General features: G+C 65.0%; 40 protein-coding genes (1 of these 40 running past the window's edge). 22 read left to right on the top strand and 18 right to left on the bottom strand.

Going from position 1 to position 52257, the window contains the following annotated elements:
* The 4 genes from PQU95_RS09885 to PQU95_RS09870 all read right to left on the bottom strand — a co-directional run.
* Positions 1-10991 (bottom strand): DUF4347 domain-containing protein (locus PQU95_RS09885; RefSeq protein ID WP_272751835.1); only part of this gene is annotated, 10991 nt, incomplete at its 3' end.
* 103 nt (positions 10992-11094) lie between these two features.
* Positions 11095-11898 (bottom strand): efflux RND transporter periplasmic adaptor subunit, encoded by an 804-nt coding sequence (locus tag PQU95_RS09880; RefSeq protein ID WP_272751833.1) that lies wholly within the window; start codon positions 11896-11898, stop codon positions 11095-11097.
* A 22-nt stretch (positions 11899-11920) separates the two neighbouring features.
* Positions 11921-13441, bottom strand: coding sequence for a TolC family protein (locus tag PQU95_RS09875; protein WP_272751832.1), 1521 nt, complete (start codon positions 13439-13441; stop codon positions 11921-11923).
* A gap of 546 nt (positions 13442-13987) precedes the next feature.
* Positions 13988-14905, bottom strand: a complete 918-nt coding sequence (locus tag PQU95_RS09870) for a LysR family transcriptional regulator (RefSeq protein WP_272751831.1) — start codon at positions 14903-14905, stop codon at positions 13988-13990.
* Positions 14906-15005: 100 nt separating this feature from the next.
* On the opposite strand from PQU95_RS09870, the gene PQU95_RS09865 reads away from it, so the two are divergent.
* On the top strand, positions 15006-16211 hold the full coding sequence (locus PQU95_RS09865; RefSeq protein ID WP_272751830.1) for an MFS transporter: 1206 nt from the start codon (positions 15006-15008) through the stop codon (positions 16209-16211).
* A 646-nt stretch (positions 16212-16857) separates the two neighbouring features.
* A complete protein-coding gene (locus tag PQU95_RS09860; protein WP_272751829.1) occupies positions 16858-18048 on the top strand; it encodes an alpha/beta hydrolase in 1191 nt (396 codons plus the stop codon).
* Here PQU95_RS09860 and PQU95_RS09855 read toward each other — a convergent pair.
* Complete coding sequence (locus PQU95_RS09855) at positions 18012-18905, bottom strand: LysR family transcriptional regulator (RefSeq protein ID WP_272751828.1); 894 nt, start codon at positions 18903-18905, stop codon at positions 18012-18014. The two genes, PQU95_RS09860 and PQU95_RS09855, sit on opposite strands and share 37 nt — an antisense overlap.
* Before the next feature lie 94 nt (positions 18906-18999).
* Here PQU95_RS09855 and PQU95_RS09850 point away from each other — a divergent pair, with 94 nt between their 5' ends.
* From PQU95_RS09850 to PQU95_RS09825, 6 genes are all read left to right on the top strand, one after another.
* Positions 19000-20031, top strand: a complete 1032-nt coding sequence (locus PQU95_RS09850) for an agmatine deiminase family protein (protein WP_272751827.1) — start codon at positions 19000-19002, stop codon at positions 20029-20031.
* A 34-nt stretch (positions 20032-20065) separates the two neighbouring features.
* Entirely contained in the window at positions 20066-20995 is a 930-nt protein-coding gene (aguB, locus tag PQU95_RS09845) for an N-carbamoylputrescine amidase (RefSeq protein ID WP_272751826.1), read from the top strand.
* A complete protein-coding gene (locus PQU95_RS09840) occupies positions 20992-22086 on the top strand; it encodes an extracellular solute-binding protein (RefSeq protein WP_272751825.1) in 1095 nt (364 codons plus the stop codon). Before aguB ends, PQU95_RS09840 begins: the two co-directional genes overlap by 4 nt.
* A gap of 17 nt (positions 22087-22103) precedes the next feature.
* Positions 22104-22421, top strand: a complete 318-nt coding sequence (locus PQU95_RS09835; RefSeq protein WP_272751824.1) for an agmatine deiminase family protein — start codon at positions 22104-22106, stop codon at positions 22419-22421.
* A gap of 90 nt (positions 22422-22511) precedes the next feature.
* A complete protein-coding gene (locus tag PQU95_RS09830) occupies positions 22512-23597 on the top strand; it encodes an agmatine deiminase family protein (RefSeq protein WP_272751823.1) in 1086 nt (361 codons plus the stop codon).
* Between the two features lie 58 nt (positions 23598-23655).
* Positions 23656-23991, top strand: coding sequence for a hypothetical protein (locus tag PQU95_RS09825; RefSeq protein ID WP_272751822.1), 336 nt, complete (start codon positions 23656-23658; stop codon positions 23989-23991).
* 3 nt (positions 23992-23994) lie between these two features.
* Here the strand turns inward: PQU95_RS09825 and kdpE are convergent, their stop codons facing one another.
* From kdpE to kdpA, 5 genes are all read right to left on the bottom strand, one after another.
* A complete protein-coding gene (gene kdpE / locus PQU95_RS09820; RefSeq protein WP_272751821.1) occupies positions 23995-24687 on the bottom strand; it encodes a two-component system response regulator KdpE in 693 nt (230 codons plus the stop codon).
* Positions 24684-27329 (bottom strand): DUF4118 domain-containing protein, encoded by a 2646-nt coding sequence (locus PQU95_RS09815; RefSeq protein WP_272751820.1) that lies wholly within the window; start codon positions 27327-27329, stop codon positions 24684-24686. Before PQU95_RS09815 ends, kdpE begins: the two co-directional genes overlap by 4 nt.
* A 93-nt stretch (positions 27330-27422) precedes the next feature.
* The gene (gene kdpC, locus PQU95_RS09810; protein ID WP_272751819.1) at positions 27423-28040 is read right to left on the bottom strand and encodes a potassium-transporting ATPase subunit KdpC; all 618 of its coding nucleotides are present in this window, start codon (positions 28038-28040) and stop codon (positions 27423-27425) included.
* A gap of 19 nt (positions 28041-28059) precedes the next feature.
* A complete protein-coding gene (gene kdpB / locus PQU95_RS09805) occupies positions 28060-30198 on the bottom strand; it encodes a potassium-transporting ATPase subunit KdpB (protein WP_272751818.1) in 2139 nt (712 codons plus the stop codon).
* Positions 30199-30211: 13 nt separating this feature from the next.
* The gene (kdpA, locus tag PQU95_RS09800; RefSeq protein ID WP_272751817.1) at positions 30212-31900 is read right to left on the bottom strand and encodes a potassium-transporting ATPase subunit KdpA; all 1689 of its coding nucleotides are present in this window, start codon (positions 31898-31900) and stop codon (positions 30212-30214) included.
* A 384-nt stretch (positions 31901-32284) separates the two neighbouring features.
* Between kdpA and PQU95_RS09795 the strand changes: the two genes are divergently transcribed.
* The 8 genes from PQU95_RS09795 (at position 32285) to PQU95_RS09760 (ending at position 42137) form a co-directional block, all read left to right on the top strand.
* Positions 32285-33394, top strand: a complete 1110-nt coding sequence (locus PQU95_RS09795) for an ABC transporter substrate-binding protein (RefSeq protein WP_272751816.1) — start codon at positions 32285-32287, stop codon at positions 33392-33394.
* Entirely contained in the window at positions 33391-34431 is a 1041-nt protein-coding gene (locus tag PQU95_RS09790; RefSeq protein ID WP_272751815.1) for a FecCD family ABC transporter permease, read from the top strand. The genes PQU95_RS09795 and PQU95_RS09790 overlap by 4 nt, the downstream gene beginning before the upstream one ends.
* Entirely contained in the window at positions 34431-35192 is a 762-nt protein-coding gene (locus tag PQU95_RS09785) for an ABC transporter ATP-binding protein (RefSeq protein ID WP_272751814.1), read from the top strand. Before PQU95_RS09790 ends, PQU95_RS09785 begins: the two co-directional genes overlap by 1 nt.
* A gap of 172 nt (positions 35193-35364) precedes the next feature.
* Positions 35365-36888, top strand: a complete 1524-nt coding sequence (locus PQU95_RS09780) for an ABC transporter substrate-binding protein (RefSeq protein WP_272751813.1) — start codon at positions 35365-35367, stop codon at positions 36886-36888.
* Positions 36889-37851 carry an ABC transporter permease gene (locus PQU95_RS09775; RefSeq protein ID WP_272751812.1) on the top strand — a complete coding sequence of 321 codons (963 nt, stop codon included), beginning with the start codon at positions 36889-36891 and terminating at the stop codon, positions 37849-37851. It begins immediately after the preceding gene.
* On the top strand, positions 37852-38649 hold the full coding sequence (locus tag PQU95_RS09770; protein ID WP_272751811.1) for an ABC transporter permease: 798 nt from the start codon (positions 37852-37854) through the stop codon (positions 38647-38649). It abuts the gene before it with no gap.
* Complete coding sequence (locus tag PQU95_RS09765; RefSeq protein ID WP_272751810.1) at positions 38646-40019, top strand: ABC transporter ATP-binding protein; 1374 nt, start codon at positions 38646-38648, stop codon at positions 40017-40019. The genes PQU95_RS09770 and PQU95_RS09765 overlap by 4 nt, the downstream gene beginning before the upstream one ends.
* Positions 40020-40250: 231 nt before the next feature.
* On the top strand, positions 40251-42137 hold the full coding sequence (locus PQU95_RS09760) for a methyl-accepting chemotaxis protein (RefSeq protein ID WP_272751809.1): 1887 nt from the start codon (positions 40251-40253) through the stop codon (positions 42135-42137).
* Positions 42138-42217: 80 nt separating this feature from the next.
* Here the strand turns inward: PQU95_RS09760 and gcvA are convergent, their stop codons facing one another.
* Positions 42218-43099: a transcriptional regulator GcvA gene (gene gcvA / locus PQU95_RS09755; RefSeq protein ID WP_272751808.1), complete on the bottom strand. Its 882-nt coding sequence runs from the start codon at positions 43097-43099 to the stop codon at positions 42218-42220.
* A gap of 77 nt (positions 43100-43176) precedes the next feature.
* On the opposite strand from gcvA, the gene PQU95_RS09750 reads away from it, so the two are divergent.
* The 6 genes from PQU95_RS09750 to PQU95_RS09725 all read left to right on the top strand — a co-directional run bounded on the left by PQU95_RS09750 (position 43177) and on the right by PQU95_RS09725 (position 47381).
* Positions 43177-43728, top strand: a complete 552-nt coding sequence (locus PQU95_RS09750; RefSeq protein ID WP_272751807.1) for a chromate transporter — start codon at positions 43177-43179, stop codon at positions 43726-43728.
* 1 nt (position 43729) lies between these two features.
* Complete coding sequence (locus PQU95_RS09745; RefSeq protein WP_272751806.1) at positions 43730-44245, top strand: chromate transporter; 516 nt, start codon at positions 43730-43732, stop codon at positions 44243-44245.
* Positions 44246-44343: 98 nt separating this feature from the next.
* On the top strand, positions 44344-45123 hold the full coding sequence (locus tag PQU95_RS09740) for a DNA/RNA non-specific endonuclease (RefSeq protein ID WP_272751805.1): 780 nt from the start codon (positions 44344-44346) through the stop codon (positions 45121-45123).
* A 121-nt stretch (positions 45124-45244) separates the two neighbouring features.
* The gene (locus tag PQU95_RS09735; protein ID WP_272751804.1) at positions 45245-45706 is read left to right on the top strand and encodes a DUF3429 domain-containing protein; all 462 of its coding nucleotides are present in this window, start codon (positions 45245-45247) and stop codon (positions 45704-45706) included.
* A gap of 3 nt (positions 45707-45709) precedes the next feature.
* Entirely contained in the window at positions 45710-46072 is a 363-nt protein-coding gene (locus PQU95_RS09730) for a hypothetical protein (protein WP_272751803.1), read from the top strand.
* Positions 46065-47381 carry an ABC1 kinase family protein gene (locus tag PQU95_RS09725; protein WP_272751802.1) on the top strand — a complete coding sequence of 439 codons (1317 nt, stop codon included), beginning with the start codon at positions 46065-46067 and terminating at the stop codon, positions 47379-47381. Before PQU95_RS09730 ends, PQU95_RS09725 begins: the two co-directional genes overlap by 8 nt.
* Here PQU95_RS09725 and PQU95_RS09720 read toward each other — a convergent pair.
* From PQU95_RS09720 to PQU95_RS09690, 7 genes are all read right to left on the bottom strand, one after another.
* On the bottom strand, positions 47376-47867 hold the full coding sequence (locus tag PQU95_RS09720) for a heme-degrading domain-containing protein (RefSeq protein WP_272751801.1): 492 nt from the start codon (positions 47865-47867) through the stop codon (positions 47376-47378). The two genes, PQU95_RS09725 and PQU95_RS09720, sit on opposite strands and share 6 nt — an antisense overlap.
* Positions 47868-47949: 82 nt before the next feature.
* Positions 47950-48756 (bottom strand): TOBE domain-containing protein, encoded by an 807-nt coding sequence (locus PQU95_RS09715; RefSeq protein WP_272751800.1) that lies wholly within the window; start codon positions 48754-48756, stop codon positions 47950-47952.
* A complete protein-coding gene (locus PQU95_RS09710; protein ID WP_272751799.1) occupies positions 48749-49453 on the bottom strand; it encodes a sulfate/molybdate ABC transporter ATP-binding protein in 705 nt (234 codons plus the stop codon). Before PQU95_RS09710 ends, PQU95_RS09715 begins: the two co-directional genes overlap by 8 nt.
* 8 nt (positions 49454-49461) lie before the next feature.
* Positions 49462-50133: a molybdate ABC transporter permease subunit gene (modB, locus tag PQU95_RS09705; protein ID WP_272751840.1), complete on the bottom strand. Its 672-nt coding sequence runs from the start codon at positions 50131-50133 to the stop codon at positions 49462-49464.
* A 12-nt stretch (positions 50134-50145) separates the two neighbouring features.
* Entirely contained in the window at positions 50146-50898 is a 753-nt protein-coding gene (gene modA / locus PQU95_RS09700; RefSeq protein ID WP_272751798.1) for a molybdate ABC transporter substrate-binding protein, read from the bottom strand.
* Between the two features lie 89 nt (positions 50899-50987).
* The gene (locus PQU95_RS09695; protein WP_272751797.1) at positions 50988-51776 is read right to left on the bottom strand and encodes an EAL domain-containing protein; all 789 of its coding nucleotides are present in this window, start codon (positions 51774-51776) and stop codon (positions 50988-50990) included.
* A 211-nt stretch (positions 51777-51987) separates the two neighbouring features.
* On the bottom strand, positions 51988-52257 hold the 3' portion of the coding sequence (locus PQU95_RS09690; protein ID WP_272751796.1) for a winged helix-turn-helix transcriptional regulator. Its footprint extends 171 nt past the window's final position; only the last 270 of its 441 coding nucleotides appear in the window; its start codon lies beyond the right edge, outside the window; it ends in the stop codon at positions 51988-51990.

The following is a 52257-nucleotide window of genomic DNA, read 5'->3' as shown; positions in this document are numbered from 1 at the left end:
GCCCCGCTGCCGGCGTTGCCGGCGGCGTCGCTAATGCCAGTATTATCGAGAGTGATCAGGTTGCTGCTGTCGCTGACGTTAGCGCTCGGCGTCAGCGTGGCGGTCCAGGTGATGCCACCATCGCTGCTGCTAACCGCGCTCAGCGTGCCGTTGGCAACGGTAAGGTCGGCATTGGTAAAGCCGGTTACCGCTTCGCTGAAGGTGATGGTCACCAGACTGGTCTCGCCAATGGCCAGCGCAGTGTCGGCCACCACGATGCTGGCGGTGGGCCGTGTGGTGTCGATGGCGTAGTTATTGGAGTCGGTGCTGCCGCTGCCGGCATTACCAAACAGATCAACCACCCCGCTGTTGTCGAGGGTAATGACGTTACTGGCATCGCTGATATTAGCGCTAGGTGTAAACGTTGCCGTCCAGGTAATGCCGCCATCACTACTGCTGACAGCACTGAGCGTACCGTTAGCAATAGTCAGATCTGTGTTGCTGAAACCGGTCACCGCTTCGCTGAAGGTGATGGTCACCGTTGCTGTCTCGCCTATCCGCAGCGCGGTATCACTGAGCGTGATGGTAGCGGTAGGTGGCGTGCTGTCCTCCTGCGCATCCAACAGCGAGATGGTTACCACCTGACTATGGGAATTACCGGCGACATCCGTCGCCAGTACCGTCAAGCTGAAGCTGTTGGGGGTGGCCTCGTAGTCGCGTGAGGCCGCGCCATCCGCCGCACCAGCCGCTGTAAGGGTGATGACACCGTCGGCATCGATACTGAAATAGCCTGCACTGTCGCCAGCGGTAATCTGGTATCCGGCAATGCTATTGGCATCGCTAGCCAACACCTGGCCGATAACAAAGCCGCTGGCCATGTTTTCCGGCAAGGTAAAGGTCTGGCTGGCAGTCACTACGGGGTTGGTCTGGTCCACCACGTACTCGGCGCCGCTGCTGAAGCCGGTGCTGATGGCATTGCCGGCGCGGTCGCTAATGCCGGTGCCACTGGACTTCAACTGCAGGCCCAGCAGGCCGTTACCGCTGACATTGGCCACGGTGACGGTATAGCTGCTACCGCTGCCGGTGACGGTGATGTCGTTGTCGCTGGCCACCACTCCGTTGCCCTTGCTAAGCGTGAAGTCACCGGCGCTGACGCCGCTAACGTCACCGTCGAAGGTAACGGTAAACGATACGCTGCCACCGGTCGTATATTGCGCCCCGGTACGGCTGATGCCCACCACCGATGGTGCGGTGTTATCCAGCGTATACAGCTGGCCGGTGGCACCACCGCTGATGGCGTTACCGGCCAGGTCGGCAATGCCGGTGCCGCTGGACTTCAGGTTCAGCCCCAACGTGCCGTTACCGCTGGCGCCGGTAACCGCTACCGTATAGACGCTGTCCGACACACGGGTAAGCGATGCAATGCTGGCCCCGCTGCTGGCTGTGCCGGAAAGGGTGAAATCGCTGCTATCCACCCCGCTGACCGCCTCGGTAAACACCACGGTAAAGTTCAGGCTGCCGCTATTGGTCGGCGTGGCGCTGGCGCGCACGATGGCCGCAGCGGTCGGCACGGTCTTGTCGATAACAAAGGTGTCGCTCACCGCCGCTGCCAGCGCGTTACCCGAGGTATCGGTGATATTGCTGGTATTCAGCGTCAGCACATAGGTACCGGCCACGGTGGTTACCGTGGACAGGTCCAGCGTATAGCTAGCACCGCTACCGCTCACGCTGAGGCTGCTGATATCTACCGTGTGCCCATCGCGGGTGAGCGTGAAATCACTGATATCGACGTTCTGTACCTGTTCGCTAAAGCGGATGCTGGCCGTGCCGGCGTTGGTCGAAGACGGGTCGGCTAGGTCGATGATGGTAGCAATCGGCGCCAAGGTATCGGTGGTGCCGGTGGTGAAATTCAGCGAGGTAATGTCGGCAATGCCGGCGTAGGCCTGGCTGCTGCTATCACGCAGGGCGGTGCTGGCGATCTGCACTGCGTACTGGTTGGCCGCGCGCAGGTCTGCCGAAGGGTTAATGGTAAGTACGCTGCTGTTAATCGATAGCTGGCCACCATGGTTGGCCACATCAATAGTGATGGAGTTGGCCCCGTTACCGGTAATGTCGTACAGCACGATATTGCCGCTACCCAGCGTAATGGCCTCGCTGAAGTTCAGTACGACATGGCTGCTTACTGCCACGCCAGTGCTGTTATCCAGCGGGTTCGCCACCACCAGCATGGGCACCGGGTCGATTACCGTAATGCTGAAGGCCTTCTCGTAGCTGAGGCTACCGCCATCGCTCACGCGCAGGCGCAAGCTGTAGCTGCCGGCAGCCAGCCCGCTGCCGCTGGCGACCTTCAGTGATGTGCCATCCACCACAAACGACGCATTGTCGGTGTCGCCACTCCCACTGGCCAGGCTATAGCTCAGGGTATTGTTCGGTGCACTGGTATCGGGGTCGGTGCCACTGATGGTGGTGAGCGTGACCCCTGCGCCAGCCTGGGTATTGGCAAACATGAGGGTTGCCAAGGCGATATCGGTAGGCGCTTCGTTCAGGTCGTTCAGGTTGATGGTGATGGTGGCCGTGCTGTCTGCCGTGGTATCGGCGTCTTCATCGTCTACCGCCACCGTCAGCGTGTACTGGCTGGCGGTTTCGTAATCCAGCACCGCACCGTTTTTCACGGTAATGGCGCCGGTAGTGCTGTTGATGTCGAACAGGCTGCTGCCGGTGCCGCCGGTAATGCTGTACACCAGACCATTGGTGTCGCCGCTGGCGGTCACCGTGGTTACCGCCGTACCACTGCCGGCATTTTCATCAATGCTGGCCGTAGCGTTGCTGAGCACCGGGTCAACATCGCTCACGGTGACGGTAAAGGTATCCGTGGCCGTGCCGCCATTGCCGTCATCGACGGTAAGGGTGATGGTGGCGCTACCGGTCTGGTTGGCCGCAGGGGTAATGGTGACGGTACGGTTGGCACCGCTGCCGCTGATGACGATATTGCCGTTGGGGATCAGCGTGGTGTTGCTGGAGCTGCCGGCCAGCGTCAACGAGTTGGCCGCGGTTTCGCTATCGCCAATGGTCACCGCCAGCGCCGACGTGGCGCCGCCTTCGTTGATGGTCTGGTTGGCAACGTCGGAGATGGTGGGGTTGGCGTTTTCATCATCCAGAATGGTACCGACGGCACTGGCGTCCGTTAGCGTGCCGTTGCTGGGCGAAGTCAAGGTGACATTGACTGTCTCGTTGCTCTCTTGCGTGGTATCACCGGTCACGTTCAGGGTGATGGTCTTGCTGGTTTCGCCCGGTGCAAATGTCAGGGTGCCGCTGGCTGCGGTGTAATCCACGCCGGCCGTCGCCGTACCATTGCTGCTGGCATAGTTGACCGACACCGTCTTGCCGGAGGCCGCGCTGAGGCTGACGGTAAAGCTGAGCGTGCTGGTGCCGCTATTGCCTTCCGTCACGCTGGCATCGGCAATGCTGATACCGGGTGCTGCATCATCATCCAGGATGGTGACCGTCACCTGCTGGCTGCCACTTTCGGTTGCACTATCCCCACCGCTAACAGACGTGATGTCCAGTACGACGGTTTCATCCGCTTCGTCCAGCGTATCTCCGGTGGCGGTGAGTGTGGCCGACCCGGTAGTCTGGCCTGCCAGAATGGTAATGGTGGTGCTGCTCAGGCTGTAATCGCTACCACTGGCGGTGCCGGTGGGTGTCAATGTCACAACGGTATCAGTAGAAGCGACTTTATCCAGGGTAGCGGTAATCGTGGTGCTGCCACCGGTCTCACTGATGCTGCTGTTGCTGACACTGAGTGTGACCACCGGGGCTGCGACAGTAGCCGTATAGATTCGACCCTCGATACCGCCATTGCTGATGCCATCTGCTGTGTCGTCAGACCACGCCGAGAAAAAGCTATTTCCGTCACCCGCAGTGATTGATACGCCGGTTTGTCCATTGCGTCGGTGCTGGTTGATTTCAAAATCACTGGCGTCTATAGCCACGCCTTGAGCATCGAAGCGGCGCCCAAAAACACCCGAACTCGAGTAATCACCAACACTGGACTCCCAGCCAATCACGAAGCCACCGCCGGCCAATGCTGCAATGGAAGGTGCTGCCTGGCTGCCGCTTGTAACGGTATTGGCTTGTGTCACAGACCCCTGCGCAACACCTGTACTGTCATAGCGCTGAAAATAAACATCGTCCGTGCCACTGGCTTGGTCACTCCATGCTGCAACAACACTACCGTCAGCCAGTGTCGCCAGGCGAATGCTGAATATCCCCGGCTGCGATGTAATCAGGAATGGTGTACCGTTTCCAATACGACCATAAGCACCTAGCAAGTTATAGCTACTGTCATACTCCAGCCAGCCCACCGCATAAGTGCCATTACCCGACGAAGAGATTGTCGGCATCGCAACAAAGCCACCTGCCCCGCCATTGATATCTGCGGCAGCCCGGATAGTGACCTCGGCAGATACTGCATTGCCACTTGAATCATAAGTTCGGGAATAAACCTCGCTGCCATCGTATGCCAACGTTGCGGAACTCCAGATCACAACAAACTGGTCATTCCCGATATTGGCAACCGACAGAAATTCTTCATATCGATCTGTCGTAGAATTGACGATTGTTTCGCTGCCGGTCGTACCATCGGCATTGACAATGACAAAAGCAATGCCGTAATCGCCATCGTTATCACTCGTTGTCAGATAAGCGACCACAAAGCGGCCATTACTCAGTGCAGTGACGACTGGGTAATACTCATCCTGCCCATTATTGGCTGACGATACAATAATTTCATTGCCGATCTTGCTGCCGGTCGGCGATAAAATCTGTGCCACAACACTGTTGTGACCGGGATCAGACTGTTCGGTTGAAAGCCAGGTTGCAACGTAATTGCCATTGCTCAGCTTGGCAGTCGAGACGCTGGATTGGGCATTGTCCGTAGTGGTATTGATAGCAAAATCATCACCCAGGTCTGCCAAGTCACGCGTTGATTCAGCAACAAAATCAAAGGTGATGGTTTTCGAAATCCCACTATTACTCAGTGGCACGTTGGCGCCATCTGTCTGCAACAAATCGTAGTAACGCAGGGTAACCGTAGCGGACTGGCCTGCCGCCGGGATATTGCCGGTACCGAGCGCCAGGGTGGCCAAACTATTGACACTTGTATTGGAAGTGAGCGTGAACAGATTAGCCACGGACTGGCTTTCCAGTACCCAGTAACCCAGACGGGTATTACCCGTATCTGTTGGTGTCAGCGTGGCAAGCGTGACACCCTGTGCCAAGTCAGTAAATATCTTGGGATTGCTACCAGCGGTATAGGTAGCAGCATTGTATGTCGGTACAATCTCAGTAGGTGCCTGGTCTGCTTTTATATTCAGCCATGAACCAATATACTGAACACCAGCAGCATATGCCGATGAATTAACCGTGTAATTCAAGGTAAAGTCATAATTGGAAGTATTGCCCGTACCGTCGACATAACGCCATACTTTCCCACTGACACTTGTATAGCTAGAAGTCAGGTTAGTCCACGAGCCTCCACCATCCGTACTATATTGGACAGAACTCCCTGCTGGAATGGCAAAATCGGTTCCCAATGCGACGGACACAATTGGCAAACTCTCATCCGGGAAACCATTCATCCGGAACCAGCCGTTGCCAAAAACCCATTCATTACTGGTGCCATTTGGGCGCACATAAATAGCACCTGCATCCAATGTGCCATTTGCCATATCCATGGTGGTCATGGCACCCAAAGCAAGACCATAAGCATCTGCTGCTATCGCGTGTATATCAACCTGCCCGACAGATTGCTCCAGCACCCAATCCCCACCCAGCCAGCTGGCGCCGGTCAGGTCGTTGGAGGCGGCTACGTCGGCCTGGGTAGCGGCGGCAAATGCGGCGATAAAGTCGGTGCCAGTCGTGCCTTTGGCCACATCGCAGCCGTACAGCAGGAAGTCGCCGCTGGCAGACAAGGCACTGCCCCACGCGGCCAGCGCCGTTTGCTGGGCGGCAAGGTTGGCCGCAGACAGGGTTTCGGCGCCCAGATAGAGCGCACCCTCGCTACCGTGCGACAGCAGATGCACCGCGGCCAGGTTGTGGTACTGCGCCAGAATCTGGCTGATTTGTGCCATCGCGCTGCTGGTGCCATCCAGCAGCCATACCTCGGTACCGGCAGCCAGGTTGTTCAGCTGCTGGGCCAGCCCCGGCAGGCGGCTATCGATGATGACCACCTGTGTCACGGCGGTGCTGCTGCTCACCAGCTTCTGCACGCCGTCACGGTTGACACCCAGCAGACCATCCAGCGCCGCCTGGTCGATCGCGCCTTCGTTCAGCAACAGATTGCCCACGGTGTAGACCTGGCCCGCGCTGAACGCCGTGCTGCCGCTCTGGCCGACACGGTCACTTACCGTGCCGCTAAAGTTCAGCCCCACAGTTTGGCCCGAGCTGCCATTTACCCCGCTGACGGTGATATGGAAGGTCTTGCCATCGCTGCTGCTGACACTGCTGATGCCGGTGTTGGCCGCCGTGCCGGTCACGGTGAAGTCTGCCGCGCTGACGCCGCTGACCACCTCGCTGAACACCACGGTAAATACCGCGTCGGTACTGGCGCCAGCCACAATCTGGTTCACACCGGCACGGTTGATGGCACTGACGGCAGGTGCCGTGTTGTCGATGGTGTAAGTCTCGTCCAGCGTCGACGTTGTCGCTGTCAGCGCGTTGCCGCTGTCATCGGCGACGTCCTGGCCGCCGGCAAAAGCCAGGCCCAGCGTACCGCTGCCGCTGATGCCGGATACCGTCACCCGGTAATGACCGTTGCTGCCGCTGATGGCGCTGATCGTGCCAGCCACGCTACCGCTGGTGGTCAGACTGAAATCATCGAGGCCAACGTTGTTCACGCCTTCGCTGAAGCTCACGTCAAAGCTGACACTGTCAGCCGTGGTGAGGCTATCGGCAGTACGGGTAATGCTGGTAACGGTGGGGGCCACGCTATCCACCGTGTAGTACTCGCTTACCCCGGTATCGGGCGAACTGCTGGCCAGTGCGTTACCACTGGCATCACTGATGCTATAACCATTGGCCAGCTGTAGCCCCAGCGAGCCGCTGCCCGATGCATTGCTGACCGTAACAGTCAGCACCGGTGTACCACTGCCGCTGATACTGCTGATGGTACCGCTGGCGGTGCCACCCAGCAGCAGCGCAAAGTCGGCCGCGTCCACGCTGCCGACAGGCTCGCTGAACACCACCAGAAACTGCACGCTGCCGCCCTGGCTTTGCTCACCCCCCACCCGGTTGATGGATACCAGCGTCGGCACATCACGATCTACCGCGTATACCTCGTCGTCGGCCGGCTCGGCCGTTGCCAACGCATTACCGGCAATGTCGGTGATGTTCTGGCTATTGCCCAGGTTAAGACCCAGGGTGCCGGTGCCGCTGACACCGCTGACCGTTACGGTCAGGGTATCGGTACCGCTGCCGCTGACGCTACTGATGGTGCCGCTGGCAGTACCGGTGCTGGCCAGCACGAAATCATTCACATCGGCCGCCGTGACCGCCTCGTTGAAACGCACGGTGTACACCAGGCTGGTCGCATTGCTGGCCTCGCCAGCCGGGGTCTGACGCTGGATGGACTGGATCAGCGGCGCCGCGCTGTCGCTGACGCCGGTGGTGAAGTTGAAACTGCTATCGTCACTGATGCCAGCAAAAGCATTGGCGGCCGCGTCACGCAGGGCAGTGGCATCGACACGCACGCTGTAGCGCGACGCTTCGGCCAGGTTGCTGCCCGGGTTCAGGGTAACGCTGTTGCCACTGATACTCACCGTGCCGCCTGCATTGCCGGTACCCGTGGCAATGTTGAAGGTTTCTACCACCTGGCCGGTGGTGACGTTGCGCAATTCCAGCGTGCCGGTACCCGCCTGCAGGGTTTCGCTGAACAGCAACACGATATTGGCAGACGGCGCAATCTGCAGGGCATTATTGGCCGGCGTAGAGTTGGCCGCGTCCAGTGTCGGCGCCACATCATCGCTGACCGTCACGGTCAGGGCTTTCTGGTATGTCAGGCTACCATTGTCGGTGGCTTGTACCCTTAGCAGATACGTACCGGCCGCTAGCGCACTGCTGCCCACTTTCAGGGTATTGCCGTTGATGACGAACGAACCGTTGTGGGTATCACCACTGCCGGCAACCAGACTATAAGTGTGGCTGCTTCCGCTATCCTGATCGGTTGCACTCAAGGTTGCCACCGTCGTATTGGCGCTCGATTGTGACAGGCCAAGGCTGCTGGCGCTCAGGCTGATATCGGTAGGCGCTTCGTTCAGGTCGTTCAGGTTGATGGTGATGGTGGCCGTGCTGTCTGCCGTGGTATCGGCGTCTTCATCGTCTACCGCCACCGTCAGCGTGTACTGGCTGGCGGTTTCGTAATCCAGCACCGCACCGTTTTTCACGGTAATGGCGCCGGTAGTGCTGTTGATGTCGAACAGGCTGCTGCCGGTGCCGCCGGTAATGCTGTACACCAGACCATTGGTGTCGCCGCTGGCGGTCACCGTGGTTACCGCCGTACCGCTGCCGGCATTTTCATCAATGCTGGCCGTAGCGTTGCTGAGCACCGGGTCAACATCGCTCACGGTGACGGTAAAGGTATCCGTGGCCGTGCCGCCATTGCCGTCATCGACGGTAAGGGTGATGGTGGCGCTGCCGGTCTGGTTGGCCGCAGGGGTAATGGTGACGGTACGGTTGGCACCGCTGCCGCTGATCACGATATTGCCGTTGGGGATCAGCGTGGTGTTGCTGGAGCTGCCGGCCAGCGTCAGCGAGTTGGCCGCGGTTTCGCTATCGCCAATGGTCACCGCCAGCGCCGACGTGGCGCCGCCTTCGTTGATGGTCTGGTTGGCAACGTCGGAGATGGTGGGGTTGGCGTTTTCATCATCCAGAATGGTACCGACGGCACTGGCGTCCGTTAGCGTGCCGTTGCTGGGCGAAGTCAAGGTGACATTGACTGTCTCATTGCTCTCTTGCGTGGTATCACCGGTCACGTTCAGGGTGATGGTCTTGCTGGTTTCGCCCGGTGCAAATGTCAGGGTGCCGCTGGCTGCGGTGTAATCCACGCCGGCCGTCGCCGTACCATTGCTGCTGGCATAGTTGACCGACACCGTCTTGCCGGAGGCCGCGCTGAGGCTGACGGTAAAGCTGAGCGTGCTGGTGCCGCTATTGCCTTCCGTCACGCTGGCATCGGCAATGCTGATACCGGGTGCTGCATCATCATCCAGGATGGTGACCGTCACCTGCTGGCTGCCACTTTCGGTTGCACTATCCCCACCGCTAACAGACGTGATGTCCAGTACGACTGTTTCATCCGCTTCGTCCAGCGTATCTCCGGTGGCGGTGAGTGTGGCCGACCCGGTAGTCTGGCCTGCCAGAATGGTAATGGTGGTGCTGCTCAGGCTGTAATCGCTACCACTGGCGGTGCCGGTGGGTGTCAATGTCACAACGGTATCAGTAGAAGCGACTTTATCCAGGGTAGCGGTAATGGTACTGCTGCCACCGGTCTCACTGATGCTGCTGTTGTTGACACTGAGCGTGACCACCGGGGCACTGACTGCATTACGGAAGTTGGTGGCATTAATGGTGTCAATATCGAGGGCAGAGAGAATCCCCGCGGTATTCGGAGTAATAACAAACTTGTCGACGCCAACAAAGCCAAGCGACGAAAACGTCAGGAAGCTCGCGTTATTTAACAAACCACTGGCGACATAGGTGCCTTTGACTGTGTTGCCAAGATAACCCGTGATCGTGAAGTTGATAGCCTCTGAAGCAGAGCCAGTCGAATTGAACGCCATAGCGATAGTGTTCAGATCAAACATCTTGCCGTCATTGGACCTGAAAGCCAGTGAGGTAATGGCATCACTCCCGCTCTCATACGCGAAGTAAATGATTTTGCGAGACCCAGGCCAGATCTCTGAAGCAATCAAGAAGCTCTCACCGTCGGCCGACGAAGTGCCGGTGACATCCCAGCCGCTACCGGCAATATTGGTCGCGGTGAGCGGCGTCGAATATGCAGAAGTTGACCTTGCATACTCGACATAGGGATCCGTAATCGAATTGAAGGTGGTATCGCCATTTACCGGGGTAGCCAATAAACCGCCATAGCCGGTCGCATCAATAGCTGCAGTCTCTAGCTGCCCGCTGTGCACTTCAAGGTTCCAGTCCCCGCCCAGGCTGGCCGCACCCGTGGCATCACTGGATGCTGCGATATCGGCACCGGTAAGGCTAGCCAACTCTGATATGAAAACAGCTCCCTGCTGGCTGGAAGCCACATCACAACCGTACAACAGGATGTCACCGTCTACGGTCAACGCCCGTCCCAGTGCGGCCAACTCAGTGCTGCGGGCCTGCAAGGCCGCAAGATCGATAGTGCCGGCACCCAACGACAACTGCCCCTCATTACCGTGGCTCAGGATGTGGATGGCATCGTAGCCGCTATGGCTGGCCGCCCATGCGGCCAACTGTGCCAGGCCGTCCTGGCTGCCGTCGATCAGGCGCACCTCGATGCCGGCGCCAATACCATCCACCAGCGTCTGGTAATTGGCTACCCGGCTATCGACAAACACCACTTCCTTGCGCCCGCCACTGGCAGCCTGGTCGGCTGTGCGCACCAGTACCGGCTCGGCAGCTCGCTCGGTGTCGCGAGGCTGGGCAACCGACTGCGCGATTTTGTCCAGCGCACTACTGAGGCCGCTGTCGGCCTGCACATCATGGTGTACCGCCTCGCCGGCGGCATCGACGGCGGTGCTGACCGCCGCTGCATCAAACATGAACCGCTGCTCCAGCGCACGCGGGCGTACCCGTGGGCGCGGCGCCGCCTGAGGCGCGGCAGCACCGGCCGACGTCACCAGTGCCTCCTCTATTACCTGGTCACGCTGGGTGGAGGCAGGCTTGCCTTTGGCACGCACTTTTTCGGCCACGGCGACAAAGGTACGGCTGGCTTCATTCCAGATAGAGCGGTAAATGCGGTTCATGTTTTTTCTCCTCGGGCCGGTGGCTCCGATACTGTCAGCCTGCAGGCTGTACAGCGTGGCAATAGGCAGCCGGCGCAAGCCGGCCTGTCGCGTGTTCGGGGGCTTAGTTGGCCGGCGGTACCATCAGTACCTTACCGCTCATGCCGGCCATCAGTTCGGCAAACTTGCCATCGATGACGGCGTTGACCTTGATGGACTGGCTAACCGGGTCTACCCGTGCACCCAGGCGCTGGATGCGCGCGGGGTAGGTTTTGCCGGTTTCATCGATCCTGACCTGGAAGGTGCTGTCAGGCTTCATCCACACCAGCCAGCGCGACGGCACCAGAAAGGCCAGCTCCAGCACCGAATCGTCGATGATGTCCAGCACGGCCTGGCCAGCCTGGGCAAACTGCTGCTCGCGCAGCTTCTGCTCTGCCACCCGCCCGCTGAATGGCGCGGCAATACTGCATTTGCCCAGTACCGCCATGCCTGCGGCAACATCAGCCTTGGCCTTGCGCACCTCGGCTTCCGACGTATCCAGCTCCAGCTTGCCTACCGAGTTCAGCTCGGCCAGGCGACGGTTGCTGCTATACGCCTTGTCGGCCGCGCTTTGCGCGGCGCGGGCACGGTTTAGCTGGGCGGCCTGCAAGGAACAGTCAAACGTGATCAAGGTCTGGCCTGCCTTGAAGGCGGCCCCTTCCTGCACCGGGATGCGCGAAATCTTGGCGCCGATTTCGGCGGCCAGGGTGGTGTAGCGTTTGGGGGCCAGCTGGGCGCGGATTTCGCGCTGCTCCGCCGCCGGCTTGGCGGCAACCGGCGGGCGCGCCGCCGGCTTGGCCAGCGGCAAGGGCGCCGGCGCCTGCTGCGCGGCAAGCGGGAAAGAAGCCAGCAGCATGGCCAGCACGGGCACGACACGACGGGTATTCATCACAACGAGCATTTCTATTCGATCAAGGGGTGGTTACGGCTGGCAATTTGCCTTGTTCCCAGGCGTTCAAGGCCTTGGCTACCTGTGTTTTCAGCTCGGCAAGCGAGGTCTGCCGGCTGGCATCCAGCGGCAGCTCCAGCCCCAGGCTGGCCTGCAGGCGCGAGCCGGCGGCCTGCGCATTGGACAGTGCCTGGTAACGACGCAGCGTGGACAGGATGTAGGACGTCTGCTGCGACACGCTATCCAGCTTGGTCTGGCGCTCGGCCAGTACCTGGTTGTTGACGTGATCGGCCAGGCGTTGGTCCACGCTGGCAATGGCGTCGGCGCGGTTGAACTGCGCGGCGGCATTGGCGTATTGCAGGCGGGCGATATTGACCTGGGACACCACCGCCATTTGCGTCGCCATGCGCTTCTGCTCGGCCAGGGTCACACCGGCTTCGGCCAGCTTGCGCTGGGCGGGCATGGACAGGAAACCCAGCAGGTTGAAGGAAACCTGCACACCGGTTTCCTGCCAGGTCTGGTTGATCAGGTAACTATCGTCGCTATTCTTGACGGCGAAGTTGAAAGATAGCCCTGGGAACATCTTGAGCATGGCACGCCGTGTTTCCTGCTGCGCGATACGGGCGTTGTAAATGCTTTCCCGCAAATCCGGGTTCTGCAACAGCGCGTAAGTTTCCATCTGCTCCACCGGGGTATCCAGCCATACCGTGCTTACCGCACTGCGTGGTTCGACCAGATTGCGTACCTGCAGGATAGGCAGATGGGTCAACCCGGCCAGCTCGATACGCGCCGTAGACAGCTCTTGCTCCACCAGTTCGAGCATGCGCAGGTTTTCCAGCAATTGACGCTGGTAGCGCAGCGGCTCCAAAGGCGATTTCAGCTTTTCTTCTTCGGTTTTGCGGGCATCGGCCAGCGCTTCTTCACCCTGGCGGATGGTCTGGCGAATGGACGTGTTCAGCTTTTCCGCGGCCACCACACGCCAGTAAGCGGTACGCACATCCTGGACCAGATTATGTAGCGCCTTGCGACGGCGCTCGGCGGCGATGAGGACGCGATCGGCATTCTGCTTGGCCGCGTAGTAGCTCTGGCCAAAATCCAGCAGGCTCCAGCTGAAGCCCAGCTCACTGGACAGCGCGCTACGGCTGGATGAGATCGACGGGTTGGCCAGCGACGGTGCACCGGTCACCGAGTCCTTGCTGCGGGAAATCAAATCACTGTCACGGTCGCGGTAACCGGCGCTAGCTACCAGACGGGGTAGCATATCGAAGTTGCCTAACTCGAACTGGCCAGCCGCCACGGCCTCTTCCATCAACCGTACGCGACGCTCGGCGTTGTACTGGATGGCTCGGGCAATGGCCTCCTCCAGTGTCAACTCGCCCGCCAGCGGTTCCACTTCCTTGTCTAGCGCCTGGCGGTCTGCACTCACCGTTTTCTGGACTTCGGCAGAGCTCAATGGCGCCAGATCAACGGACGCGCATGCCGACAAACCTAGCAACAGCGCCGCTGCCGCCATGGGGCGCAACACGGCAAAGGAAGCAAGCATGGGGCGGTCTTTTCTCATAGGGCGGTCTTTCCTGCAGTATTGTTAGTCAGTGACAAAGTGAGTGCAGAGTAAGAATAGTGCATTTACATTAAAAATGTCACATTGATACATATACACCGCTTATAAAATCAACTTTCCCACCACACTTACTCAAGCACCGCGACGCCAGCCCCCCAAGCATGGGTAATCCCCCTGCCAACCCCGCAGGCCGGCAAATAGCCAAATCCCAAAAAAGTAAATGACATCACGTACATCTGCATGCATGGAAGAGGGCTGAATACCGGCGGAGCGACCGCGCTACGCCTGGCCTGCGGGCCGCACTTACGACAGCAGCGAGACAGGCAGGCAGCCGAGCTGCGCTGATGGCCCGGCCAAGGAAAGGCAAGCCGAAATAATCCTATGGCATTAAGCAATTACCAGCGCCGCGACTGACCACTCATGGCATCACGTTGCTTTCATACGCTGAAGCCATAGCCAGCTAACAGGGGCACACGCATCACTACGATGCACTCGGGCCACTGGCTCACCCTCAACCACACCTTTACTTCAAGGCGCGCTTGCCCGCATTCCATCCAGGCCAAGTGGCTGCAAGTGCTCGGCCAGAAATGCAACGAAGTGTGACACCCGCGCAGCCAGAAACCCCTGCCGGTAATACACCGCCCAGATTGGCTGCTGCCAGTCCAGTGTCTGTGCCGGCAACACCTCCACCAGCCGCCCCGCCCGGCGGTCGTCGGCTGTCAGAAAATCCGACAAGCAGGCGATGCCGCTACCGTTCAGCGCCAGGTGGCGCAGGGTTTCACCATTAGACGTGCTGATGGCTGCCTGCACCGGGTAACCGTCACCGCCGGCATGGCGCAACGGCCAGATGTTCAACGACGCAGGCTGGGTAAAGCCCAGCAAGCTGTGTGTGGCCAACGCGTCTACCGTGTCGGGTTGGCCGCAACGCTGCAGGTAAGCGGGCGCCGCCAGCAAGCGCAAACGGCTTTGGCACAGCAGCCGCGCGCTAAGGGTGGAATCCTGCAGCGCCCCCACCCGTATCGCGACGTCGGCGCGTTCTTCGATCAGGTCGACGATGGACTCGCCACTCACCAGTTCAAGACGGATGCGCGGGTAGCGGGCCTGAAAAGCCGGCAGCAGCGGTGCCAGCAAATGGTTGAACACCGGGGTCGCGGCATTGACGCGCAGCAGCCCGGACGGGTGCTCGGCGGCAGACTGCAGCGTCAGCGCGGTTTCCTGTAGCCGGGTCAGGACGTCACGCGCATTCGCCAGCAGCCACTGCCCTTCCGCCGTCAGGTCCAGCCGGCGCGTGGTGCGGGTAATCAAGCGTACCCCCAGCTGCTTCTCGAGTTTGGCAATGCTGCGGCTGATGCCGGACGGGGTCAGCCCCAACCGTTCGGCAGCCGCCGTAAATGAGCCGGCCTCGACCACGGCCACGAAGACGCGCAAGGTTTCACTGGATAACATTGTTGATTTCAAGTCAAAAGATATTGCCATTTACCGCTATTTTTATCGGTACTGCAAGCACAGATAATCGCCGCATTCCCTGTCAACCAAGGAGCGGTTCATGCCACTAGCCCTTTGGGCACTCACCCTGAGCGCCTTTGCCATCGGCACCACGGAGTTCGTGATTGTCGGTCTTATCCCCACCATTGCCGCCGACCTGCAGGTGTCACTGCCGTCTGCCGGGCTACTGGTCAGCCTGTACGCCATGGGCGTGGCCATCGGTGCGCCCCTGCTGACCGCGCTCAGCAGCCGCATGCCGCGCAAGGCGCTGCTGCTGAGCCTGATGGCGCTGTTCACCGTGGGCAATCTGGTAGCGTGGCAAGCCCCCGGCTACCAGGCGCTGATCATGGCGCGCATCCTCACCGGGCTGGCGCACGGCGTGTTTTTCTCCATCGGTTCTACCATCGCCACCGGCCTGGTAGCGCGCGAGAAAGCAGCCAGCGCCATTGCCATGATGTTCTCCGGCTTGACGGTTGCCCTGGTCAGCGGCGTGCCGCTGGGCACCTGGATCGGCCAGCTGTTCGGCTGGCAGACTACCTTTCTGGCAGTATCGCTGCTGGGCATCGTGGCTTTTGTCGGCAGCCTGCTGCTGGTACCGCACAACCTTCCGCGTCCGGCCCCCGCCACGCTGGCCAGCCAGCTGGCAGTGCTTGCCAAACCGCGGCTGCTGCTGGTCTACGCCATGACCGCGCTGGGTTACGGCGGCTCCTTCACCGCCTTTACCTACCTGGCGCCGATGCTGCAACAGGTCAGCGGCTTTCCTGCCAAGGCAGTCAGCCTGGTGATGCTGGCTTATGGGCTGAGCGTGGCTGTAGGCAATGTATGGGGCGGCCGTCTGGCCGACCGCTTGGGCCCGGTGCGGGCGCTGCAGATCATCTTTGCCGGCCTGGCCGCCGTGTTGCTGTTGCTGATGCTGACCGCTGCATCGACATGGCTGGTGGTGCTGACCGTGCTGCTATGGGGTGCGGTAGCGTTTGGCAACGTGGCAGGGCTGCAGCTGTACGTGGTACAGCAGGCAGAGCGGGTAGCACCGCAGGCGGTAGACGTGGCTTCCGGCCTCAATATTGCCGCCTTCAACCTGGGCATTGCCTTCGGTGCCTGGGCCGGCGGCCACATCGTGGCCAGCCTCGGCATCATGCACACTACATGGATAGGCGCGCTGATCGTACTGGCCGCCTGGCTGCTAACGACCTGGTCCGGCGTATTGGATCGCCGCGCCGGGCATGATCCACAGGCCCGTACCACCCGGCCGGTAACGGCGCACTGAGTGACCAAGCTGCGGGCATCTGCGGCCAACCTTCACCGCTGCAGCGACGTGGCGCAGCATGGTGAAGTCAACATCCAGCGCCTTGCGCAGCGTGCCGCAGACCTGGCAATAGCGGATCACCGGCGCCCCGCCATAGCGGACGTTTGAGCCAACATGAAATGGCCGCTTTCCAACAGGAAAGCGGCCATCCACGTCCAGGCAGGGATCAATACCTGGCCGCTATAAGGCTTGACCGTAAGCAGCGTGCCCGCCGCCGGCGGACCCCATTGGAAAGACAGTATCGGCAACGCATCCAGTTGCCGGTAGTGCCGTAAACCGCGCTGCCATCCCCTGCCGATCTGTGGCGAGGCCGGCACGGTACAGTGGAGGCAGGCGGAGAGGTCGGGCAAGGACTCGCGACGGCATGCCTGGAATCTAGCCACCAACCCGCTGCGGGGACATAGGCAAAAAAAACCCGCCATGGGGTAGCGGGTGTGGCGCAAGACTGCCGAGTGATGGAGACAACACGAGGAGTATCCTCGCTTTCAGCCTAGACGCTGGCTTGCTGCATTGCAACAACCATATTGCCCGCCACCCGCCACCGCGAAACTTACGCTGGCCGTGCCTACTCCATGCTCTTTTGCCCAGCCATCTCGCACACCACCCGATGAAACGGACACCCTTTCTGCTGCTCGCCCTGCTCGCCACGGGCTGCAGCCAGACCCGCCCCCCGGACGCCTTGCCACCACTGGGCCAGGCCGACTTTGCCAGCTATCAGCAGCAAACCCGGCACTGGCTGCAGCAGCGCCGCCAGTTTGTTACCGCCGCGCCACAGGACGAGCTGGCCTACAACAGCCCGCAGCAATGGCAACCCACCGGCACGCCGCGTGGCGCCATCCTGCTGGTACACGGGCTGGGCGATTCGCCGTATTCGTTTAGCGACCTGGGGCCAGGGTTGGCCGCAGCCGGCTACCTGGTGCGCAGCGTGCTATTGCCCGGCCACGGCAGCAAACCGGCCGACCTGATGGCCGCGCAATACCAAGACTGGCAAACGCTGGTGGCACAACAAACGGCGCTGCTGCAGCGCGAAGGCTTGCCCGTGTATGTGGGCGGCTTTTCCACCGGCGCCAACCTGGTGATGCTGCAAGCCATGGCCGACCCGCGCGTGGCCGGCGTGCTGCTGTTTTCGCCGGCGTTCAAATCGGATAGCCGCATCGACTGGCTGGCACCGTGGGTTGCCCCCATCAAGCCGTGGCTGCGCCAGCCGGACGAGGGCGTGCAGCAAACCCCGGTGCGCTACCTGAATGTGCCCACCAACGGCTTTGGCCTGTTTTACCGCAGCAGCAGCGCCGTGTTGTCGGCGCTGGCGGCCAAACCGTACGACAAACCGGCCTTGATGGTGCTGGCCGAACACGACTCGGTAGTGGATGTGGGCGAGGCACGCCGCCTGTTCCAGCAGCGCTTTACCCATCCGGCCAGCCGCCTGGTGTGGTATGGCCGGCAAGCCGGCAGCACGCAGGACCCGCGCCAGCTATGGCAAAGCGACTACCTGCCGCAGCAGCGCATCAGCCAGTTTTCGCACATGGGCGTGCTGTTTGCGCCGGCCAACCCGCTGTACGGGCAAGACGGCAGCCTGCGTATGTGCCGTAACGGCCAGGAGGACGCCGGGGTGGCCGCCTGCCAGCACGGCGCCACCGTATGGTACAGCGACTGGGGCTACCGCGAGCCCGGCAAGGTGCACGCCCGCCTTACCTTCAACCCCTACTTCGACTGGCAACTGGGCGTGGCGCGCAGCGTGCTGCAAGCCGGCCAGGCCGCCGCTCAGCCCGTGGTGGCCGCTTCGTCCAGCAGCCACTGATACAGCTGCGCCACCAGCGGCGCCCGGGTGTCGCCAGCGGCGCGGGCAATCCACCACTGCTGGCCAGCCTGCGCCGGGTAGCCGGCCACCATCTGCAAACGGCCACCAGCCGACGCATCGGCCACCTGCCAACGCGATAGCCAGGCCACGCCCAGGCCGCGCTCGGCGGCATCTTGCAACAGGCGGGCATCATCCAGAATCAGGCTGCGCCGGAAGCCTGCCAGCATTGCCGGTAGCGCCTCGTGGCCGCTGCCGGCCGTCAGCGTACGCTCCAGGCACAGCAGGCTGACGTGGGCGGGGTGCTCGGCCAGCGGCAGCCCGGCCAGCCGCTGCGCCAGCGCCGGGCTGGCCACCAGCAGCTGCTCGTCCTGTAACCACGGCTGCTCCAGCAAGCCGGGCTGTTGCAGCGGCCGCGCCACGATATTGATATCCACGTCCAGCTCGTCCACATAACGCGCCGTCTCATCGGTAGACAGCAGCGGGCACACGCCCGGCAATGCCTGCTGCAATGCGGCCAACCTGGGCAGCAGCCAGCCCTGCTGCAGCGGCGCCGGGCACACCAGCACCACCAGGCCGGGGTCGAGGTAGGTACCGATGCGCGCCAGCCCGCTACGCAGCGCATCCAGCGACAGCTGCACGCTGCGCAGCAGCACCTCGCCCGCTACCGTCAGCTCCACCCCGCGCCCGACACGGCTAAACAGTGGCTGGCCCAGCTGCTCTTCCAGCTGCTGGATCTGGTGACTGATGGCGGACTGCGACAGATAAAGCTCCTCGGCAGCACGGGAAAAACTGCCCAGCCTGGCAGCGGCCTCGAAGCCACCTAGCAGGCGCAAGGACGGGATACGCGGCTTGTTCATATGAGAAAACCTGTTCAATACCTGCAATAAACATCAATTTTTCTAAAGTCATGCTAGCGCCACAATACGCCCATCACAACAGGAGGCAAAGCAGATGGGACGTTTTGATGCACGCGTACAGGGCTACCGCATGCCCGCCGAATGGGAAACCCAGCACACTACCTGGCTGGGCTGGCCGATGCTGGCCGACCGCGAAGAGCTATGGGGCGAGCACTACGCCCAGGTGGTGGCCGAGTTTGCGCTCACCGCGCGCACCATCGCCCGCTACCAGCGTTGTGTGGTGGCCGCGCACCACAGCCTGGCGGCGCAGGCGCGCGAACTGTGCGGCCCCACGGTCACCGTGCTGCCGGTAGCGGCCGAAGACAACTGGGTACGCGATTGTGGCCCCGTTTTCCTGCAAGGCAAGGGCGGGCAGTTGGCCGCAGCGGCGTTCCGCTTCAACGCCTGGGGCAACAAGTACCAGCCCTACGACGGCTGCCAGCAGCTGGCGCAGGACATCGCCCGCCACGCCGGTGCCACGCTGTTCAACAGCGACATGATTCTGGAAGGCGGCTCGTTCTACGTAGACGGCGAAGGCACGCTGCTCACCACCGAAAGCTGCCTGCTGCACCCCAACCGCAACCCGGGTCTGAGCCGCGCCGACATCGAAGAAGAGCTGGGCCGCATGCTGGGCATCCGCAAGGTGATCTGGCTGCCGGGCAACCCGATGGAGGTGGAAACCAACGGCCATGTGGACGGCATCGCCTCGTTCATCGCACCGGGCCGCGTGCTGTGCCAGGGCGCCACGCCAGACCAGGGCGACTACTACTACATCCTGCGCGAAAACCGCCGCGCGCTGGCGCTGGCCAGCGACGCACGCGGCCGCCCGTTCAGCTTTCTGGAGCTGCCGTCGCCACAGGTCACCCAACGCTACGACAGCGAACGCTATTGCGACTGCTACGCCAACTACATCCTGGCAAACGGCGCGGTAATCAGTACCGCCTTCGGCGTAGCCGAAGACGACGCCGCACGCGCCGTGTTTGCCCAGGCCTTTCCGGGCCGCGAAGTGGTGCTGCTACCGGTAACCGCCATCTCCATCGGCGGCGGCAGCCTGCACTGCTCCACCCAGCAACAGCCGGCCGTCTGAACCTGGCCACACACAACACACCAAGGAGAACACCATGAGCCGAAACCTGACTGTAGCCGCCGTCCAGATGGCCTCCGGCAGCTGGCAAGCCGAAGACAATATGGACCGCGCCGAACGGCTGATCCGCCAGGCCGCCGCCGCCGGCGCGCAGCTGGTGCTGTGCCCCGAGCTGTTCATGCAGCCCTACTTCTGCATCGACCAGCACGTGGACCACCTGCAGCTGGCGCAGCCGTTCGAAGGCCACCCCGGCATCGCCCGCTTTGCCCGCCTGGCCGGCGAGCTGGGCGTGGTCATCCCCATCGGCTTTTTCGAACGCGCCGGCAACGCCGCCTACAACAGTATTGCCGTGGCCGACAGCGATGGCCGCGTGCTGGGCGTGTACCGCAAGACGCATATTCCGGACGGGCCGGGCTACACCGAAAAGTTCTACTTCACCCCCGGCGACACCGGCTTCAAGGTGTGGGACACCCGCGTCGGCAAGATCGGCATCGGCATCTGCTGGGACCAGTGGTACCCGGAAACCGCGCGCAGCCTGGCGCTGATGGGCGCCGACGTGCTGTGCTTCCCCACCATCATCGGCAGCGAGCCGTTCAGCGCCCACTACGACTCGTCCGGCCACTGGCAGCGCACCATGCAGGGCCACGCCGCGGCCAACATGCTGCCGCTGGTGGCGGCCAACCGTATCGGCAGCGAAACCGGTATCGGCAACGGCAACGGCAACCCGCGCCAGCAGGGGCTGACCGCCACCTTCTACGGCAGCAGCTTCATCGCCGACCACACCGGCCAAAAGGTACAGGAAGCCGGCCGCAGCGAAGAAGCCATCCTGCTGCACCGCTTCGACCTGGACGCCATCCGCGCCGAGCGCCAGAGCTGGGGCTTCTTCCGCGACCGCCGCCCCGAGATGTACCGCACGCTGCTCACCAGCGACGGCGTGACGTCCTGCTACCAGGGGGCCCGCGCATGAGCCCGCGCCGCAGCCTGCTGGCTGCCGCACTGGCGCTGGCCTGCGCCAGCAGCCACGCCGCCGAAGAGAAAATCCTGTACCTGTTCAACTGGGCCGACTACTTCGCGCCCGACACCCTCAGCCAGTTTGAAAAGGAAACCGGCATCAAGGTGCGGCTGGACGTATACGACAGCGACGAAACGCTGCAAGCCAAGCTGCTCACCGGCGACAGCGGCTACGACGTGGTATGGCCCAGCAACGACTTCATGGCCAAGCAGATCCAGGCCGGCGTGTACCGCCCGCTGGACAAAAGCAAGCTGCCCAACCTGAAGCACCTGGACCCGCGGCTGATGAATATCATCGCCCAGTCCGACCCCGGCCACCGCTTCGGCGTACCGTATATGTGGGGCACCATCGGCGTGGGCTACGACAAGGTCAAAGTGGAAAAACTGCTGGGCAAGGCACCGGCCAACAGCCTGGACCTGCTGTTCAACCCCGCCACCAGCAGCAAGTTGGCCGCAGGCGGCTGCCGCATCGGCCTGCAGGACTCGGCCAGCGCCATGCTGCCGCTGGCGCTGCGCTACATCGGCCGCGACCCGGTGAACCCGGCCAAAGCCGACTTTGACGCCGCGCTGGCCATGCTGGAAAAAGTACGCAACAACATCAGCCTGTTTGTCGGCTCGCCCAACGCCAGCGAGCTGATCAGCGGCGAGCTATGCGTGTTTACCGGCTACTCCGGCGCCATCAACCTGGCCACCGAAAAAGTACGCGAACAGGGTGGCAAGCGCAGCATCGTGTACGACATCCCCAGCATAGGCAGCCTGATGTGGTTCGACGGCATGCTGATTCCCAAAACCGCGCGCCACCCCGACAACGCGCACGCCTTCATCAACTACATCCTGCGCCCGGACGTGATCGCCAAAATCAGCAACGCCACCCGCTACGCCAATGCCAACCTGGGCGCGCTCAAGCTGATGGACCGCACGCTGGTAGGCAACCCCGCCATTTACCTGAACGACGAACGCAAGAAAACGCTGTTCCTGCAAAAAGTGCAAAGCAGCGACACCACGCGGCTGGAAGGCCGCACCTGGATGAGTTTCAAACGCCGCTGATGCCGCCAGAAGCCAGGATGAAGCGACGACACTTTCTGGGCTACAGCGCCGCCAGCCTGCTGGCAGGCACACTAGGCTGCAGCACCCTGTTTGCCGGCACCCCCACCCATGCGGCCAACCCCACCGGCTGGCGCGTGCCGGACCAAGGCGAGCCGCACGCTGCCACCTTGCCGGCCTTTGCCGCCGGCTATATCAACTTTTACGTGTGCAACGGCGCCGTGATCGCGCCGCAGTTCGGTGACACCCGCGCCGACTACTACTGCCGCGACGCGCTACGCGACGCCATCGCCGGCGGCGGCGGCATCCACGGCCTTACCCAACAACAGCCGGCCTGACCCCGCTAGCGGTGTTGGTGAAAGCCGCACCGCCAGCTATGGTGTTAACAGGCTGGCGGCCAAGCTAAGTCCTAACAGGAAAGACACCCTATGTTTACACGCAGACACTTTCTCGCCTCCTCCGGCCTGGCCTTGCTGGGTAGTAGCCTGGCGCTGCCTGGCAAGGCCGCAGCCAGCAGCTGGCATATGCCGGACGAGGGCGAACGCCACAGCGCCACCTGGATGGCCTTTGGCCCCGGCGAAGAAGTCTGGGGCCCCCCTCTGCAGCGTGGCGCACAGGAAGCACTGGGCCGCATTGCCCGCGCCATCGTGGCACACGAGCCGGTCAACATGCTGGTGCGTGAAGCAGACTACGAAATGGCCAGCCGCCTGTGCGGCAACAAGGTGCAGCTGATCGTGCAGGACATCGACGACCTGTGGATGCGCGACACCGGCCCGGTATTCGTGAAGAACGCCAGCGGCCAGCTTGCCGGGGTGGACTTCAACTTCAATGGCTGGGGTAACAAGCAAGAACACCAGGCCGACGCCGAAGTCGCCGCTTTTGTGTGCGCTCACAGCGGCGTAGCCCGCCTACAGACCAAGCTGGTGCTGGAAGGCGGCGGCATAGAAGTAGACGGCCAGGGCACCGCCATCATCACCGAAAGCTGCGTACTGAACCCCAACCGCAACCCAGGCGTCAGCAAAGCCACCTGCGAGGCCGAGCTCAAACGCCTGCTGGGCCTGCAGAAAATCATCTGGCTGCCGGGCATTGCCGGGCGCGACATTACCGACGGCCACACCGACTTCTACGCCCGTTTCACCCAGCCTGGCGTCGTCATGGCCGGCCTGGATACCGACCCGGATTCCTACGACCACGCCGTGACCCGCCGCCACCTGGACATACTGAAAAACGCCACCGATGCCCGCGGGCGCAAACTGAAGGTGGTGGTACTGAACGCCCCCACCGATATCCGCCCGCGCTACCGTAACGACGAGTTTGCCGCCGGCTATATCAACTTTTACGTGTGCAACGGCGCCGTGATCGCGCCGCAGTTCGGCGATACCCGTGCCGACCGCAACTGCCAGGCCATGCTGCGCGAGCAGTTCCCCGGCCGCGACATCATCATGCTGGATATTGATGCCATCGCCGGCGGCGGCGGCGGCATCCATTGCACCACACAGCAACAGCCCGCCTGAACGCCTGCGGCCAACCTTCCCGCCTGGCGCCAGCGCCGGGCTTTTTGCGGAGCCAACGATGAGCCAGCCCGACCCGGACATGAACCACGACATGAAGGATTTCCGCCAGCCCATGGTGACCTCGCTGGGCATCATCCTCGGCTTCATGCTGAATTTTCTCGGCCAGTGGGCGATACAGGACGACGGCGAAATAGCGGTGACCACCCAGGCCGACATGGTGGTCGCCATCGGCCTGATCGGCGCCATCGCCATGATGCTGTGGGTGCTGTTCCGCCTGCTGAACAACCGCTACCCGCTACAGCAGGCCGGCCACTACTACCACGCCACCTTCCGCGTCTACATGCTGGCCATCCTGCTGGCTTTTGGCGCGGTGACGGCGGCGCTGTTTGTATAAGCGCTAACCCGCCGCCAGCCGGTAGCCGACGCCGGTTTCGGTGAGCAGAAAACGCGGCTGGGCGGGGTCTTGTTCCAGTTTCTGGCGCAGGTGGGCCATGTAGATGCGCAGGTAGTGGTTGTGCTCCACGTGCGTCGGCCCCCACACCTCTTTCAGCAACTGGCGGTGGGTCAGCACCTTGCCGCGCTGCGCGATCAGCGCCACCAGCAGCCGGTATTCCAGCTGCGTCAGGTGCAGCGGCTCGCCGCCACGGCTGACGCTGCGCAGGCCCAGGTCCACCACCACGTCGCCCAGCGTGACTTTGTCGCTTTCGCTGGCGGCGCTGCTGCCACGGCGGCGCAGCTGGGCGCGCACGCGGGCCTGCAGCTCGCCGGTGCCGAACGGTTTGGTCAGGTAGTCGTCGGCGCCGGCGTCCAGCGCGGCGATCTTGTCGCCCTCGTCCACCCGGGCCGACAGCACGATTACCGGCACGCTGCTCCAGCTGCGCAGGTCCAGCAGCAGCGCCACGCCGTCGCCGTCGGGCAGGCCCAGGTCCAGTACCACCAGGTCCGGTTTGCGGGTGCCGGCCTCGATCAGGCCGCGCGCCACGCTGTCGGCCTCGTACACGCGATGGCCGTCTTCTTCCAGCGCGGCTTTGACAAAGCGGCGGATGACCGCCTCGTCTTCGATAACCAGAATGCTGGCAACGTTGTTCACTGCAGGTTCTCCGGGTCGAAATCCAGCGCCGGCTGCGGCGCCAGCGGCAGGCTAAGGGTAAAGCAGGCACCGCCGGCCGGCAGGTTGGCCGCAGTAATGCGGCCGCCGTGCACGTCGGCAATGGTGCGGCAGATGGCCAGCCCCAGGCCCACGCCGCTGATGGCCGACTCGCGCTCGCCACGGGTAAAGGCGGTAAACAGCGCGTCGGGGTCGCCCGGCGGCAGGCCGCGGCCCTGGTCGGCCACGCTTAGCAGGATGTGCTGCGCGCTGGCGCTGGCCGCAAGCGTGATGGTGCTGCCGGCGGGGCTGTATTTGAGCGCATTTTCCAGCAGGTTGACCAGCAGCCGCTCCAGCAAAATGGGGTCGGCGTACAGCATCGGGCAGTCCAGCGGGGCGTCCACCTGCAGGCGGTGGCTGGCAGTGGCGCCGCCCAGCGCGGCGATGGCGCTGCCGAACAGCTCTTGCGGCGGCAGCCAGTCGCGGCGCAGCGTCACGCCGCCTGCCTGCAGGCGGGCCATTTCCAGCAGGTTGGTCACCAGCCGCGAGATGCGCTGGCTTTGCGTTTGCAGTATGGCGGCCTGCGCGGCGTGCGGCGACGCCTCGCGCGCCAGCTGGCGCTGCAGCGTTTCGGCCTGGCCGGTGAGCGCGGTCAGCGGCGTGCGCAGGTCGTGCGACAGCGCGGCCAGCAGCGAATGGCGCAGCCGTTCCGATTCCATCGCCACCAGCGTTTGCTGCGCCACGGCAATGTAGTGCAGCCGTTCCAGCGTTTGCGCCGCCAGCGCGGCCACCGCCTCGGCCAGGCGGCGGTTGTCGGGCTCGGCCAGCGTGGCGGGGTCGGCCACGCGCAGCACCAGCACGCCGCGGGTGCGCATCGGCGCTTTTAGCGGCAGGTACAGGCACGGCGCGTGTGGCAGCGTGTGCGTAGCCACCCCGGCCGGGGCGGCGTGGTCGTAACACCAGCGCACGATGGCGGCGTCTTCGTCCAGCGCGTCGCCAGCCTGCGGCTGCAGTGCGCCGTCTTCGTCGTCCGGCGGTAACCACAGCCGGATATTGGCGCCCAGGCTGGCGTGCAAAAATCGCTGGCTGATTTCGCCCACCTGTTCCGGCAGCAGCGCCACACCCAGCTCGCGCGCCATCTCGTACAGCGTGCGGGTGTGCGCCTCGCGCTGGCGCGCCTGCGCGGCGCTGTGGCGCTGGCTGGCCACCAGCTGGCCGGCCACCAGGCCAACGATCAGCATGACGGCAAAGGTAATCAGGTACTGCACGTCGGACACCGCAAACGAGAAATGCGGCTGCACGAAGAAAAAGTCGAACAGCGCCACCGACAGCACGGCGCTGAGCGCCGCCGGGCCGCGGCCGTAGCGCACCGCCACCCACAGCACGCCCAGCAGGTAGAACATCACCAGGTTGGTGGGCTCCAGCACGCCGTGCAGCGGGCTGGCCAGCACGGTGATGGCCACGCACAGCAGGCTGGCCGCCAGCCAGCCACGGCGGCTTAGCGGCCACTGCGGCCAACCTAGCCAGGATCGCGCGCCGATGGCCGGCGCCGGGCCGGACAGCAATAGCAGGTCGAGGTCAGCGGCGTGCTGCTGCAAGGCTTGCTGCAGGCGGCGCCCGGCCAGCGGCGCCGGCATGGCCAGCAGCGACAGATTATGGCGGCGGGCGTAGTCGGCCAGCAGGCGCGCTGGCGAGCTGCCACTTAACACCAGCGTGGTGGCGCCCTGCTCGGCCGCCTGCTGCAAGGCAGCCAGCGCGGCGGCGCGGGATGCCGCGCTGCTGCGGCCATCGTCCACCCACACCGCGTGCCAGGCCGCGCCCAGCTGCCGCGCCAGGCGCTGGCTCTGGCGTACGCTGTCGGCGCCAAAGCGGCCATCCACCAGCAGCAGCAAGCCGTGGCGGGTGGCCCATACCGGTGCGGCCTGCTGCGTGGCGCGCTGTGCTTTCATCTGGCCGTCTACCCGGTCGGCCATGCGCCGCAGCGCCAGCTCGCGCAGCGCGATGAGGTTGCCTTTGCGGAAGAAGTTGGCCGCCGCGCGCTCGGCCACCTCGGGCAGGTAGACCTTGCCTGCGGCCAACCTTTGCAGCAGGTCGTCCGGCGGCAAATCCACCAGCCGCACTTCGTCGGCCTGGTCGAACACGTGGTCGGGCACAGTCTCGGCCACTTCCACGCCGGTCACGCGGCTGACGATGTCGCGCAGGCTGTACAGGTGCTGCACGTTCATCGCGCTGTACACGTCGATGCCGCTGGCCAGCAGCTCTTCCACGTCCTGCCAACGTTTGGGGTGGCGGCTGCCGGCGGCGTTGCTGTGCGGTAGCTCGTCCACCACCACCAGCGCCGGGCGGCGCGCCAGGATGGCGTCGATATCCAGCGCCGCTACCGCCTTGCTGCGGTGGTCCAGCTGGCGGCGCGGCAGCACGGCCAGGCCGTGCAGCATGGCTTCGGTGTCGGCGCGGCCGTGGGTATCCACCCAGCCCACCAGTACGTCCAGGCCCTGGGCGCGTTTTTCCTGCGCCTCCGCCAGCATGGCGTAGGTTTTGCCCACGCCGGGCGCGGCGCCGAAAAACAGCTTCAGCCGGCCACGCGGGCGCGGCAGGCTGGCCAGCAGGGCGTCGGGGTCGGGGCGACGGTCGGGGTCGGTCATGGTTCTGGCTTATCGTGATCGGTTACTGGAAACAAGCACAAGGTTGGCCACCTGCGGCCAACCTTGTGCGTTAAACGGCACTTGCCAATGGTATCAGCTACGCGCCAGCGCCAGGTTCAGCTGCAGCACGTTCACCCGCGCCGTGGCGTCGCTGCCGAACCAAGCCACCAGGGCCTGCTGGCGTACCAGCTGTGCCAGCTTGCCGGCGTCCAGCTGGCGGGCGGCGGCCACGCGCGGTACCTGGTACAGCGCGGCGGCCAGGCTGATGTGCGGGTCCAGCCCGCTGGCAGACGCGGTGACCAGGTCGGCCGGTACCGGCCCGGCCGGCAGCGGGCCGGCGGCTTTCAGCGCGGCGATGCGCTCGGCCACCGCCTTGGCCAGCGCCGGGTTGGCCGGGCCCAGGTTGCTGCCGCCGGAGCCGGCGCCATTGTACGGCGTGCTGGCGGTGGCGGACGGGCGGCCCCAGAACTCGCCCGGTTTGCTGAAGGCCTGGCCAATCAGCGCCGAGCCCACCACGCGGCCTTGCTGCTGCAGCAGCGAGCCCTGCGCCTGCGCCGGAAACAGCCACTGCGCCAGGCCGGTGACGGCCAGCGGGTACACCAGGCCCAGCAGCAGGGTGAGGCCCAGCAGCAGGCGGGCGGCGGGCCACCACAGGGCGCTGGCGGCGGGTTGGGCAGCGTGGGTATCGCTGCCGGACAGTACGTGTTGCATACGGTTACCTTTCTACGAGTTACACCAGCCCCAGCAGGGCCAGCAGCATGTCGATCAGCTTGATGCCGGCAAAGGGCAGCAGCAGGCCGCCCAGGCCGTACACCAGCAGGTTGCGGCGCAGCAGCGCCTCGGCGCCCAGCGCACGGTAGCGCACGCCTTTCAGTGCCAGCGGAATCAGCACCACGATGATCAGCGCGTTGAAGATCACCGCCGACAGCAGCGCCGACGCCGGGCTGGCCAGCTGCATCACGTTCAGCAAGCCCAGCTGCGGGTAGGTGCCGGCAAACGCCGCCGGGATGATGGCGAAGTACTTGGCCACGTCGTTGGCCAGGCTGAAGGTGGTGAGCGCGCCGCGCGTCATCAGCATCTGTTTGCCGATTTCCACCACCTGGATCAGCTTGGTGGGGCTGGAGTCGAGGTCCACCATATTGGCGGCCTCGCGCGCGGCCTGGGTGCCGCTGTTCATCGCCACCGCCACGTCGGCCTGCGCCAGCGCCGGGGCGTCGTTGGTGCCGTCTCCGGTCATGGCCACCAGTTGGCCGCGCTGCTGGTAATCGCGGATCAGCGCCAGCTTGTTTTCCGGCGTGGCCTCGGCCAGGAAGTCGTCCACGCCCGCTTCGGCGGCGATGGCGGCGGCGGTCAGGCGGTTGTCACCGGTTACCATCACCGTCTTGATGCCCATCTGCCGCAGCTGGGCAAAGCGCTGCTTGATGCCCGGCTTTACCACGTCTTTCAGCTCCACCACGCCCAGTACGCGGGCGCCTTCGGCCACCACCAGCGGCGTGCTGCCACGGCTGGCGATGCCGTCTACCTGCTGTTGCAGGGCCGGGCTGAAGCTGCCGCCCAGCTGCAGCACATGGCGGCGGATGGCGTCGGCGGCGCCTTTGCGGATCTGGCGTTCGCCCAGGTTGATGCCGGACATGCGCGACTGCGCGGTAAACGGCACAAAGCTGGCGCCGGGCGGCACCAGGCCCTGGTGCAAGGCCTGCAAGGTGCCCTGCCCCAGCTGGCTTTCGCTCAGCACGCCGTCGTGGTGCGGGGCCACGGCGCGGGTTTGCTGCTGCGCCAGCACCACGATGCTCTTGCCTTCCGGCGTGTCGTCGGCCAGCGAGGCCAGCCAGGCGGCTTCGGCCAGCGCGGTGGGCGTGCTGCCGGCGGCGGCGATGAAGGCGGCGGCCTGACGGTTGCCGAAGGTGATGGTGCCGGTCTTGTCCAGCAGCAGCACGTCCACGTCGCCGGCGGCTTCCACCGCGCGGCCGCTGGTGGCGATGACGTTGGCCGCCATCAGCCGGCTCATGCCGGCCACACCGATGGCCGACAGCAGGCCACCGATGGTGGTGGGGATCAGGCACACCAGCAGCGCCAGCAGCACCGGCAGCGAGATCACCTCGCCGCTGCCGGCGGCGCCCACGCTGTACACCGAGAACGGCAGCAGCGTGACCGTTACCATCAGGAACACCAGCGTCAGCGCCAGCAGCAGGATGGTGAGCGCAATCTCGTTCGGCGTCTTGCGGCGCTTGGCGCCTTCCACCATCGCGATCATGCGGTCGATGAAGGTTTCACCGGGGTTCACGCTGACGCGCACCACGATCCAGTCCGACAGCACGCGGGTACCGCCGGTCACCGAGCTGAAATCGCCGCCCGATTCGCGGATCACCGGCGCCGACTCGCCGGTAATGGCCGACTCGTCCACGCTGGCTATGCCCTCGATGATCTCGCCGTCGCAGGGGATGAGGTCGGTGTGCTGCACCAGTACCACATCGCCCTTGCGCAGGTCGCTGGCGTCCACCACGGTAAAGGCGGCGCCGTAGCGCTGTGGTGCGGCCAGCTTCTTGGCGATGGTGGCTTTTTTCAGGCTTTTGAGGCTGGCGGCCTGGGCGCGGCTGCGGCCCTCGGCCAATGCCTCGGCAAAGTTGGCAAACAGCACGGTAAACCACAGCCACACGGCAATGCTGCCGGTGAGCCAGGCCGGCGCGTCGCCCTTGCCCTGTAGTGCCATCACCCACAGTACGCTGCACAGCACGCTGCCCAGGTACACCACGAACATCACCGGGTTTTTCAGCTGCTCGCGCAGCGCCAGCTTGCGCACGCTATCGCGCAGCGCCGGCTTCAGCAGTGCCGGGTCGAACAGCGGCAGGCTGATTTTGTTATCGCTCATTTTGCTCTCCTGCTTAACGCGCCCAGATCATCAGGTGCTCGGCCACCGGGCCCAGCGCCAGTGCCGGCAGATAGGTCAATGCGCCCACCAGCAGTACGCTGCCGACCAGCAGGCCGATGAACAGGCCGCCGTGGGTGGGCATGCTGCCGCTGGTGGTGGCCAGCGTCTTTTTGGCCGCCAGGCTGCCGGCCAGCGCCAGTACCGGCACGATGACGGCAAAGCGGCCCAGCCACATGGCGATGCCCAGCAGCGCGTTGTAGTACGGGGTGTTGGCCGACAGGCCGGCAAAGGCGCTGCCGTTGTTGTTGGCCGCCGAGCTGAACGCGTACAGCACCTCGCTGAAGCCGTGCGCGCCAGGGTTGGCCAGGCCGGCAAGGCCGGGCGCCAGCAGCACGCTGGCAGCGCTGCCGGCCAGCACCAGCGCCGGGGTGGTGAGGATCACCAGCGCCACCATCTTCATGTCGAACGCCTCGATTTTCTTGCCCAGGTATTCCGGCGTGCGGCCCACCATCAGCCCGGCCACGAACACCGCCAGCACGGCAAACACCAGCATGCCGTACAGACCAGAGCCCACGCCGCCAAATACCACCTCGCCCAGCTGCATCAGCCACATCGGCAGCATGCCGCCCAGCGCGGTCAGCGAATCGTGCATGGCGTTCACCGCGCCGCAGCTGGCGGCCGTAGTAACGGTAATGAACAGGCTGCTGGCGGCCATGCCGAAGCGCACTTCCTTGCCTTCCCAGTTACCGCTGCTGCCGTCCACGCCCAGTGCGGCCAACAGCGGGTTGCCCTGGCTTTCGGCGGCCATCACGCCGCTGGCGCAGGCGATGAAGATCACGCTCATCGCCGCGTACAGCGCCCAGCCCTGGCGACGGTCACCCGCCAGGCGGCCAAAGGCGTGGGTAAGCCCGGCAGGGATCAGAAAGATGGCCAGCATCTGCAGCAGGTTGACGAGCTCGGTGGGGTTTTCGAACGGGTGCGCCGAGTTGGCATTAAAGAAGCCACCGCCGTTGGTGCCCAGCAGCTTGATGGCTTCTTGCGACGCCACTGGGCCCAGCGCCAGCGTCTGCGCGTGGCCGGCCAGCGCGCTGTAATCGCTATACGCGGCCAAGGTTTGCGGCACGCCCTGCTGCACAAATACCAGCGCCAGCAGCAGCGACAACGGCAGCAGCAGGTAGACCGACACGCGCAGCACGTCGGCCCAGAAATTGCCCAGGTCGGTGCTTTCGCGGCGGGTAAAGCCGCGCATCAGTGCAAACGCCACCGCGATGCCGGTAGCGGCAGACAGGAAGTTCTGCACCGCCAGGCCGGCCATCTGGGTGAAGTAGCTCATCGTGCTTTCACCGGCGTAGCCCTGCCAGTTGGTATTGGTCACAAAGCTGATAGCGGTATTGAACGCCGAACCGGCCTCCACCGCGCCCATGCCTTGCGGGTTGAACGGCAGCAGGCCTTGCAGGCGTTGCAGCGCGTACAGCAGCAGCGCGCCCAGCAGGTTGAACACCAGCACCGCCAGCGCGTACTGGCGCCAGCCCATGCCGCTATCGCGGATACCGGCCAGCCGCAGCAGCGCGGCGTCCAGCGTTTGCCAGCGCGGGCCAACTTGCCCGGCGGCCAACGGTGCCAGCCAGGCGCCCATCGGGCGTGCAGACAGCGTCAGCAGCAGCATGAACACAGCCAGCAGGCTATAAAATTGCAGCATCATGGCAGGTCCTCCGCGTGCAGCAGCGCATGCACTAGCCAACCGGCCAGCAGCACGGCCAGGGTGGCCGCAGTCAGGGTAAGCAGGGTCATGACGCCCTCCTGCCGGATAAAGTGTGATAAACGCGCAGCAGGCCGACAGTGCTGCCAAACAGCAGCGCCAGCCCGCCCAGCCAGAGCAGATCTTGCATGATGACCTCGATAAGGGAAGTGACCCTGCCACTGTAGGGCGCGCCATCGAAAGATCGTGCTAAATGGTGGCGGTGCGGTGTAAACGCGGTATAAAAACGCTGCGACACCTGGCCGCACCCCTGCGACACTATGCCGCAGGCGCCGCGGCCAACGTTTACCGATAATCCGGCCTTTCCTTCCGTTGCCGGAGCCCCGCATGCCTGCCTTTTACCGCCCTATCCTGCTGGCCACCCTGTGCCTGCTGCCCGCCACCTCCCTGCTGGCCAAACCGGTGAAGTTCACCGACGTCAGCGGCCGCGAAGTCACCGTGGATGCGCCGGCCAAGCGCGTGGTACTGGGCTTCCACTTTGAAGAATTCACCGCCATTGCCGGCGCCAAGGCGTGGCAGAACGTAGTAGGCATCAGCAAGACCGGCTGGGCCGGCTGGCGCGCCGGCAACTGGGCACGCTATGTAGAAGTGATTCCGCAGCTGAAAGACATGCCGGACGTGGGCTTTACCGACGACAACAGCTTCAGCGCCGAAAAAGTGATCGCGCTGAAACCCGACGTGCTGATCCTGCCGGAATGGGGTTACAAGGCGCTGGGCCCGGCGGCGCAGCAGCTGAGTGCGGCCGGCATCCCCATCGTGGTGGTGGACTACAACGCGCAAACGCTGGAACGCCACCTGGCCAGCACCCGCGTACTGGGCAAGGTAATGGGCGCCGACCAGCGCGCCGAAGAACTGGCCAGCCTGTACCAGAAGAAATACCAGGACGTGATGGTGCGCATCGCGCGCGCCAAGGCCACCGCCAAGCCCAAGGTGTACGTGGAGCTGGGCCGTGACGGCGCCGACACCATCGGCAATACCTACCGCGACACCATGTGGGGCCAGATGCTGGACAACCTGGGCGCCGACAATATCGCCAACGGCCGCATCAGCGCCAACTGGGGCCCGCTGAACCCGGAAGCGGTGCTGGCGGCCAACCCGGATCACGTGATCATCGCCGGCTCGTCGTGGCAGAACCGCCCCAAGGCGGTAAAGCTGGGCTACGCCTCGGATGACGCCACCGCCCGCGCCACACTGCTGCCGTACACCAAACGCGCCGGCTGGGACACGCTGAAAGCCGTGCAGCAACAGCACTTGTACACGCTGGACCACGGCCTGGCGCGCACGCTGGTGGACTACACCGCCATGCAGTTCATCGCCAAGCAGCTGTACCCGGCGCAGTTTGCCGACGTGAACCCGGTGGCCGAGCTGCGCCAGTTCCACGAGCGCTACCTGCCGGTGAAGTACAGCGGTAGCTGGATGGTAACGCTGAAGCCGTGAGCACACTGAGCCTGCCCCTGCCCGCCGCCCGCCGGCTGGCGCCCGCACTGGCCATGCTGTTGCTGATGGCCGGCATGTTGCTGCTGTCGCTGCTGCTGGACGTGGCCAGCGGCCCGTCGATGCTGCCGCTGCGCGAAGTGGTTGCCGCGCTGAGCGGTAGCGGCGCCGAGCGCGGCAGCGACGTGATCGTGTGGCAGATCCGCCTGCCGGTGGCGCTGATGGCGCTGCTGGTGGGCGCCGCGCTGGGCTTGTCCGGGCTGGTGATGCAGACCGTGCTGCACAACCCGCTGGCCAGCAGCTACACGCTGGGCGTGTCGGCTGGCGCCGGCTTTGGCGCGGCGCTGGTGATCGTGCTGGGCAGCGCGCTGCCGCTGCCGGAAACCGTCGCCATACCGCTGGCGGCGTTCCTGTTTGCCGGCATTGCCTGCAGCGCGGTGCTGGGCATCGGCCGCGCCAAGGGCGGCCAGGCCGACAGCTACGTGCTGGGCGGTATTGCGCTGCTGTTTTTGTTTCAGGCGCTGCTGTCGCTGCTGCAATACCTGGCCTCGCCCGAGGCGCTGCAGGCCATCGTGTTCTGGCTGTTCGGCAGCCTGTACAAGGCCAGCTGGCCCAAGCTGGGGCTGGTAGCGGCCGTGCTGGCGCTGTGCCTGCCGCTGCTGCTGCGCGACGCCTGGCGCTTTACCGCGCTGGGGCTGTCGGACGAGCGGGCGCAAAGCCTGGGCGTCAACGTGACGGCGCTGCGCTGGCGCGCGCTGGCCATCGTGTCGCTGCTCACCGGCGCGGCGGTGGCCTTTGTCGGCACCATCGGCTTTGTCGGGCTGATCGCGCCGCACATCGCGCGCTTTTTGCTGGGCGAAGACCAGCGCCTCTTGCTGCCCGGCGCCGCGCTGTGCGGCGCGCTGCTGCTGTCGCTATCGTCGCTGCTGGGCAAATGGCTGTCGCCGGGGGCGCTGATTCCGATCGGTATTGTTACCGCCGCCGTCGGCGTGCCGTTCTTCCTGCTGCTGGTGATGCGCAGCAAACCGGGGGCGTGGTAATGCTGCAGGCACAACAACTGAACGTCAGCCTGGGGCGCCAGGCCATCCTGCACGATGTGTCGTTCGAGGCGCGGCCGGGCGAAGTCACCGCCCTGCTGGGCCCCAACGGCAGCGGCAAAACCACGCTGCTGAAAACGCTGGCCGGCCTGCTGCCGGCACGCGGCCAACTGCAGTGGCAGGGCCAGGCGCTGCCGCTGCAACGCGGCGGCCAACTGCACGCGGCCTGCGGCTACCTGCCGCAGGACTGCAGCACGCGCAGCCGCCTCAGCGTGACCGAAGCAGTGCTGCTGGGGCAGCTCGGCGCATTGGGCTGGCGCGTCAGCGCCGAACAGCGCGCTGCGGTACAGCAACAGTTGGCCGCACTGGGGCTGGGTGCGCTGGCCGAACGCCGGCTGTGCGAGCTCAGCGGCGGCCAACGCCAGATGGTGTTTCTGGCACAGGTGCTGCTGCGCCAGCCCGGCCTGTTGCTGCTGGACGAGCCGATCAGCGCGCTGGACCTGCAACACCAGGTGCAGGTGATGCGCAGCGTGCGCGAGCAAACGCAGGCGCGCCAGCTTACCTGCGTGGTGGTGCTGCACGATTTGAACGCCGCGCTGGCCTACGCCGACCGCGTGCTGTTGCTGCAGCACGGCCGGCTACTGGCCGCCGGCCCCGCCCGCGACATCCTTACCCCTACCCTGCTGGCGCCGGTATTCGGCGTGGCCATCCACCAGGCCCACACGGCCAGTGGCCACAGCGTGCTGTGCCCGCATGGCGGCTAGCAGCGCGCGGCCTTCCACCCTCGCCCCAGCCCGGCCTGCAGCGTGCACGCCGGGCTGCTGCTTTTGGCGCGCCATGCCACCTGCTGCGATGCGGCAAACCACACTTGCCAAACAAAATGTTACTGTATAGCATTACGGACGATAATAATTCTCGATAAAACCAAAACCCGCCATGCACCCTCTGCAATCCCGCCTTATTGCCGGCAGCCTGCTGCTGGCTGTCGGCCTGTCTGTCCAGGCCAAAGCGCTGAACCTGATCGGCCCGTGGGAAATCCACAGCTTGGACCCGTCGTCCAGCAGCGGCATTCTGTTTACCCGCTTGCAAGTGGCCGAAACCCTGGTCGACGCCGATAACGCCGGCACGCTCAAACCCGGCCTGGCCAGCCGCTGGCAAGCCAGTAGCGACCAGCTAAGCTGGCGCTTCACGCTGCGCGACGGCGCACGCTTTCACGACGGCAGCACGGTAAGCGCGGCCAACGTGGTGGCGGCGCTGGAAAAAGCGCGCAAGAAGCCCGGCATGCTGGAAAACGCCCCCATCAGCGCCATCCGTGCCGACGGCAAGGATGTGGTGGTGCAGCTGAGCAAACCGTTTGCCCCGCTGCCGGCGGTGTTTGCCCACACCCATACCCAGGTGCTGGCACCGGCGTCGTACGCCGCCGACGGTAGCGTAAAAAGCATCATCGGCAGCGGCCCGTACCGCATCAGCCAGCTGCAGCAGCCGCAACGCGTCAGCGTGCAGGCCTTTGCCGGCTGGCAGGGCAAGAAGCCGGCCATTACCGAGGTGGGCTACCAGGCCATCGGCCGCGCCGAAAGCCGCACCCTGATGGCAGAAAGCGGCCAGGCCGACATCGCCTTCGGCCTGGACCCGGTCAGCATTACGCGGCTGCAAGTCAGCCCGCGCGTCAGCATCGTGTCCGCCACGCTGCCGCGCGCCATCCAGATCAAGTTCAACGCCGGACACAAATGGCTGAACACTCCGGCCATGCGCCTGGCCATCAGCCAGAGCCTGAACCGCCAGGCCATTGCCACCGCGCTGCTGCGCGACCCGCAGATGGCGGCCACGCAGCTGTTCCCGCCCAGCATGAAAGCCTGGCACCAGCCGGCGCTGCCGGCGCTGGCCTACCAGCCCGAGCAAGCGCGCCGCAGCTTTGCCGCGCAGGGCTGGAAGCCGGACGCCGACGGCCAGCTGGTACGCAACGGCGAACGCTTGGCGCTGACGCTGCGCACCTACCCCGACCGCCCCGAGCTGCCGCTGATTGCCACCGCGCTGCAGGAACAGCTGCGCCAGGCCGGCATGGCGGTGCAGGTGAAGGTGGGCAACGCCAGCGAGATTCCGGCCGGCCACAAGGACGGCACGCTGGAGCTGGCGCTGTACGCGCGCAACTACGCGCTGGTGCCGGACCCGCTGGTCACGCTGCTGGGTGACTTCACCGACGACGGCGCCGACTGGGGCGTGATGAAGTGGCAGAACGCCGTGCTGTCGCAACAGTTGGCCGCACTGGGCCTGGGCGGGCTGAAGCCGGCCCTGGCCGCCGCCGCGCGGCTGAAAGTGGCCACCATCCTGCAACAGGAGCTGCCGGTGCTGCCGGTAGCCTGGTACCGCCAGAGCGCGGCGGTGAACAAGGCACTACGCGGCGTCAGCCTCGACCCGCAAGAACGCAGCTACCGCCTGAGCGACATGAGCTGGGGCCGCTAAATGGCCGCCATCACGCAACACGGCCTGGCCCGCGTGCTGGGCCAGCGGCTGATACAGGCGCTGGTGGTCTCGCTGCTGGTGGCCACGCTGTGCTTTGTGCTGGTGCAGCAGCTGCCGGGTGACATGGCGTTCCGCATTGCCGCCGGCCGCTACGGCTACGACTACGTAGACGCCGCCGCTGCCGACGCCGTGCGGCAAGAGCTGGGGCTGGCGCAACCGGCGTGGCAGCAGTTTGCCCACTGGCTGCAACAGCTGGCGCACGGCCAGCTGGGGCAATCGCTGGTGACCGGCGGCGCGGTGCTGGAGGAAATCGGCCACCACCTGGGCGCCACGCTGCAGCTGGCCGCCGCCAGCGTAGCGCTGGCCCTGGGGCTGGGCCTGCCACTGGGGCTGGCCAGCGGCCTGCGGCCCGGCGGCTGGGCCGACCGCCTGACCCTGCTGGCGAGCGTGGCGCTGCGGGCGCTGCCACCGTTCCTGCTGGGCCTGATGCTGATGCTGGGTTTATCGGTACAGCTGGGCTGGGTGCCGGCCGCCGGCCACGGTGAGGATGGCAACCTGCTGCTGCCGGCGCTGACGCTGGGGCTGGGCCTCTCAGGCCTCACCGCGCGCATCGTGCGCGACAGCGTGCTGGCGGTGGTGCAGTCCGACTACTACCGCTTTGCGCTCACCAAAGGCCTGTCGCCGTGGCGGGCGTTCTGGCGCCACGGCCTGCGCAATATCGGCGTCACCGTGGTGGCCTACGCCGGCGTGCAGCTGGTGCTGCTGATCGAAGGCGTGGTGGTGGTGGAAAGCCTGTTTGCCTGGCCCGGCATCGGCCACGCGCTGGTGCACGCCGTGTTCTGGCGCGACGTGCCGATGATCCAGGGCTGCACCCTGCTGCTGGCCTGGCTGTTCGTGCTGCTCAATACCCTCACCGACCTGTTATGCCTGGCCATCGACCCGCGTGGCCCGGCGGAGCCGTAAATGACTTATCTTGCTTTATTACCCTGGCACCGCCGCCTGGCCTGGCTGCTGCTGGGGCTGATCGTCCTGCTGGCCGTGGCCGGCCCCTGGCTGTGGCCGGACCCGGCACGCCAGGACCTGATGCAGTTTCTGGCCAGCCCCAGCCTGGCCGAGCCGCTGGGTCGCGACCAGCTGGGCCGCAGCGTGATGGCGCGCGTGGCCAGTGCCACCCGGCTATCGCTAGGGTTGGCCGCGCTGTGCGTGCTGAGCGCCGCACTGCTGGGCGGCCTGCTGGGCGTGCTGTCCGCCTGGCGCGGCGGCCTCACCGACACCGTGCTGCGCGGCGTGGCCGACGGCGTGCTGGCGCTGCCGGGGCTGCTGATCGTGCTGATTTTTTCCGCCATGGCCAAGGGCGGCTTTATCACGCTGTACCTGGGGCTGGCGCTGGCGCAATGGGTGGAATACTTCCGCATGACACGGGCGCGCAGCCGGCTGGTACTGGCCAGCCCGCACGTGGAAGCCTCGCGCCTGCTGGGCTTTGGCCCCGGCTATATCGTGCGCCGCCACCTGTGGCCGGAGCTCTCTCCCATGCTGCTGACCATGGCCAGCTTCGGCATGGCCACCGCCATCCTGGCGCTGTCCACACTGGGCTACGTCGGCGTCGGCCTGCAGCCACCAGCGGCCGAGCTGGGCCTGATGATGACAGAGGCCCTGCCGCATTACAGCGAAGCACCGCGGCTGGTGCTGGCCCCGGTAGCCGTACTGGCGCTGACCCTGGCCGCACTGGTGCTGCTGCGCCCGCTGGAGGTGAAACGATGAACAGCCTGCATCTGGACGGCGTAGCCGTCTACCAGCAACAACACTGCCTGCTGCAGGCGCTGGACCTCACCCTGTACCCAGGCGAGGCACTCACCGTGCTGGGCGAAAGCGGCTCCGGCAAATCGCTGCTGGCGCACGCCATCATGGGCACCCTGCCCGCCGGCCTGCGCGCCCGTGGCCAGCTGCGCCAGGGTAGCCAGACGTGGCCGCTGGCCGATGCGGCCAACCGCCGCGCGCTGTGGGGCCAGCAGCTGGCCATCCTGCCGCAAGAGCCGGCCACCGCGCTGGACCCCACCATGCGGGTACTGCCGCAGGTGGCGGAAGGCTGGCGTGGCGAAGCCGGCAGCGCCCAGGCCGAGGCGCGCGGCCAACTGGCGCGGCTGGGCCTGCAAGCGGCGCAGCGCCATTACCCGCACCAGCTGTCGGGTGGCATGGCGCAGCGGGTGGCATTTGCTGCCGCCACGCTGGGCGGCGCCGGCTTGCTGCTGGCCGACGAACCCAGCAAGGGGCTGGACAACCGCGCCTGCGCCACGCTGGCGCAGCTGCTGCAACAGCATCTGGCCGACGGCCGCTGCCTGCTGACCATCACCCACGACATCGCGCTGGCGCGCACGCTGGGCGGCCAGGTGCTGGTGATGCGCGGCGGCGAGGTGGTAGAGCACGGCCCGGCCAGCCGGGTACTGCAGCAGCCGCAGCACCCGTACACGCAACAGCTGTTGGCCGCAGAGCCGCCAGCGTGGCCCGCCATCGCGCACCCGGCGCCGGGCGACTGGCTGCTGCAGGGCCGCAGCCTGGCCAAGGCCTACGGCAGCCAAGCGCTGTTCCGCAACGTGGACATCGATATTGCCGCCGGCGAGCGCGTGGCCCTGCTGGCCGACAGCGGTGCCGGCAAAAGCACGCTGGGCAACATCCTGCTGGGGCTGACCCGTGCCGACCACGGTAGCGTGCGCTACCGCGACGGCTTGCCGCGCACCGCTTGGCAAAAGCTGTACCAGGACCCGGTGCAGGCATTTGCGCCGCACATTAGCCTGCACACCGCGCTGCACGACGTACTGCAACACTGCGGCCAACCTTTGGCCAGCCTGGAAACGCTGCTGCACCGGCTGCGCTTGTCGCCCGGCCTGCTGGCGCGCAAACCGTCGCAGGTGTCGGGCGGCGAGCTGCAACGGCTGGCGCTGATCCGCACCCTGCTGCTGCAGCCTGCGCTGCTGTTTGCCGACGAGCCCACCTCGCGGCTGGACCCGCTCACCCAGCAGGACACCGTGCACTGCCTGCTGGACGAGCTGGCGCGCATAGGCTGCGCGCTGCTGCTGGTGACCCACGACCACGCGCTGGCCGGCAAAACCACCAGCCGGCAGCTGCGGCTGTAGCAAGAACCTGCAGCAAAGCACCACGCCCCGCCTGTTGACTCAGCGCGGGGCGTGGTGTTTTCTGCGGCCAACTCAGAATGTAGCTGTAATATTATTTACAATTTGTTACTATTTGACAGGTTATTTGATAAATAACAATACAAGCAACACGGTTTTTCCACACACCCACCCAGGGCGACACGCTGCCAATACAAGGCAACGGCCGCCCTTTGTCATTCAACGAGGCACCCCATGTCCCTTAAACAGCGACTCATGCTTTTTGTGGCCATTCTGCTGGCCATCGCCATTGCCGTACTGTCTGCGCTGGCTTACCAGCGCATGCGCGTGGAAATCGTGCGCGGCGTAGAGCAGGAACTGAACGCGGCCATTGCCGGTAATAGCCAGGCACTGGGCCGCTGGGTAGGCCAGCGTGGCGACGCCATCCGCGCCACGGCAGGCCGGCTGGGCAAAGAAGACGCCAGCGCACCTTATGCCAGCCTGGAGCAAGGCAAAGCCGCCGGCGGCTTCGACCAGATCTTTGCCGGCTACGAAGACAAAGCCATGCGCTACGACGACCCGAACCGCCCGCCCAAGCCCGGCTACGACCCCACCGCCCGCCCTTGGTACAAGCTGGCCAGCGAAAAGCGCGGCGTGGTGCTGACCCAGCCCTATATGTTTTCCAGCCCGGCCAAGCTGGGTGTCACCCTGGCCAGCCCCATCCTGCGTGACGGCCAGCTGGTGGGCGTGGCCGGCGGCGATATCGTGCTGGAAGGTCTGATTGCCGTGGTAAATGGCATCAAGCTGCGCGGGGACGGCTACGCCTTCCTGGCCACCCGTGACGGCCATATCGTGGTGCACCCGGCCGAAGGCAGCACGCTAAAACCGGTAGGCGACGTGATGAGCGGCTTTGACACCGGCTTGCTGGCCTCGGCCAATGGCACGCCACAGCTGCACGAAGTGGACATCGACGGCAAAGCCTTCTACGCCGAGCTCGCTGTGGTGGAAGGTACCGACTGGGTGCTGGGCACCGTGGCGGAAAAAGACATTCTGCTGGCACCGCTGAACCAGATGCTGATCACGCTGGTGCTGGCGGGCCTGGCCGTGGCGGTGGCCGCTACCGTGCTGGCCAATGTGGCACTGAACCGCCTGCTGGCCAACCTGGTGCGCCTGCGTGACGCGCTGCTGGACGTGGCCAGCGGCCAGGGCGACCTCACCCACCAGCTGCAGATCGACAGCCGCGACGAAATCGGCCAGACCGCGCAGGCGTTCAACCGCTTCATCGGCAGCCTGCGCCAGATGTTCCTGGAGGTGCGCGAGCACACCGTGTCGCTGAACGGCGGCATCGACGACCTGAACGGCATCACCCGCCAGCTGGCCAGCGACTCGCAGCAGCAGGCCGACGCCTCCAGCGCCACCGCCGCCACCATCGAAGAGATCACCGTCAGCATCAACCACATTGCCAGCAACGCCGGCAGCGCCGAGGAATCGGTGGTACAGACCGGCCACACCTCGCGCCAGTCGGCACAGTCGGTAGGCGAGCTGGCCGATGGTATCGAAGGCATTGCCTGTGCCGTGGGCGAGCTGGCCACCACCCTGGGCGGCCTGGGCCAGCGTTCGGCGCAGATGGACCAGATCATCAACGTGATCAAGGACATTGCCGACCAGACCAACCTGCTGGCGCTGAATGCGGCCATTGAAGCCGCCCGCGCCGGCGAAATGGGCCGCGGCTTTGCCGTGGTGGCCGACGAAGTGCGCAAGCTGGCCGAGCGCACGTCCAAGGCCACGGTAGAGATCGGCCAGCTGATCCACGCCACGCACGAGGACGTGAATTCGGCGCTGGCCAATATGCACAGCACGCAGCAGTCGGTGCAGTCCGGCGTGGGCGCGTCGCGCCAGGTGGCCACCGAGATTGCCGGTATCGAGCAGGAAGTTGGCCGCGTGGTGCAAACCATCCGCGATATTGCCGACGCCACCCGCGAGCAGTCGATCGCCACCACCGAAATGGCGCGCGCCGCCGAGGTGGCCAACCACATGGCCATCGAAACCGACCAGGCAGTCCAGACCGCCACGCAAACGGTGAACGAGCTGCACCAGCTGTCCAGCCACCTGCACGGCATGGTGTCGCGCTTCCGCCTGTAAGCGCCCCGCCCTGGCAAGCAACAAGGCCGCAGCATCCGCTGCGGCCTTGTGCGTTGTACAGCCTGCGGCCAACCTGCCCGCTAGGTGCCGCCCTCGTCTTCCAGCCAGGCGCAAAACTCGGCGCACAGCGGGTCTTCTGCCAGCGCCAGCGGCACCACCCACGAATAACCGCGTACCCGCACTGCCGGGCCGGGCAGCGCGATCTGCAACTTGCCGCTGGCCAGCAGCTCGTCTATCACCGGCCTGGGCCCCAGCGTGATGCCCATGCCGTCCACCGCCGCCTGCAGCGCCAGATAGTAGTGATCGAAATGCTGCTTGGCCGCAGGTACCAGGCCGGGCACTCCGGCGGCGGCCAGCCAGCGCTCCCACGCGACCGGCCGCGTTTCGGAGTGCAGCAGCGTGTGCTGTGCCAGCGCGGCGGCATCCGGCAACGGCTGGCGCGCCAGCAAGGCCGGGCTGGCCACCGGCAGCTCGTGCTCGGTCAGGAAAATGTTCGACACAAAACCGGGCCAGTGGTCGTTGCCACGGCGGATGGCGATGTCGAAATCGGCGTTCTGGTTGTTGATGCTGGCGTCGGAGGTGGCCAGCCGCAGCTCCACCTCGGGGTGGCGGCGCTGGAACTGCGTGAGCCTGGGCAGCAGCCAGTGCATGGCCAGCGTAGGGGTGGCGTTGATACGCAACAGCCTGGGCTTCTGGTTTGTGAGTTTTTCAGTAGCATTGGCAATGCTGTCGAACGCGGCCTGCACCACCGGCAGGTACTGCCGCCCGGCGTCGGTCAGCCGTAGCCTGCGGCCAACCCGTTCAAACAGTGCCAGGCCCAGCCAGTCTTCCAGCAACGACACCTGGCGGCTGACGGCGCTATGGGTGACGTGCAGCTGCGCGGCGGCGGCGGTCAGGCTTTGGTAGCGGGCGGCCATTTCGAAGGCGCGCAGCGCATTCAGCGGCGGTAGCTTGCGGTTCATGTTTGTGAGAATAACGCACAAGCCAAGCCAGAAAAAGCCGTTTGTGCCGGCCTGCCGCCGGCCTTACGCTACGGGGTATGGATACCTTGATCATTCCCGACAAAAAAGCGCTGTTCGGCGGCTTTTTCCTCATCGGCCTCAGCGGCTTCGGCGGCGTACTGCCGCAAGCGCAGCACCAGCTGGTACAGCGCCGCCAATGGCTGAGCGACGCCGAATTTACCGAGCTGCTGGCGCTGGGCCAGATCCTGCCCGGGCCCAATATCGTCAATATGGCGGTGGCCATCGGCAGCCGCTTCCACGGCGCGCGTGGCGCGCTGCTGGCGGTGGCCGGGCTGCTGCTGGCGCCGCTGGCACTGATCCTGCTGCTGGCCACGCTATACCAGCATTACCAGCAAGCGCCGTGGCTGCAGCAGCTACTGGCCGGGCTGGCGCCGGCCGGCATCGGCTTGTTGCTGGGCATGGTACTGAAACTGGCTGCGCGCTTGCCGCGCCACTGGCGGCCATGGGCACTGGCGGGGCTGACCTTCGCGGCAGTAGCGGTGGTGCAGTTGCCGCTATGGCTGGTGCTGCTGGCACTGGCGCCGCTGGCCGTGGGGCTGGCGTGGCGTTTTCCGCAGGCGGGGCACTGACATGCTGATCTTCCTGTTTCTGATGTTTATGCAGTTTTCGTTGCTGGCGGTAGGCGGCGCCAATGCCATCGTGCCGGAGCTGCACCGTGTGGTGGTGTCCGAGTTGCACTGGATGAGCGGCCAGGAGTTCGCCGCGCTGTTTGCGCTGGCACAGGCGGCGCCAGGGCCGAACGTGCTGGTGGTGAGCCTGGTGGGCTGGAAGGTAGCCGGCGTGCCCGGCGCCATTGTCAGCCTGATCGGCATTTGCCTGCCGTCGTCGCTGCTCAGTTTCTGGGTGGCGCGCTGGTGGCAGCAGGCGCGTGGCAGCCGGCTGACCACCGCCATCAACAGCGGGCTGGCGCCGCTGACGGTGGGGCTGATCGGCGCCGGCGTGGCGATGATGGCGGCCAGCCATCCGCTATCCCTTACTGGTGGTGCGCTGCTGGCATGCTGCGCGCTGCTAAGCTGGCGCACGCGGCTGAACCCGCTATGGCTGCTGGCGGCAGGCGCCGCGGCCGGCTTGGGCGGGCTGGTGTAAGCCTGCCGCCGATAGCGCCGCATTAAACGGGCAACAAGACAACTTTGCGATAAAACTTGCTATAGAATTGCCGGCCTTTTCCCGCTGTTGTTGCCTGCATGAAAAAGCCGCTTGCCCTGTTGCCCCTGCTTGTTGCCCTGGTTTACGCCGCCGCCGGTCACTTCCAGAGCCCTGCCGCCCCCCCTGCGGCCAACCCCGAACCCAGCGGCCCGCAAGTAGCCACCCAGTTTGCCGACTGCCCGCAGCTGTTCTACCGCAATACGCCCCCGGCCATCGCCGCCAGCTTGCAGCACGCCCGCGTACGCGAGCTGTGTTTTGACGATTTTGCCGTGCTGCACGACGGTAATAGCCGCACACCGCTGTTTGCCGCCGAAAAACTGTCCGCCCGCAGCCTGGCCGATGCGGACGAAAAACGCACCGACCGCTTTTACGAAGAGGCGCGCTTGCGCAGCAGCGAGCGCGCCACGCTGGCCGACTACCGCGGCAGCGGCTACGACCGCGGCCATATGGCGGCGGCGGCACAGCGCACCACGCCGGCGGCGATGGCACAAAGCTTCAGCCTGGCCAATATGGTGCCGCAGGTGCCGGAAAATAACCGTGGCGTGTGGGCTCGTGCGGTAGAGGCCGCCACGCGCAAATACGTACAGCGCGCCCGTGGCGAGGTGTATGTGTTTACCGGCCCCTATTTCGACCCGCAGCAAGCGCCGCGCTACGCCGGCAAGGTGCGCGTGCCGGATGCGCTATACAAACTGGTGTACGACCCGAGCGCCGGCAAGTCGTGGGTGTACTGGGTAGCCAACGCCGACGTGGCCAAGCCGCAAATGCTGGCCTACGACGAGCTGGTACGCCGCACCGGCATCCGTTTCCTGCCGCAATAAGCCGCACCCGCGGCGCCAGGGTTGGCCGCAATACGCTATTTTGTCCACGCTTTGTACTGGACAAAAAGAGCGCCTGTTTCTAAGATCAGGGCAGTTACTCCTGCTGCCCCGGTCTGCCATCATGACTTCCGATACTGCCCCCGCAAGCTTGCCCGCCCCCGCCGCCTGGCTGGGGTACGGCGGTGCCCTGCCCTTTGTCAGCCTGGCCGCGCTGTGCTGGCTGGCGGCCGGCCACGCCGGCTTCTGGTTTGGCCTGCTGCTGGTGTACGGCGCGGTGATCCTGTCGTTTGTCGGCGCCCTGCACTGGGGCTTTGCCATGACGCTGCCGGGGCTGGATGCCACCCGTCGCAGCCGCATGATGGCGTGGAGCGTGGTACCGGCGCTGCTGGCCTGGCCTGCCGTGTTGCTGCCCGCAGCCCCCGGCGTGGCCACGCTGCTGCTGGGCTATCTGCTGCACTATCTGCAAGACCGGCGCCTGTGCCGCGACGTGGACCTGCCCAGCTGGTACCTGCCGCTGCGCCGCCACCTCAGCCTGGCCGCCGGCATCAGCCTGCTGGCCGGTGTGCTGGCATTGCAGGCCTGAACCATGAGCCGCTACTTCAACAAACTGGCGGGTTTCAGCCGCAGCCCGGCCGGACTGGAAAGCCGGCTGCTGGTGCTGGCGCCGCGCTGCCTGCTATACGGCACGCTGTTGCTGGGTAGCCCCCTCTGCCTGTGGCGGCTGCAACTGTGGCTGTGGCCCGGCAGCCTTAGCGCACAACAGGCGGGCATGGTGGATATCCTGGCTATCAGCTGGCTGATTCTGCTGTGGACGGTGGTGTTTACCGTGGCGCTGGGCGCGTGGATCGTACGCATCATGAAGGGCCCGGCCTACGTGGCCGACGCCTACCCGCTGGCCGACCACCCGCGCCCCGGCAGCCAACCCGCCCTGCCCCCGCCCCATGACTGACAACGCCAAATCCCGCGCGGTACCGGTGGGCCGCCTGTCGCGGCTGGCGCGCCTGGGCAGCCTGGCGGGCGGCATAGCCGGTGGCATGGTAGCCGAAGGCGCGCGCCGGCTGGCCAGCGGCCAACGCCCGCAATGGCAAGACCTGCTGCTGACGCCGGCCAATGCGGCACGCTTTGCCCACCAGCTGTCGCAAATGCGCGGCGCGGCGATGAAGATGGGCCAGTTGTTGTCGATGGACGCCGGCGAGCTGCTGCCGCCCGCGCTGCGCGACATCCTGGCCACGCTGCGCGAAGACGCGCACACCATGCCGCTGAGCCAGCTGGCCGACGTGTTGGAACAGGAATGGGGCGACGACTGGCAAACGCGCTTCAAACGCTTTTCTTTCCAGCCGGTAGCCGCCGCCTCCATCGGCCAGGTGCACCGCGCCGAGCTGGCCAGCGGTGAAACACTGGCCATCAAGGTGCAATACCCCGGCGTGGCGCGCAGCATTGATAGCGATGTAGACAATGTGGCCAGCCTGCTGCGGCTAAGCGGCCTGCTGCCGCCGGGTTTCGACCTGGCTACCCTGCTGACCGAAGCCAAGCGCCAGCTGCACCAGGAGGCCGACTACCAGCAGGAAGCGGCCAACCTGCAGCACTACCGCCAGCTGCTGGCCGGCCACGCAGACCTGTTGCTACCGCAAACCGTACCCGAGCTATGCACGCCGCGCATCCTGGCGATGAATTTCATCGACAGCGTGCCCATCACCACGCTGCAACAGGCGCCGCAAGCCGAGCGCGACCGCATCGCCACCCTGCTGTTCGATTTATTGCTACGGGAAATCTTCGACTTTGCCTGCCTGCAAAGCGACCCGAACTTTGCCAACTACCGCTACCAGCCAGATAGCGGCCAGCTGGTACTGCTGGATTTCGGCGCCACGCGCCGGCTGGCGGCCGATACCGTGCAGCACTACCACCGCCTGCTGTTGGCCGCACAGGCGCAAGACCGGCAGGCGCTGGGCGAAGCCGCCACCGCGCTGGGCTACTTTCCGCAGCAGGTGTCGGCCCGCCATTACGACGAGGTGATGGCTATCTTCCTGCTGGCCTGCGAGCCGCTGCGCCACGCCGGTGCTTACGATTTTGGCCGCAGTACGCTGGCCGCCCGCATGCGCGACGCCGGCTGGGCCATGCGCCACGAGCGTGACGCCTGGCACACACCGCCGGTGGACGCGCTGTTTCTGCACCGCAAGGTAGCCGGGCTGTACCTGTTGGCCGCACGGCTACAGGCGCGGGTGGATATCGCCGCGCTGTTTGCCCGCTACGCGCTATAGCGGCAGGCGCGGCACATCGGTCAGCCCGTACTGGCGCGCCAGCACGGCGACCACCAGCTCGTGGTCGGCGCGCTGCGCCAGGCCGGACACCCCTACCGAACCGATGCAGCCCACCCCGGCCACACGCAGCGGAAAGCTGCCGCCGTGGCTGGCGTAATCGCGCTCTGGCAGCGCGCTGCGCTCGGCCAGGGTCTTGCCTTTGAGCTGGCAGGCCAGCCCCACGGCGTAGGAGCTTTGCTGAAAGTGCTGCACCACATTGTGTTTGCGCCGCAGCCAGTCGTCGTTGGCGGGCGTGGCACCGGGCAGCATGCTGAAAAACAGGCGCTGCTGGTTCACCGTAATGGCAATGGCCACCGGCGCCTGCTGTGCCAGTGCCTGCGCGCGTAGCGCCACCCCCAGCTGCCAGGCGTCGTTTTCATCAAAATGCGGCAATACCAGCGTGGCTTCCTGGCGGGCGACCAGCGCCAATTCGTCTTGTAGCAACATGGGGTGTCCTTCGAAGGCGGGGTTAGCCAGTATGCCGCAGCCTGCGCGCAGGGTCATGGCGGCCGTGAGCGCAGCGCGCCATTCAGGCCGGTACCGCCAGGATCACGCTGGACGCCTTGAACAGCGCGCTGGCCGGCTGCCCCACCGCCAGCGCCAGGGTATCGCAGCTGTCCTGGGTAACCACCGCAGCCACGCTGCTGCCACCTGGCAGGGCGATGACCACCTCGGTATTGACTGCGCCGGGCTGGATACGCGCAATCTCGCCGTGCAGCTGGTTGCGCGCCGAAAAGCGTGCGCTGCCGGCGTCGCTTACCAGCATGATGGACGATGCTTTCACCAGCGCCAGCGCCTGCGCGCCCGGCTGCAAGCCCAGGCCCAGCACGCTATCGTGGGTAACAATAGCCACAATGCGCTGGCCGCCCGGGGTCAGCAGCGTCACTTCGTCGTTCACTGCGCCGTGTGTTACCGCCTCGACGGTACCGGCAAACTGGTTGCGCGCGCTGGTTCTCATGGCCATTTTCCGTATCAGTAGGTAGTCGTCGGCCAGCGCGGGCGCCTGGCTGGCCAGGCTGTGGACAAAGCGCTGGTGCTCGGCCTGCAGGGTATGAAAATTGTGCAATAGCTGCTCGCCACGCACCGTAAGCTGCGTGCCGCCGCCACCCTTGCCGCCGGCCAGGCGCGCCACCAGCGGCTCGCCAGCCAGGTTGTTCATGGTGTCGATGGCATCCCACGCCGCCTTGTAGCTCATACCCGCTGCCTTGGCCGCCCGGGTGATGGAGCCGCAGGCGGCAATCTGCGCCAGCAGGGCCATGCGGTCGGCGCCGCCCAGCGGCTGGCCGTCTATGGTCAGCCACAGGCTACCTTGTAGCTGGATGGTTTTATCAGTCATGGCGGGGCGGTGCCTCGGGAAAGGTGGCCAGGTTGGCCGCATGGGCCTGGCCGTCGCGCAGCTCGAATACTTGCTGGCCAAACAGGGCCACGTCTTGTTCATCGTGGGTAATCAGCACCAGCGGGATCTGCACCTGCGCCAGCAGGGCCAGCAAGGTCTGGCGCATATCGTGGCGCAGTGCAGGGTCCAGCGCGGCAAAGGGCTCGTCCAGCAGCAAGGCGCCCGGCTTGGCCACCAGCGCCCGCGCCAGCGCCACACGCTGGCGCTGGCCACCGGACAGCTCGCCAGGCAGCTGCTGCGCCATGGCCGCCAGGCCAAAGGTGTACAGCCAGTGCTCGACTTCGTCGTGCTGCGCACGGGTACGCGGGTTCAGCCAGCCGTGCACCAGGCCAAAGGCCACGTTTTGCCGCACGGTCAGGTGGGGAAACAGCGCGTAGTCCTGAAACAGATAGCCCAGCTGCCGCGCCTGCGGCGTCAGGTTGACCCCGCCGGGCTGCGAAAACAACAGCCGCCCGCCCAGGCGGATATGGCCGCTGTCTGGCGTCATCAGGCCGGCAATCGCTTTAAGCGTGAGGCTTTTGCCGGCACCGGACTGGCCAAACAGCACGGTGTGCTGGCTGGCGGACTGCAGCTGTACGTTCAGCTCAAAGCGGCGCTTGCCGGTATGCAGGGTTTTCTGGATGGCGATATCAAGCATGCGGCCCCCTAGCGCTGCGCCACCCGGCCGGGGGCCAGGTAGCCTGCGGCCAACAGTACGCAGATGCACACAGCAGAAATTACGCCTACCAGCAGGTTGGCCACATCGTCCTGCCCGGCCTGCACGGCTTCGTATACGGCAATCGACAGGGTCTGGGTTTTGCCCGGAATGCTGCCCGCCACCATCAGCGTGGCGCCAAACTCGCCCAGCGCACGGGCAAAGGCCAGCAGGATACCGGCCAGAATGCCGCGCCAGGCCAGCGGCAGGGTAATGCGGAAAAACACCGCCAGGCGGCTGATACCCAGCACCTGCGCCGCCTGCTCCAGCTGGCCGTCTACCGCCTCGAACGCCGCCCGCGCCGGCTTGAATACCAGCGGAAACGCCACCACCGCGGCCGCGATGACCGCGCCCTGCCAGCTGAAAATCAGGTTAATGCCCCACTGCGCCTGCAGCCAGCCACCCAGCGCGCCCTGCCTGCCCAGCAACACCAGCAGGTAATAGCCCAGCACGGTAGGCGGCAGCACCATGGGCAGGGTCAGCAGCGTGTCCAGCACATCGCGCCCGGGAAAACGACCGCGCGCCAGCACAAAGCCGGTCGCCACGCCCGACAGCGCCGCCAGCACGGTGGCCAGGCCCGCTACCTTCAGCGATAGCGCCAGCGCCACCCATACGGTGTCCATACCCGCCATTACTCAGGGCTTCTGAAAGCCGTAGCGCGCCAGAATGGCCTGCCCGGCAGGTGACAGCACATAATCGATAAAGCTCTTGGCTTCGCGCGGGTTAGCCGCCGCGGAGGTAGCCGCAATGGGGTAGCGGATGGCGCTATCCAGCGGCACGGTAAACGCCACTTTGACCTTGTCCGCCATCTGCCGGGCATCGGTGGCGTACACAAAACCGGCGTCCACCTCGCCACGCGCCACGTAGTCCAGCGACTGGCGCACGTTCAGCGTGTTCACCGCCTTGGCACTCACCACCGGCCACAGCCTGGCCGCCTCCAGCGCATCCTGGGTATAGCGCCCTACCGGCACGCTGGCCGGGTTGCCTATCGCCACCTTGCCATAAGCCGGCTGGGCCAGCTCGGCCAGGCTTTTGGGGGCCAGCTTGCTGCCCGCCGGTACCACCAGCACCAGAGTATTGCGCGCAAAATCGCGGCGGCTAGCTGGCTGGATCAGCCCCTGTTTGGCGGCCTGGTCCAGGGTTTCCTGGTCGGCCGAGGCCAGCACATCCACCGGCGCCCCTTTGGCCAGCTGCTGCAGCAGCGCGCCCGAGGCGGCAAAATTCAGCAGTACCTTGCTGCCGGGGTACTGCGCCTCGAAGCCCTGCGCCACTTCTTTGAAAGCATTGCTCAGGCTGGAGGCTGCCGATACGGTTATCTCGCCGGCCAGCGCCATGCTGCAGGCCAGGCTCAGGCCCATGCTGGCCACCAGGGTGTGAATGCGCGTCATCTTGCCTTGCTCCGCGTAGGGAAATCGAAGCGTTATATAAGCACGTATATAGCGGTAGGCGCAATACGCCAAAATGCGGCCAACTAGTACTAGGCTTGCGGCCAGATTTGGCTAATATCCGCCACGCACTGCTCGAACTGCGGCTTGCCAAACAAATAGCCCTGCACCAGGTGCACGCCAATGTCTTGCAGGCAGGCCAGCTCTTCGCGTGTTTCCACCCCCTCGGCAATCACGCGGATCCCCAGCTGGTCGCACATGCGCGCCACGCCGGCCACTATCACGCGGGCCGCCTTTTTCTGCTCGATGCCCCGCACCAGCGCCATGTCCAGCTTGACGATATCGGGCTGAAACGCCGCCAGCAGGTTCAGCCCGGCGTAACCGGCGCCAAAGTCATCAATCGCCGTCATGAAACCGATACGCTGGTAGGCGCTAAACACCTTGGCCAGCCAGTTGCCGTCGTCGATACGTTCGCTCTCTACCGTCTCGAAAATGATCTGCTCTACCGGAAAGCCAAACTGGCGCGCCGCCTGCAGCGTGGTGCGTATGCATACTTCGGGGCGGTAAATGGCATTGGGCAAAAAGTTGATGGATAGCTTGCTGCGCATGCCCAGCCGCGCCGCCACCTCGATGGCTTTCACGCGGCAAGCCTGGTCAAAACGGTAGCGGTTTGCATCGTTTACCCGGGCCAGCACGCTTAGCGCCCCCTCGCCCGCCGGGCCGCGCACCAGCGCCTCGTGCGCAAAAATGCTGCCTGCGCGCAGGTCGATGATGGGCTGGAACGCGTAGCTGAAGGTGAAATCCAGCGCTTCCCCGTTGCGGCAATCACCACAGGGCGGCACAGCAGGCTCGCTGTCAGCATTGATAGGGATAAGGGGCATGTCAGTACGGCATCAAAAAAACATGGAGGACGATTTATTGCCAGTATAGGGCAGCTTGCCAGCCACCATGGCGCATTGTCTGGCCAACGCTGCGGATACTCTTGGCGGCCGGCCTGCACGATGCGCTGCCGCATGTGTACACAACACGGCAGCGCACATCGGCGCCAGTGTCCATGGATCCTGAGTATCCGCTACCTGCACAGCCTGTGCCTCATTCGCCGGGCACCAGCACACGCATAGGGCGCGTCCCGATCTTGGCCCCAGTCACTTCATCCACCGCAATAGCTTTTATCTCGGTGCCGGTCTCGGCATCAAAGAACTGCGTCAGTTTGCCGCCGCCACGGTGTTGGCGCCCCCATGCGCCAATCATGAACAGAACCGGCAGGAAATCACGGCCCGCTGCGGTCAGCAGGTATTCCTCGCGTGGCGGGTGTTCCGAGTAGCGCCGCTTTTCCAGCAAGCCTTCCTCTGTCAATGCCGC

Source organism: Vogesella aquatica, from assembly GCF_028548455.1.
Taxonomy (GTDB): domain Bacteria; phylum Pseudomonadota; class Gammaproteobacteria; order Burkholderiales; family Chromobacteriaceae; genus Vogesella; species Vogesella aquatica.
This window is presented reverse-complemented; position numbering and strand designations above follow the sequence as displayed.

What these genes read in the sequence shown, in the direction of transcription:
- PQU95_RS09880 (WP_272751833.1), bottom strand. Translation starts at nt 11,898, where the DNA reads ATGAATACCCGTCGTGTCGTGCCCGTGCTGGCCATGCTGCTGGCTTCT.
- PQU95_RS09875 (WP_272751832.1), bottom strand. Translation starts at nt 13,441, where the DNA reads ATGCTTGCTTCCTTTGCCGTGTTGCGCCCCATGGCGGCAGCGGCGCTG.
- PQU95_RS09870 (WP_272751831.1), bottom strand. Translation starts at nt 14,905, where the DNA reads ATGTTATCCAGTGAAACCTTGCGCGTCTTCGTGGCCGTGGTCGAGGCC.
- PQU95_RS09865 (WP_272751830.1), top strand. Translation starts at nt 15,006, where the DNA reads ATGCCACTAGCCCTTTGGGCACTCACCCTGAGCGCCTTTGCCATCGGC.
- PQU95_RS09860 (WP_272751829.1), top strand. Translation starts at nt 16,858, where the DNA reads ATGAAACGGACACCCTTTCTGCTGCTCGCCCTGCTCGCCACGGGCTGC.
- PQU95_RS09855 (WP_272751828.1), bottom strand. Translation starts at nt 18,905, where the DNA reads ATGAACAAGCCGCGTATCCCGTCCTTGCGCCTGCTAGGTGGCTTCGAG.
- PQU95_RS09850 (WP_272751827.1), top strand. Translation starts at nt 19,000, where the DNA reads ATGGGACGTTTTGATGCACGCGTACAGGGCTACCGCATGCCCGCCGAA.
- aguB (WP_272751826.1), top strand. Translation starts at nt 20,066, where the DNA reads ATGAGCCGAAACCTGACTGTAGCCGCCGTCCAGATGGCCTCCGGCAGC.
- PQU95_RS09840 (WP_272751825.1), top strand. Translation starts at nt 20,992, where the DNA reads ATGAGCCCGCGCCGCAGCCTGCTGGCTGCCGCACTGGCGCTGGCCTGC.
- PQU95_RS09835 (WP_272751824.1), top strand. Translation starts at nt 22,104, where the DNA reads ATGAAGCGACGACACTTTCTGGGCTACAGCGCCGCCAGCCTGCTGGCA.
- PQU95_RS09830 (WP_272751823.1), top strand. Translation starts at nt 22,512, where the DNA reads ATGTTTACACGCAGACACTTTCTCGCCTCCTCCGGCCTGGCCTTGCTG.
- PQU95_RS09825 (WP_272751822.1), top strand. Translation starts at nt 23,656, where the DNA reads ATGAGCCAGCCCGACCCGGACATGAACCACGACATGAAGGATTTCCGC.
- PQU95_RS09815 (WP_272751820.1), bottom strand. Translation starts at nt 27,329, where the DNA reads ATGACCGACCCCGACCGTCGCCCCGACCCCGACGCCCTGCTGGCCAGC.
- kdpC (WP_272751819.1), bottom strand. Translation starts at nt 28,040, where the DNA reads ATGCAACACGTACTGTCCGGCAGCGATACCCACGCTGCCCAACCCGCC.
- kdpB (WP_272751818.1), bottom strand. Translation starts at nt 30,198, where the DNA reads ATGAGCGATAACAAAATCAGCCTGCCGCTGTTCGACCCGGCACTGCTG.
- kdpA (WP_272751817.1), bottom strand. Translation starts at nt 31,900, where the DNA reads ATGATGCTGCAATTTTATAGCCTGCTGGCTGTGTTCATGCTGCTGCTG.
- PQU95_RS09795 (WP_272751816.1), top strand. Translation starts at nt 32,285, where the DNA reads ATGCCTGCCTTTTACCGCCCTATCCTGCTGGCCACCCTGTGCCTGCTG.
- PQU95_RS09785 (WP_272751814.1), top strand. Translation starts at nt 34,431, where the DNA reads ATGCTGCAGGCACAACAACTGAACGTCAGCCTGGGGCGCCAGGCCATC.
- PQU95_RS09780 (WP_272751813.1), top strand. Translation starts at nt 35,365, where the DNA reads ATGCACCCTCTGCAATCCCGCCTTATTGCCGGCAGCCTGCTGCTGGCT.
- PQU95_RS09775 (WP_272751812.1), top strand. Translation starts at nt 36,889, where the DNA reads ATGGCCGCCATCACGCAACACGGCCTGGCCCGCGTGCTGGGCCAGCGG.
- PQU95_RS09770 (WP_272751811.1), top strand. Translation starts at nt 37,852, where the DNA reads ATGACTTATCTTGCTTTATTACCCTGGCACCGCCGCCTGGCCTGGCTG.
- PQU95_RS09765 (WP_272751810.1), top strand. Translation starts at nt 38,646, where the DNA reads ATGAACAGCCTGCATCTGGACGGCGTAGCCGTCTACCAGCAACAACAC.
- PQU95_RS09760 (WP_272751809.1), top strand. Translation starts at nt 40,251, where the DNA reads ATGTCCCTTAAACAGCGACTCATGCTTTTTGTGGCCATTCTGCTGGCC.
- gcvA (WP_272751808.1), bottom strand. Translation starts at nt 43,099, where the DNA reads ATGAACCGCAAGCTACCGCCGCTGAATGCGCTGCGCGCCTTCGAAATG.
- PQU95_RS09750 (WP_272751807.1), top strand. Translation starts at nt 43,177, where the DNA reads ATGGATACCTTGATCATTCCCGACAAAAAAGCGCTGTTCGGCGGCTTT.
- PQU95_RS09745 (WP_272751806.1), top strand. Translation starts at nt 43,730, where the DNA reads ATGCTGATCTTCCTGTTTCTGATGTTTATGCAGTTTTCGTTGCTGGCG.
- PQU95_RS09740 (WP_272751805.1), top strand. Translation starts at nt 44,344, where the DNA reads ATGAAAAAGCCGCTTGCCCTGTTGCCCCTGCTTGTTGCCCTGGTTTAC.
- PQU95_RS09735 (WP_272751804.1), top strand. Translation starts at nt 45,245, where the DNA reads ATGACTTCCGATACTGCCCCCGCAAGCTTGCCCGCCCCCGCCGCCTGG.
- PQU95_RS09730 (WP_272751803.1), top strand. Translation starts at nt 45,710, where the DNA reads ATGAGCCGCTACTTCAACAAACTGGCGGGTTTCAGCCGCAGCCCGGCC.
- PQU95_RS09725 (WP_272751802.1), top strand. Translation starts at nt 46,065, where the DNA reads ATGACTGACAACGCCAAATCCCGCGCGGTACCGGTGGGCCGCCTGTCG.
- PQU95_RS09720 (WP_272751801.1), bottom strand. Translation starts at nt 47,867, where the DNA reads ATGTTGCTACAAGACGAATTGGCGCTGGTCGCCCGCCAGGAAGCCACG.
- PQU95_RS09715 (WP_272751800.1), bottom strand. Translation starts at nt 48,756, where the DNA reads ATGACTGATAAAACCATCCAGCTACAAGGTAGCCTGTGGCTGACCATA.
- PQU95_RS09710 (WP_272751799.1), bottom strand. Translation starts at nt 49,453, where the DNA reads ATGCTTGATATCGCCATCCAGAAAACCCTGCATACCGGCAAGCGCCGC.
- modB (WP_272751840.1), bottom strand. Translation starts at nt 50,133, where the DNA reads ATGGACACCGTATGGGTGGCGCTGGCGCTATCGCTGAAGGTAGCGGGC.
- modA (WP_272751798.1), bottom strand. Translation starts at nt 50,898, where the DNA reads ATGACGCGCATTCACACCCTGGTGGCCAGCATGGGCCTGAGCCTGGCC.
- PQU95_RS09695 (WP_272751797.1), bottom strand. Translation starts at nt 51,776, where the DNA reads ATGCCCCTTATCCCTATCAATGCTGACAGCGAGCCTGCTGTGCCGCCC.